The 57,671-nt window shown below is 70.4% G+C and carries 45 protein-coding genes, 1 pseudogene and 1 riboswitch; of the genes and pseudogenes, 16 read left to right on the top strand and 30 right to left on the bottom strand.

All coding sequences use genetic code 11. The features are described 5' to 3' along the window. The first annotated feature begins 405 nt into the window (after window positions 1–405). Window positions 406–1,491, top strand: a complete 1,086-nt coding sequence (gene sepH, locus N4G66_RS31560) for a septation protein SepH (RefSeq protein ID WP_261707678.1) — start codon at window positions 406–408, stop codon at window positions 1,489–1,491. 296 nt (window positions 1,492–1,787) lie between these two features. Here sepH and N4G66_RS31555 read toward each other — a convergent pair whose 3' ends face one another. Continuing rightward, a complete protein-coding gene (locus tag N4G66_RS31555; protein ID WP_261707677.1) occupies window positions 1,788–2,615 on the bottom strand; it encodes a sulfurtransferase in 828 nt (275 codons plus the stop codon). Window positions 2,616–2,938: 323 nt separating this feature from the next. Between N4G66_RS31555 and N4G66_RS31550 the strand changes: the two genes are divergently transcribed. Then, the gene (locus tag N4G66_RS31550; RefSeq protein WP_261707676.1) at window positions 2,939–3,742 is read left to right on the top strand and encodes a VOC family protein; all 804 of its coding nucleotides are present in this window, start codon (window positions 2,939–2,941) and stop codon (window positions 3,740–3,742) included. A gap of 106 nt (window positions 3,743–3,848) precedes the next feature. Here N4G66_RS31550 and N4G66_RS31545 read toward each other — a convergent pair whose 3' ends face one another. From N4G66_RS31545 to N4G66_RS31530, 4 genes are all read right to left on the bottom strand, one after another. Then, complete coding sequence (locus tag N4G66_RS31545) at window positions 3,849–4,496, bottom strand: thymidine kinase (RefSeq protein WP_261707675.1); 648 nt, start codon at window positions 4,494–4,496, stop codon at window positions 3,849–3,851. Window positions 4,497–4,539: 43 nt separating this feature from the next. Further along, the gene (locus N4G66_RS31540; protein WP_261707674.1) at window positions 4,540–5,727 is read right to left on the bottom strand and encodes an alkaline phosphatase family protein; all 1,188 of its coding nucleotides are present in this window, start codon (window positions 5,725–5,727) and stop codon (window positions 4,540–4,542) included. Next, window positions 5,727–6,314 (bottom strand): DUF5998 family protein, encoded by a 588-nt coding sequence (locus N4G66_RS31535; RefSeq protein WP_261707673.1) that lies wholly within the window; start codon window positions 6,312–6,314, stop codon window positions 5,727–5,729. Before N4G66_RS31535 ends, N4G66_RS31540 begins: the two co-directional genes overlap by 1 nt. Window positions 6,315–6,633: 319 nt before the next feature. After that, entirely contained in the window at window positions 6,634–9,450 is a 2,817-nt protein-coding gene (locus tag N4G66_RS31530) for a bifunctional acetate--CoA ligase family protein/GNAT family N-acetyltransferase (protein ID WP_261707672.1), read from the bottom strand. Window positions 9,451–9,626: 176 nt separating this feature from the next. Between N4G66_RS31530 and N4G66_RS31525 the strand changes: the two genes are divergently transcribed. Next, on the top strand, window positions 9,627–9,908 hold the full coding sequence (locus tag N4G66_RS31525; protein ID WP_261707671.1) for an HPr family phosphocarrier protein: 282 nt from the start codon (window positions 9,627–9,629) through the stop codon (window positions 9,906–9,908). Between the two features lie 222 nt (window positions 9,909–10,130). Here the strand turns inward: N4G66_RS31525 and N4G66_RS31520 are convergent, their stop codons facing one another. The 4 genes from N4G66_RS31520 to N4G66_RS31505 form a co-directional block, all read right to left on the bottom strand. Next, window positions 10,131–10,823: a GntR family transcriptional regulator gene (locus tag N4G66_RS31520; RefSeq protein WP_261707670.1), complete on the bottom strand. Its 693-nt coding sequence runs from the start codon at window positions 10,821–10,823 to the stop codon at window positions 10,131–10,133. Window positions 10,824–11,019: 196 nt separating this feature from the next. Next, window positions 11,020–11,784, bottom strand: a complete 765-nt coding sequence (locus N4G66_RS31515) for a M23 family metallopeptidase (RefSeq protein ID WP_261707669.1) — start codon at window positions 11,782–11,784, stop codon at window positions 11,020–11,022. 12 nt (window positions 11,785–11,796) lie between these two features. Then, window positions 11,797–11,956, bottom strand: a riboswitch (cyclic di-AMP (ydaO/yuaA leader). Window positions 11,957–12,173: 217 nt separating this feature from the next. Next, window positions 12,174–13,562, bottom strand: a complete 1,389-nt coding sequence (locus N4G66_RS31510; protein ID WP_261707668.1) for a M16 family metallopeptidase — start codon at window positions 13,560–13,562, stop codon at window positions 12,174–12,176. After that, window positions 13,559–14,938 carry a M16 family metallopeptidase gene (locus N4G66_RS31505; protein WP_261707667.1) on the bottom strand — a complete coding sequence of 460 codons (1,380 nt, stop codon included), beginning with the start codon at window positions 14,936–14,938 and terminating at the stop codon, window positions 13,559–13,561. The genes N4G66_RS31510 and N4G66_RS31505 overlap by 4 nt, the downstream gene beginning before the upstream one ends. A gap of 359 nt (window positions 14,939–15,297) precedes the next feature. Between N4G66_RS31505 and N4G66_RS31500 the strand changes: the two genes are divergently transcribed. Continuing rightward, window positions 15,298–17,757, top strand: coding sequence for a DNA gyrase/topoisomerase IV subunit A (locus tag N4G66_RS31500; RefSeq protein WP_261707666.1), 2,460 nt, complete (start codon window positions 15,298–15,300; stop codon window positions 17,755–17,757). Between the two features lie 7 nt (window positions 17,758–17,764). Here the strand turns inward: N4G66_RS31500 and N4G66_RS31495 are convergent, their stop codons facing one another. After that, on the bottom strand, window positions 17,765–18,838 hold the full coding sequence (locus tag N4G66_RS31495; protein ID WP_261707665.1) for a CobW family GTP-binding protein: 1,074 nt from the start codon (window positions 18,836–18,838) through the stop codon (window positions 17,765–17,767). 341 nt (window positions 18,839–19,179) lie between these two features. Between N4G66_RS31495 and N4G66_RS31490 the strand changes: the two genes are divergently transcribed. The 3 genes and pseudogenes from N4G66_RS31490 to N4G66_RS31480 form a co-directional block, all read left to right on the top strand. Beyond that, on the top strand, window positions 19,180–19,716 hold the full coding sequence (locus N4G66_RS31490) for a DUF6082 family protein (RefSeq protein WP_261707664.1): 537 nt from the start codon (window positions 19,180–19,182) through the stop codon (window positions 19,714–19,716). 284 nt (window positions 19,717–20,000) lie between these two features. Next, on the top strand, window positions 20,001–20,228 hold the full coding sequence (locus N4G66_RS31485) for a hypothetical protein (protein ID WP_261707705.1): 228 nt from the start codon (window positions 20,001–20,003) through the stop codon (window positions 20,226–20,228). A 189-nt stretch (window positions 20,229–20,417) separates the two neighbouring features. Continuing rightward, window positions 20,418–20,631: pseudogene (locus tag N4G66_RS31480) on the top strand (hypothetical protein); the annotation flags it as partial. Window positions 20,632–20,733: 102 nt separating this feature from the next. Here the strand turns inward: N4G66_RS31480 and N4G66_RS31475 are convergent. Next, window positions 20,734–21,900, bottom strand: coding sequence for a citrate synthase/methylcitrate synthase (locus N4G66_RS31475; RefSeq protein WP_261707663.1), 1,167 nt, complete (start codon window positions 21,898–21,900; stop codon window positions 20,734–20,736). Between the two features lie 97 nt (window positions 21,901–21,997). Between N4G66_RS31475 and N4G66_RS31470 the strand changes: the two genes are divergently transcribed. The 4 genes from N4G66_RS31470 to N4G66_RS31455 all read left to right on the top strand — a co-directional run bounded on the left by N4G66_RS31470 (window position 21,998) and on the right by N4G66_RS31455 (window position 27,233). Further along, a complete protein-coding gene (locus tag N4G66_RS31470; protein ID WP_261707662.1) occupies window positions 21,998–23,257 on the top strand; it encodes a citrate synthase in 1,260 nt (419 codons plus the stop codon). Between the two features lie 162 nt (window positions 23,258–23,419). Then, window positions 23,420–24,364: a sucrase ferredoxin gene (locus tag N4G66_RS31465; RefSeq protein WP_261707661.1), complete on the top strand. Its 945-nt coding sequence runs from the start codon at window positions 23,420–23,422 to the stop codon at window positions 24,362–24,364. A gap of 395 nt (window positions 24,365–24,759) precedes the next feature. Next, window positions 24,760–26,556, top strand: coding sequence for a sensor histidine kinase (locus tag N4G66_RS31460; protein ID WP_261707660.1), 1,797 nt, complete (start codon window positions 24,760–24,762; stop codon window positions 26,554–26,556). Further along, window positions 26,553–27,233: a response regulator gene (locus N4G66_RS31455; protein ID WP_261707659.1), complete on the top strand. Its 681-nt coding sequence runs from the start codon at window positions 26,553–26,555 to the stop codon at window positions 27,231–27,233. Before N4G66_RS31460 ends, N4G66_RS31455 begins: the two co-directional genes overlap by 4 nt. A gap of 113 nt (window positions 27,234–27,346) precedes the next feature. On the opposite strand, the gene N4G66_RS31450 is transcribed toward N4G66_RS31455, so the two are convergent. From N4G66_RS31450 to N4G66_RS31440, 3 genes are all read right to left on the bottom strand, one after another. Continuing rightward, complete coding sequence (locus tag N4G66_RS31450; protein ID WP_261707658.1) at window positions 27,347–28,408, bottom strand: ABC transporter substrate-binding protein; 1,062 nt, start codon at window positions 28,406–28,408, stop codon at window positions 27,347–27,349. Between the two features lie 94 nt (window positions 28,409–28,502). Next, complete coding sequence (locus tag N4G66_RS31445; protein ID WP_261707657.1) at window positions 28,503–29,366, bottom strand: ABC transporter permease; 864 nt, start codon at window positions 29,364–29,366, stop codon at window positions 28,503–28,505. Further along, the gene (locus N4G66_RS31440; protein WP_261707656.1) at window positions 29,356–30,171 is read right to left on the bottom strand and encodes an ABC transporter ATP-binding protein; all 816 of its coding nucleotides are present in this window, start codon (window positions 30,169–30,171) and stop codon (window positions 29,356–29,358) included. The genes N4G66_RS31445 and N4G66_RS31440 overlap by 11 nt, the downstream gene beginning before the upstream one ends. A gap of 161 nt (window positions 30,172–30,332) precedes the next feature. On the opposite strand from N4G66_RS31440, the gene N4G66_RS31435 reads away from it, so the two are divergent. After that, window positions 30,333–31,025: a response regulator gene (locus tag N4G66_RS31435; protein WP_261707655.1), complete on the top strand. Its 693-nt coding sequence runs from the start codon at window positions 30,333–30,335 to the stop codon at window positions 31,023–31,025. A 74-nt stretch (window positions 31,026–31,099) separates the two neighbouring features. Here N4G66_RS31435 and N4G66_RS31430 read toward each other — a convergent pair whose 3' ends face one another. The 6 genes from N4G66_RS31430 to N4G66_RS31405 form a co-directional block, all read right to left on the bottom strand. Continuing rightward, complete coding sequence (locus N4G66_RS31430) at window positions 31,100–32,692, bottom strand: solute symporter family protein (protein ID WP_261707654.1); 1,593 nt, start codon at window positions 32,690–32,692, stop codon at window positions 31,100–31,102. Continuing rightward, a complete protein-coding gene (locus tag N4G66_RS31425; RefSeq protein ID WP_261707653.1) occupies window positions 32,689–33,177 on the bottom strand; it encodes a DUF485 domain-containing protein in 489 nt (162 codons plus the stop codon). The genes N4G66_RS31430 and N4G66_RS31425 overlap by 4 nt, the downstream gene beginning before the upstream one ends. A gap of 105 nt (window positions 33,178–33,282) precedes the next feature. After that, on the bottom strand, window positions 33,283–33,969 hold the full coding sequence (locus tag N4G66_RS31420) for a response regulator transcription factor (protein WP_261707652.1): 687 nt from the start codon (window positions 33,967–33,969) through the stop codon (window positions 33,283–33,285). Next, window positions 33,966–35,117 carry a sensor histidine kinase gene (locus N4G66_RS31415; RefSeq protein ID WP_261707651.1) on the bottom strand — a complete coding sequence of 384 codons (1,152 nt, stop codon included), beginning with the start codon at window positions 35,115–35,117 and terminating at the stop codon, window positions 33,966–33,968. The genes N4G66_RS31420 and N4G66_RS31415 overlap by 4 nt, the downstream gene beginning before the upstream one ends. Then, window positions 35,114–35,641: a CcdC protein domain-containing protein gene (locus N4G66_RS31410; RefSeq protein ID WP_261707650.1), complete on the bottom strand. Its 528-nt coding sequence runs from the start codon at window positions 35,639–35,641 to the stop codon at window positions 35,114–35,116. Before N4G66_RS31410 ends, N4G66_RS31415 begins: the two co-directional genes overlap by 4 nt. Window positions 35,642–36,185: 544 nt before the next feature. Continuing rightward, on the bottom strand, window positions 36,186–38,309 hold the full coding sequence (locus tag N4G66_RS31405) for a DNA gyrase/topoisomerase IV subunit B (protein WP_261707649.1): 2,124 nt from the start codon (window positions 38,307–38,309) through the stop codon (window positions 36,186–36,188). 441 nt (window positions 38,310–38,750) lie between these two features. On the opposite strand from N4G66_RS31405, the gene N4G66_RS31400 reads away from it, so the two are divergent. After that, window positions 38,751–38,981, top strand: a complete 231-nt coding sequence (locus N4G66_RS31400) for a DUF7455 domain-containing protein (protein ID WP_103549626.1) — start codon at window positions 38,751–38,753, stop codon at window positions 38,979–38,981. 109 nt (window positions 38,982–39,090) lie between these two features. Here the strand turns inward: N4G66_RS31400 and N4G66_RS31395 are convergent, their stop codons facing one another. The 7 genes from N4G66_RS31395 to N4G66_RS31365 form a co-directional block, all read right to left on the bottom strand. Next, on the bottom strand, window positions 39,091–39,909 hold the full coding sequence (locus tag N4G66_RS31395) for a serine protease (RefSeq protein ID WP_261707648.1): 819 nt from the start codon (window positions 39,907–39,909) through the stop codon (window positions 39,091–39,093). Window positions 39,910–40,041: 132 nt separating this feature from the next. Next, the gene (locus N4G66_RS31390; RefSeq protein WP_261707647.1) at window positions 40,042–41,577 is read right to left on the bottom strand and encodes an RNA polymerase sigma factor; all 1,536 of its coding nucleotides are present in this window, start codon (window positions 41,575–41,577) and stop codon (window positions 40,042–40,044) included. A gap of 408 nt (window positions 41,578–41,985) precedes the next feature. Further along, window positions 41,986–42,873: a FadR/GntR family transcriptional regulator gene (locus tag N4G66_RS31385; RefSeq protein ID WP_261707646.1), complete on the bottom strand. Its 888-nt coding sequence runs from the start codon at window positions 42,871–42,873 to the stop codon at window positions 41,986–41,988. Between the two features lie 167 nt (window positions 42,874–43,040). Further along, window positions 43,041–44,801, bottom strand: a complete 1,761-nt coding sequence (locus tag N4G66_RS31380) for an ABC transporter ATP-binding protein (RefSeq protein ID WP_261707645.1) — start codon at window positions 44,799–44,801, stop codon at window positions 43,041–43,043. 123 nt (window positions 44,802–44,924) lie between these two features. Then, window positions 44,925–45,683, bottom strand: a complete 759-nt coding sequence (locus N4G66_RS31375; protein ID WP_261707644.1) for an NUDIX hydrolase — start codon at window positions 45,681–45,683, stop codon at window positions 44,925–44,927. A gap of 126 nt (window positions 45,684–45,809) precedes the next feature. Next, window positions 45,810–47,945 carry a glycogen debranching N-terminal domain-containing protein gene (locus N4G66_RS31370; RefSeq protein WP_391858917.1) on the bottom strand — a complete coding sequence of 712 codons (2,136 nt, stop codon included), beginning with the start codon at window positions 47,943–47,945 and terminating at the stop codon, window positions 45,810–45,812. Window positions 47,946–48,331: 386 nt separating this feature from the next. Further along, the gene (locus N4G66_RS31365; RefSeq protein ID WP_391858916.1) at window positions 48,332–50,098 is read right to left on the bottom strand and encodes a DUF4192 domain-containing protein; all 1,767 of its coding nucleotides are present in this window, start codon (window positions 50,096–50,098) and stop codon (window positions 48,332–48,334) included. A 132-nt stretch (window positions 50,099–50,230) separates the two neighbouring features. Between N4G66_RS31365 and N4G66_RS31360 the strand changes: the two genes are divergently transcribed. Further along, the gene (locus tag N4G66_RS31360) at window positions 50,231–52,435 is read left to right on the top strand and encodes a RecQ family ATP-dependent DNA helicase (RefSeq protein ID WP_261707642.1); all 2,205 of its coding nucleotides are present in this window, start codon (window positions 50,231–50,233) and stop codon (window positions 52,433–52,435) included. 225 nt (window positions 52,436–52,660) lie between these two features. Beyond that, window positions 52,661–53,293, top strand: a complete 633-nt coding sequence (locus N4G66_RS31355; RefSeq protein ID WP_261707641.1) for a hypothetical protein — start codon at window positions 52,661–52,663, stop codon at window positions 53,291–53,293. A gap of 483 nt (window positions 53,294–53,776) precedes the next feature. Here the strand turns inward: N4G66_RS31355 and N4G66_RS31350 are convergent, their stop codons facing one another. The 3 genes from N4G66_RS31350 to N4G66_RS31340 form a co-directional block, all read right to left on the bottom strand. After that, a complete protein-coding gene (locus N4G66_RS31350) occupies window positions 53,777–54,397 on the bottom strand; it encodes a hypothetical protein (RefSeq protein WP_261707640.1) in 621 nt (206 codons plus the stop codon). Window positions 54,398–54,465: 68 nt separating this feature from the next. Next, a complete protein-coding gene (locus tag N4G66_RS31345; RefSeq protein ID WP_261707639.1) occupies window positions 54,466–55,167 on the bottom strand; it encodes a ribonuclease HII in 702 nt (233 codons plus the stop codon). A gap of 125 nt (window positions 55,168–55,292) precedes the next feature. Further along, window positions 55,293–55,916: a TetR/AcrR family transcriptional regulator gene (locus N4G66_RS31340; protein ID WP_261707638.1), complete on the bottom strand. Its 624-nt coding sequence runs from the start codon at window positions 55,914–55,916 to the stop codon at window positions 55,293–55,295. Between the two features lie 189 nt (window positions 55,917–56,105). Here N4G66_RS31340 and N4G66_RS31335 point away from each other — a divergent pair, with 189 nt between their 5' ends. After that, window positions 56,106–57,653 (top strand): MFS transporter, encoded by a 1,548-nt coding sequence (locus N4G66_RS31335; protein WP_261707637.1) that lies wholly within the window; start codon window positions 56,106–56,108, stop codon window positions 57,651–57,653. Window positions 57,654–57,671 lie beyond the last annotated feature (18 nt).

Below are 57,671 nucleotides of genomic sequence, written 5' to 3'. Positions count from 1 at the left end.
GACCGACTGCACGAGAAAGGGACGTACAGGCGAAACGATTAGTTCCGTTTCTGCCGATTACGTGAAGTGTGCCACGTTCCAGGACCGCCAAAAGGGCCTCGAGATCGGCCAACTAGCACCCCCCGCTCGAAGTTGGGCGGCGTGCCGATCCACGCAAGTGGCCCGAATGGAGTACTGTTGCGAGCCCTGGGTCCGGACTCCCGCCAGGGTGTCCGGGGCCTTGCAGGACCGCCGGGAGGGGGCTCGTTGCACAGGGTGATGGAGTTCGTCACTTAGCGTTGCGAACAGGTAACCGTGCCATAACGGCGACCCCGGGCCCGCGCCCGACACGCCGGGCAACTCGGCAAGGTTGTGGCAGGCTGCACCCGGGCAGGCCACACTCGACTAGCGGAAGCAGCGACGCACGTGACGTCGGCAGGCACCACCCGGGAGGTCCCCATGCCCGAACTGCGTGTCGTGGCCGTCTCTAACGACGGCACACGGCTGGTGCTGAAGGCTGCGGACAGTACGGAGTACACGCTTCCGATTGACGAGCGTCTGCGCGCCGCCGTACGCGGCGACCGTCCCCGCCTCGGCCAGATCGAGATCGAGGTGGAGAGCCATCTCCGCCCCCGAGACATCCAGGCGCGTATACGCGCCGGCGCTTCCGCGGAGGAAGTCGCCCAGCTCGCCGGAATCCCCGTCGATCGCGTACGTCGCTTCGAGGGTCCCGTCCTGGCGGAGCGTGCCTTCATGGCCGAGCGGGCCAGGAAGACCCCCGTGCGCCGCCCCGGCGAGAACGTCGGACCCCAGCTCGGTGAGGCCGTTCAGGAACGGCTGACGATCCGGGGTGCCGAGAAGGACACCGTCCAGTGGGACTCGTGGCGCCGCGACGACGGCACCTGGGAAGTCATGCTGGTGTACCGCGTCGCGGGTGAACCGCACGCGGCGAGTTGGACGTACGACCCGCCTCGGCGGCTCGTCCAGGCCGTCGACGACGAGGCGCGCTCGCTGATCGGCGAGTCCGACGACCTCGCGGCGCCCGAGCCGAGCTTCCCGTTCGTACCGCGGATCGCCCGGCTGCCCCGCGACCGTCCGCTGGACCGCGCCCTGGACCGGCAGATGGAACGGCCGAGCCTGCCCTCGCCCACCCCGGAACCGGTCGAGGAGACCGAGGACCGGGACTCGCTGACGAGCCTCCTGGAGGCGGTGCCCAGCTTCCGGGGCGACATGGTGGTGCCCGAGCGGCCCGCCCCCGCCGAGCGGCCCGCCGCCGAGGAGCCCGTTCCCGAGCCCGAGGAGGAGGAGCCCCCGGCTCCCGCCGCCTCGGCGGGTGCCGGTTCCGCGTACGCGGACGTGCTCATGCCCCGCTCGGTCGGCAGCCATCGCGACCGGCTCGTCGGGGCGACCGACCGCCAGGCCGAGGCCGACGGCGTCCGTCCCGGCCGCAGGGCGGCGGTCCCGAGCTGGGACGAGATCGTCTTCGGCACACGGCGGAAGAAGCAGGACTAGTCAGGTCTACGACGAGGGGGCCCGCACCGATCCGGTGCGGGCCCCCTCGTCGCGCACCGGGCGGCGAGGCAGGCGCCCGCGTCCGGCACTACGCCCGCCCCCGGCGCACGACGGCTCCGCCCAGGCGGCACACCGCAGGTGCTACTGCCGAGGGCACCCGCAGGTGATGGTGAGCGGCACCGCAGGCGCTCGTAGAGGCGGCACCACAGGTACTAATGCGGGCGGCTCCGCGGGTTCTACTGCGGGCGGCACGGCCGATGTTGCTGCGGGGACTGTCGCGGGCGCCGCCGTCGGTGTCACTGCGGGTCGGGGCCCACCGCGACCGGACGGTTCCCGTCCTGGGACCACTCCGACCACGAACCCACGTACAGCGCCGCGGGAATGCCGGCCACGGCGAGGGCCAGCACCTCATGGGCGCCCGAGACCCCGGAGCCGCAGTAGACGCCGACCTCGGACGCGGGTGTCACACCGAAGGACTTGAAGCGGTCGGCGAGTTCGGCCGAGGGCAGGAACCGTCCGTCCTCCGTGACGTTCTCGGCGGTCGGCGCGGAGACGGCGCCAGGGATGTGCCCGCCGACCGGATCGATCGGCTCGACGTCGCCCCGGTACCGCTCCCCCGCTCGGGCATCCAGCAGCAGTCCGGTGCGGGCGAGCGCGGCGGCCCCGTCCGCGTCGAGCGACGGCCGGGCGCCGGGCGCCGGTACGAACGTTCCGGGCACCGGCTCGGGGACCTCGGAGGACACCGGTCCGCTCCAGGCGGCGAACCCGCCGTCAAGCACGCGTACCGACGGATGACCCGAATAGCCCAGCAGCCACCAGGCGCGCGCGGCGGCCCAGCCCTGCCCGCCGTCGTACACAACGACGTCGCGGTTCTCGGACACTCCCGCGGCCCGCATCGCCGCGCCAAAGACCTCGGGGCCGGGAAGCGGATGCCGGCCTGCCGGACCGGCCGGACCAGCGAGTTCGGAATCCAGATCGACGAAGACGGCACCGGGAATGTGCGCGTTCTCGTACTCGGAGCGCAGGTTGGGGCCGCCCAACCGCCAGCGGACGTCGAGGAGGACCGGCGGGTTCGGCCCCGCCAGGTCACTCGCGAGTTCGGGTGCCGTGATGATGGCGTTCATGGACACCATCCTTGCGCACGGGGTGGCCGCTTCGTCCATGTCCGGCTACTCTGCTCCGCCGGACAGGTCCGATCACCAGGCGTATGGGATCGGGCACATGCTGTACAACCGATGGACACCACGCGGCAATCACTCCGAAACGGGTGAGAAACGGCGGACCGGGCGTCCTACGGCCGTGCACCGCTCAACGGCGGCGCGGCCCGGACACGCGGCACGACCGGTGGTGCGAACATCGGCACGGGGCGTGCACGCACGCGACTGAGTACGCGTGTTCGCAGGCGGAAGGTGACCGGCCACCGCGAGGGGCCGAGAAGAGAGTGACGATGACCGAGGCACGGGAATCGGCCGGCCCGAACGGCACCACGCACGCTCGGCACGCACCCGGCACACCCTGCTGGGTGAGCCTGATGGTGCATGAGATGGCCGCGACCCAGGACTTCTACGGAGCGCTGTTCGGCTGGGAGTTCCAGCCGGGCCCCCCGCAGCTCGGCCCGTACGCGCGGGCCCTTCTCGACGGCCATGAGGTGGCCGGGATCGGCCAGTTGCCACCCGACCGGCATCTGCCGATCGCCTGGACGCCCTATTTCGCCTCGGCCGACGTGGACCACACCGCCGAGACGGTACGGCACAGCGGCGGCACCGTGGGCGTGGGCCCGATCGACGCCGCCGAGGCCGGCCGGCTGGCGATCGCCTCCGACCCGTCGGGTGCCGTCTTCGGCATCTGGCAGGTGGCGGCCCATCTGGGCACGGGGATCACCGGAGTGCCGGGCACTCCGGCGTGGAACGAGCTCGTGACGCGCGACACCGAGAGCGTCGTCAAGTTCTACCAGGGGGTCTTCGGCTACGAACTGGAGCCGGCCGTCTCGGCCGACTTCGACTACGTGACCCTGCACATCGACGGCCGTCCGGTGGCCGGCATCCACGGCGTCGGCAACACCCTGCCGCGCGACCGGGGCCCGCACTGGCTGACGTACTTCGAGGCCGCAGAACTGGACGACACCGTCCGCCGCGTCACGGAACTCGGCGGGCACCTCCTGCGGGAGGCCCACGACTCCCCGTACGGCCGCGTGGCGACGGTGGCGGATCCGGAGGGTGCGATGTTCTCCCTGATCCATGCCGTCACCTGACGCGGTGAGCCGTCCTGCCCGATGATCCGGCGCCGGGAGCCGGCCGCGGGGGCGGGCATCGGGCTCAGGCGTCGGACCTCCGGCCGCAGGTCTCCGGGAACGGGCTTCAGGCCGAGCCGATCGGCAGGACGTCCGGGGACAGGGCGCTCGCATGGGCCGTGGCGGCAGTCATACGGCGGCGGTGATGCCGGCGGCACAGGACCTCGTAGCCGATGTTCTCGGGCTGGTTGACGTCGCCGACGACGACCTGGGCGCCCTCGACGACCATCTCGCCGCCCACGGTGCGGGCGTTGTGCGTGGCGCGGGCGCCGCACCAGCACAGGGCCTCGACCTGGAGGACCTCGACCCGGTCGGCCAGTTCGACGAGGCGCTGGGAGCCCGGGAAGAGCTTGGAGCGGAAGTCGGTGGTGATCCCGAAGGCGAACACGTCGACACCCAGGTCGTCCACCACGCGGGCCAGTTGGTCGATCTGCGGAGGCGCCAGGAACTGCGCCTCGTCCGCGATCACGTAGTCCGCCCGGCCGCCCTGCGAGAGGTGGTCGACCAGATAGGCGTACAGGTCCTGGTCGTCCGCCACCTCGACCGCGTCGGTGACCAGGCCGAGACGCGAGGAGAGCTTGCCCTCGCCCGCGCGGTCGTCGCGCGTGAAGATCATGCCCTGCAGACCCCGCGCCGAGCGGTTGTGCTCGATCTGGAGAGCCAGCGTGGACTTCCCGCAGTCCATCGTTCCGGAGAAGAACACCAGCTCGGGCATGGGGAGTTGAGTACCTTTCGGCAACGGAGGAGGGGGGAGGGTGTCAGGAGCGTACTTGGAGGAGGGGCACCAGCTGCTCGGCCGGGGTCATCGAGCCGTGGTTGCCGACCATCAGCGACTCCTTCGGCTCCCGCTCGGAGGCGGTGATCAGCACATCGTCCCGGGCGGCCGCGATCACGTCACCCAGCCGGGCGTACACCCGATCGTCGACCCGCGGGCCGAACCAGCCCGCGTCGATCGCCTCGTCACGGGAGGCGACCCAGAACTGCTCGCCGAGGACCTCGCGCCAGCAGGTCAGCACGTCCACCTCGGCGCCCGGGACCGCGTACACATGGCGGGCACGACCCTCGCCGCCCAGCAGGGCGACTCCGGCGCGCAGCTCCCAGTCCTCGTCGAAGTCGATGCGGTGCTGCTCGTCGAACGGGATGTCGATCATGCCGTGGTCTGCGGTGACGTACAGCGCCGAGCTCGGCGGCAGCTGCTCCGCGAGGCGCTGGACCAGGCGGTCGACATACATCAGCTGGCCGCGCCAGGGGTCCGAGTCGACGCCGAAGCGGTGGCCCTTGCCATCCACCTCCGCGTAGTACGTGTAGACCAAGGAGCGGTCCCCGGCCGCCAGTTGCTCGGCGGCGAGGTCCATGCGCTCCTCGCCGGACAGCCGGCCGTGGAACGTCCCGCCGCTCAGCGCGACCTTCGTCAGCGGTGTGCTCTGGAAGGTCGGCGAGGAGACCTGGGCGGTGTGCACGCCCGCGGCGTCGGCCAGCTGGAAGATCGTGGGGTAGGGCTGCCAGGCGCGCGGCTCGGTCCAGGGGTTCCAGCGGAGCTGGTTCATCAGCTCGCCGGTGGCGGGGTTGCGCGCGGTGTAGCCGGGCAGGCCGTGCGCGCCCGGGGGCAGGCCGGTGCCGACGGAGGCGAGGGAGGTCGCGGTGGTGGCCGGATAGCCCGCGGTGATCGGACGCCCCGTGCCGCCGCGCGAGGACGCGAGGAGCGACGTCATGAAGGGTGCCTCGTCCGGGTGAGCCTTGAGCTGCTCCCAGCCGAGACCGTCGATCAGGAACACGCAGTTCCGGTCGGCCGCGGTCAGCTCGGGTATGGCGGCGGTCGCGCCGGGCACGGACATGCCGGCCGCGAGCGTGGGCAGCAGGTCGGCCAGCGAACCGGTGCCGTACTCGGGGACGGGCGCGGAGTCGATGGCGAGGGGTTCCGGGTGGTCCCAGGTGGGCAGGGCCATCAGCGGGCGACGTCCGCGGTCGCCTCGGAGAGGGACTGCGCGAAGGCGAGGGCCTGGCGGACGGTCTCCGGACCGTCCCCCGCCTCGCTGACCCGCAGGCTCAGGTCGTCCGCCGTCGAGCTGCCGGTGTAGCCGTGATCCGCTTCGCAGTTGGGGTCACCGCAGGCGGCCGGCTCCAGGTCGATGCGGGAGACGGCGCCCCAGCCGATGGTCAGGACCACCTCGCGGGGCAGCGTGCCGGGCGTGTACGACTCCGGGTTCGCGACGACGCGGCTGACGACGACCGAGGAGATCCGGCCGAGCTTGACCGACTCCGTCGAGGTCGTGGCGTACGGCGTCGGAGACGTGGTGTCCGCGTTCTGTTCGTCGGTGTGGCTCACGATGAAACGGTTGCCGGTGAGGACGAGCACGGTGACGTGCCGCCGTACCTCGTTCGCGTCGAACGTCGTCTCCTGGTGGACCAGGTACGACCGGATGGTCTCGCCGCCGATCGCGGCCTCCACCGCCTCGGCCACGAGGGCCGGGTAGTAGCCGCTGCGCTCGATCGCCGCTCGCAGCCCCTGGGTCGTCGTACTGGTCTTGGCCATGATGTCCATCCTACGGGGGCCCACTGACTGCGAGGCACCGCTCGCGTGGGTCTGTCGTGGACGGAACAGATCGAATCACGCATGGCGGACGGTGCCACGCGGGCGCGGCAAGGGCCGCGGCGCGGATCCGACGGGCGGGGCGGGGCGGGAACGGGGGCGGGCACAGCGGCAGGCCGGGCGGGACGGCACCTGGCACTGGGCCGAGTTCCGGGCCGGGGTCATCGCCGACGGCGCCGCTCGGGAGACGGCGGGCGTCGGGTGCGGGATGCCTGCCGCCACGGAGGCAGCGCCCCGGAGCGGCCCGGACGACTCAGACGACTCAGACGACGGGCAGTGTCCGAGGGCCGAGGTCGCCCCGTAGCGGGGCGCGGGCCAGTCGTACCGTGGCGCCCAGCACACTCAGCCCGGTCGGGGCGACCACCACCGGCTCCAGCGAGACCGCGACGACCTCCGGGTGGTCGTCGACCAGCCGCGACACCCGCAGCATGAGCTCTTCGAGGGCCGCGGTGTCGACCGGCGCGGAGCCCCGCCAGCCGAACAGGAGCGGTGCCGTCCGGATCGACCGCACCAGGGAGGCCGCGTCCCGGTCGGTGACCGGAATCAGCCGGTGCGCCGTGTCCCCGAGCAGTTCGGAGGCGGCTCCGGAGAGCCCGAAGGAGAGCACCGCCCCGGCCGCCGGGTCGATCACCGCGTGAACGACCGTGTCGACACCGCGCGGTGCCATCCCCTGCACGACCGGGCGCAGCACCGTCGGTGGCCCGAACAGCTCGGTCAGCTCCGCGTAGGCCCGGCGCAGCTGTTCCTCGTCCGCCACGTCCAGCCGTACGCCGCCGAGGTCCGCGCGGTGCCGCAGGTGCGGGGCGGTGGTCTTGAGGGCCACGGGGTAACCGATGGCCCGCGCGGCCGCCACGGCCTCGTCCGCAGTGGGCGCGGGCAGGGCACGGTGCACGTCGATGCCGTACCGCCCGAGCAGTGTCGCCGTCTCTTCGCCCGCCAGGGTCAGGCCCTCCCCGCGCGCGAGGAGGTCGTCGATCAGCCGGGCGGCGCCCTTCTCGTCGATGTCCTCGTACTCGGGCACCTTGCCGGGCTCGCCGGCGTCCGTGCGCCACTGGGCGTACTTGACGGCTTCGGCGAGGGCGCGGACCGCACGTTCCGCGGCGGGGTAGGCGGGGATGAGCCGGGAGTCCGGCACGCTTTCGGCACGCGCTGTGGTGGGCGACCGGTCAGAAGGGTGGAAGCGGGCGCCGGGCGCCGTCCCGGGGGCCTGGGGCGCGGTGCTCGCGGCGGCGGACAGGGCTTCGGCGAGCCCGCCCAGTTCGACGTGCACCACGAGCACCGGTTTCGCCGGAGCCGCCAGGGCGGAGGACCGGAGTGCCTCGGCGAGCGCCGCGTCGGCGGCCGAGGTCTCCCCCAGCGCCGGTATGGCCGTCACGACGACGGCGTCGCAGCCGTCGTCGGCGAGGGCCTGGGACAGCGCCCGGTGGAAGTCCTCCGCCGAGGCCGCCGTGGTCAGGTCCCGCGGCGGCAGCGGCCTGAGCCCCTCGGCCAGGCACGCGTCGTACGTGAGCAGTCCCAGTGACTCGGAGTTCCCGAGGATCGCCACGCGGGGTCCTCTGGGGAGCGGCTGGCGGGCCAGCAGCAGGCCCGCGTCGACGAGTTCGGTGATGGTGTCCACCCGGATCACTCCGGCCTGGCGCAGCAGCGCGGACACGGTGGCGTGCGGCAGCCGGGTGGCCCGTACGGCATGCCCCTGGGGAGCGGCTCCGCCGTGCCGCGCGCCCTGGACCACGACCAGCGGCTTCGCCGCCGCCGTCCGCCGTGCGAGGCGGGTGAACTTGCGCGGGTTGCCGATGGATTCGAGGTACATGAGGACGACGTCGGTGTCCGGGTCGTCGTACCAGTACTGCAGTACGTCGTTGCCCGAGACGTCCGCCCGGTTCCCGGAGGAGACGAAGGTCGACACGCCGGTCACGCCCGTGACGCCGCCGCCGCGCCGGTGCAGCCGGGACAGCAGGGCGATACCGATGGCGCCGGACTGCGCGAACAGGCCGATGCGTCCGGGGCGGGGCATCTGCGGGGCGAGCGAGGCGTTCAGGCGTACTTCGGGGGATGTGTTGATGACTCCGAAGGCGTTGGGGCCGATGATGCGCATCCCGTACGTGCGCGCGTGCCGCACGAGTTCGCGCTGGCGTTCGCGTCCTTCGGGACCGCTCTCGGCGTATCCGGCGGAGACGACCACGAGCCCCTGTACGCCGTGTTCACCGCATTCCGCGACGACCTCGGGGACGTTCTCGGCCGGTACGGCCACGACGGCGAGGTCGACGGGCTCGGTGATGTCGCGGACGGAGCGGTGGGCCGCGACTCCGTCGAGTTCCTTCTCCTGAAGTGCGGCGTTCACGGCGTACAGGCGTCCGGTGAATCCGGCTTCCCGCAGGTTGTCCAGGACGCTGCGGCCGACCCCGCCGGGGGTGCGTCCGGCGCCGATGACGGCGACCGAGCCGGGGGCGAGCAGCCGCTGCACCGAGCGGGCCTCGGCGCGCTGCTCCCGCGCGCGCTGCACGGCGAGGGACCGGTCGGTGGGTTCGAGGTCGAACTCCAGGCGTACGACGCCGTCCTCGAAGCTGCGCTTCTGGGTGTATCCGGCGTCCGTGAACACCTTGATCATCTTGTTGTTGGCGGGCAGCACCTCGGCCGCGAAACGGCGGATGTCACGCTCGCGGGCCACGGCAGCGATGTGTTCGAGCAGCGCCGAGGCGACACCGCGGCCCTGGTGAGCGTCCTGCACGAGGAAGGCGACCTCGGCCTCGTCGGCGGGCGCCGACGCGGGCCTCCCGTCGGCGTCGATGCGGTCGTAGCGCACGGTGGCGATGAACTCGCCGCCCACCGTGGCCGCGAGACCCACGCGGTCCACGAAGTCGTGGTGGGTGAACCGGTGGACGTCTTTGGCGGACAGCCGCGGATACGGCGCGAAGAAGCGGTAGTACTTCGACTCTTCGGACACCTGCTCGTAGAAGCTGACCAGCCGCTCGGCGTCATCGACGGTGATGGGCCTGACGCGTGCGGTGCCGCCGTCGCGCAGCACCACGTCGGCCTCCCAGTGAGCTGGGTACTCCTGCCGGTCCGACGAGGTCTGCATGGGGCCCAGAGTACGGCTCGCGTACGACAACGGCGCGAGGCAGTCTGAGGGTGACGGACGCCGGAGCGGGGCCGCGGACCGGCGCCGGCGTGGGCGGAACCCGGGTCCGTCCGGGCATGCCTCACCATATGGAACACTGGTCTAGACAACCTTGAACACCCGAAGGGCAGCATCACATGGCTGAGCGCCGCGTCAACGTCGGCTGGACCGAGGGCCTCCACGCCCGCCCCGCCTCCATCTTCGTCCGGGCCGCCACGGCCTCCGGCATCCCCGTGACGATCGCCAAGTCCGACGGCAACCCCGTCAACGCGGCCTCCATGCTCGCGGTCCTCGGCCTGGGCGCCCGGGGCGGCGAGGAGATCGTCCTCGCGTCGGACTCCGAGGGCGCGGACGCCGCTCTCGACCGTCTGGCGAAGCTGGTCGCCGAGGGGCTCGACGAGCTCCCCGAGACCGTCTGAGCCCACAAGGCACCCAGGACACACGGCTGAGCCGCGCCCCCTTCATCGGACGGCGCGGCTCAGCCGCTTTCCGCGACCTGTTCAGGAATTCCCCCGGCGACGACCGCGGCCCTCGCACCGCGGCCACAGGGAATAGCGCGCACCGAAATTCCGGACACGCGAATAAAAGGGCATCAGAAATGAGCCCCCGCCGAATATCCCTCTTTGTATACGGCGCCCATGTTAATGACGCGGGCCCATCATGTTTACGGGATGTTGCGAACTTCTCACACGATCCGGCCGGTCGCCGCCGGGAAATCGGAGCCGGTGCACGGTCGTCGCGCGCTCGGTGTGCAGGGCCGTGATCGCGCGGGCCCGCTCGCTGTCGCCGCGGGCGACCGCGTCCACGATGCCGCCGTGCTCCGCCCAGGACTCCGCGGGATTGGCCGGCGCCTCCACCGAGTACATCCAGGCGATCTTGTGGCGCAGCTGGGCGAGCGTGGAGGTCAACGCGGGGCTGCCGGACGCCTGTGCGAGCGTCTCGTGGAACCAGCCGCCCAGCGAGCGCAGATCCTCGCTGTGGCCTCTCCTGGAACGCTCCTGCCCCAGCCTGACCAGGCCTCGCAGCACCTTGAGGTGAGCCTCCGTACGCCGTTGGGCGGCCCTCGCGGCACCCAGCGGTTCCAGCAGCATGCGCATCTCCAGAAGGTCCGCGGCCTCCTGCTCGGTGGGTTCCGCGACGCACGCGCCCGCGTGCCGACGGGTGACCACGAAGCCCTCGGCCTCCAGGGTGCGCAGAGCCTCGCGCACGGGGACGCGCGAGACGCCGTAGCGCCGCGCGAGCAGTTCCTCGGTGAGCCGGCCGCCGCGCTCGTAGACACCCGCGACGATGTCGTCACGGATCGCCGTGCATACCGAGTGCGCCGGAATACGCATGACCGACCTCCGCTTTAATCCCCGCGAAACGCCATCGATTGACGCTTGTTCAGTGACTCTATTGCAGGAAGCCTGAATTTCCGATGGCGGGCCTGAATCCATGGATATTTTTTGGACAGACGGCCTCCGGAAACGACGATGCCCCGACTCGGTGAGCCGGGGCATCGAAAGCGGTGAAGAAGCCGCGAAGCGGTCGTCAGACGTTGACTCCGTGCGAGCGCAGGTACGCGACCGGGTCGATGTCCGAGCCGTACTCCGCGGTCGTACGGGCCTCGAAGTGAAGGTGCGGCCCCGTGGTGTTGCCGGTGGCCCCGGAGAGGCCGATCTGCTGCCCCGGTGTGACCGCCTGTCCCACGGACACACCGATGGACGACAGGTGGCCGTACATGGTGTACGTCCCGTCGTGCATCTTGATCACGACTTGATTGCCGTAGGCGCCGCCCCAGCCGGCCGTGACGACCGTGCCGGAGCCGACGGCGTGGACCGAGGTGCCGGACGCGGCGTGGAAGTCGACGCCGGTGTGGCTGCCGGAGGACCAGAGGCTGCTGCTGGCCTGGTAGCCGGTGGAGACGTAGGAACCTGTGATCGGTATGACGAACGTGTTCAGGCGCTTGCGCTCGGCCTCGCGGGCGGCGCGCTCCTTGGCCTCGCGGGACTTCGCGGCCTGTTCCGCGGCGTGCTTGCGGGCGAGCTGCTCGGCCTGCTTCCGCGCGGCGGCCTCGTCGGCGGCGCGCTGCTGCGCGAAGGCCTGGGCGTCGATCTGGTCGGCGACCGAGTCTCCGAGGGTGACGGCCTGGGTCAGCCCGGTCTGCTCGACGGAGGCCTCCGCCGCGAACGCGGGGGCGGCCAGGGTTCCGATCACACCGGTGGTGGTGAGCGCCGCGACCCCGACGGCGGTCGTGGTGGTGCTGTGCACCCGGCTCGGACGACGATGCTTGCCGGTGCCACAGGTGAACGCCATGTAGGGGCTGATCCTTTCCTTCCCTCTCGCCTACCGGGTTAGCTGACGGGTTCGGAGCAGGAAGGTCTCCTACGGACCCCCTCCGGGGAGGGCGTCCGATTCACCCCAGGGACTACGTGTGGGTCCCCGGCTCCCCTGACTCGCGCCATAGGGGACTCGGCGATGACTGTCCGGTTGCCGCGGGCGCGGCGCACTGCGTGACGAACAGCCGGACCGACGCTAAACGGGGTGTCATTCGAACAACAAACGGATCACGATTTTTGTAACGCATCCCACAGGGCAGAAGGGCAACCCCCGTACGAATGCGGACATCTTGGGGATCGCTTGCGGGAAGCAGGAGGGCCCTGACGACTCTTCAGTCACCAGGGCCCTCCTCGGTCGCACGGGCTCTACTCGGCTGCCACCACGCTGACTTCGCCGATTCCGAGAGCCTTGACCGGCTCCTCGATCTGCGCCGCGTCGCCCACCAGGACGGTCACCAGACGGTCCATCGGGAAGGCGCTCACCGCGGCCGCGGTGGCCTCCACGGTGCCGGTGGAGGCCAGTTGCTGATACAGCGTCGCCTGATAGTCGTCCGGCAGGTACTGCTCGACCTGGTCCGCGAGCGTGCTCGCGACGGCTGCCGCCGTCTCGAACTTGAGGGGCGCGACACCCACCAGGTTCTGCACGGCGACATCGCGCTCCGTGTCGGTCAGTCCCTCGGCCGCGAGGGTGCGCAGCACCTTCCACAGGTCGTCGAGCGCCGGACCGGTGTTCGGGGTGTCCACCGAGCCGCTGATGGCGAGCATCGCGACGCCCGTGCCGTCCGGCGCGGCACGCAGGACCTGGCCGAACGCCCGTACGCCGTAGGTGTAGCCCTTCTCCTCGCGCAGGACGCGGTCGAGGCGCGAGGTGAGGGTGCCGCCGAGGCAGTAGGTGCCGAGCACCTGGGCGGGCCACACGCGGTCGTGCCGGTCGGCTCCGACCCGGCCGATGAGCAGCTGCGTCTGGACGGCGCCGGGGCGGTCGACGATGATCACGCGGCCGGTGTCGTCGGCGCTCACCGGCGGCACGGGACGCGGCTCGGCGGACGAACCGGTCCAGGAGCCCAGCGTGTCGCCGAGCAGCTCGTCGAGGTCGACACCGGTCAGGTCTCCGACGACGACGGCGGTGGCCGTCGCGGGACGTACGTGCTTGTCGTAGAAGGCGCGTACGGCCGCGGAGTCGATCTTCTGGACGGTCTCCTCGGTGCCCTGGCGCGGACGCGACATGCGGGCGCTCGCCGGGAACAGCTCCTTGGAGAGTTCCTTGGCGGCACGACGGGCGGGATTGGCCGTCTCGTGCGGGATCTCGTCCAGCCGGTTGCGCACCAGCCGCTCGACCTCGCTGTCCGCGAACGCGGGGGCCCGCAGCGCGTCGGCGAGCAGGCCCAGCGCCTTGGCCAGGCGCGAGACCGGCACTTCGAGGGACAGGCGTACGCCGGGGTGGTCGGCGTGCGCGTCGAGCGTGGCGCCGCAGCGCTCCAGCTCGGCGGCGAAGTCTTCGGCCGAGTGCTTGTCGGTGCCCTCGGAGAAGGCGCGCGCCATGATCGTGGCGATGCCGTCCAGGCCCGCGGGCTCGGCCTCCAGCGGCGCGGCGAGGATGACCTCGACGGCGACGACCTGCTGGCCGGGGCGATGGCAGCGCAGCACGGTCAGACCGTTGTCCAGGGTGCCGCGCTGGGGGGCGGGAAACGCCCACGGCTTGGGCCGGCCGGCCTGGGGCTGCGGGTGGAAGTCCATGGTGGCGAGCTCGGTCACTTCGCCGCCTCCTCGTCGGTCTCGTCGGCGGAGTCAGCCGCGTCGGCGGCTTCGGCGGCTTCGGCGGCTTCGGCGGTGGTCGGCTCGTAGACGAGCACCGCGCGGTTGTCGGGGCGCAGGCGGGCCCTGGCGGCCTCCCGGACCTCCTCCGCCGTGACGTCGAGGACGCGCTGCACGGCGGTCAGGGCGAGCTGCGGGTCACCGAACAGGACGGCGTACCGGCACAGTTCGTCGGCGCGGCCCGCGACGGTGCCGAGCCGGTCGAGCCACTCACGCTCCAACTGGGCCTGAGCGCGCTCCATTTCCCCGTCCGTCGGGCCCTCCTCGGCGAACCGGGCGAGCTCCTCGTCGACGGCGGCCTCGATGACCGGGACCTCGACGTCGCCGGACGTCTTCACGTCCAGCCACCCCAGGGAGGGCGCTCCGGCGAGCCGCAGCAGGCCGAACCCGGCCGCGACGGCGGTGCGGTCACGGCGTACGAGCCGGTTGTAGAGCCGGGAGGACTCGCCGCCGCCGAGGACGGTGAGCGCCAGGTCGGCGGCGTCGCACGCGCGCGTGCCGTCCTCCGGGAGCCGGTAGGCGGCCATCAGGGCGCGCGCCGGGACGTCTTCCTCGACGACCTCGCGCAGCTGCTCGCCGATGATGTCGGGCAGCGAGCCGTCACGCGGGGCGGGCTTGCCGTCGTGCCCGGGGATGGAGCCGAAGTACTTCTCGACCCAGACGAGCGTCTGCTCCGGGTCGATGTCTCCGACGACCGACAGGACCGCGTTGTTGGGCGCGTAGTTGGTGCGGAAGAACGCGCGGGCGTCCTCCAGGGTGGCCGCGTCCAGGTCCGCCATCGATCCGATCGGGGTGTGGTGGTACGGGTGGCCCTCGGGATACGAGAGCGCGGTGAGCTTCTCGAACGCGGTGCCGTAGGGGACGTTGTCGTACCGCTGCCGGCGCTCGTTCTTGACGACGTCGCGCTGGTTCTCCATGGACTCGTCGTCCAGTGCCGCGAGCAGCGAGCCCATGCGGTCGGCCTCCAGCCAGAGGGCGAGCTCCAGCTGGTGGGTGGGCATGGTCTCGAAGTAGTTGGTGCGCTCGAAGCTCGTCGTGCCGTTGAGCGAGCCGCCAGCGCCCTGGACGAGTTCGAAGTGACCGTTGCCCTGGACCTGCTTGGAGCCCTGGAACATCAGGTGCTCGAAGAGGTGGGCGAGTCCGGTCCGGCCCTTGACCTCGTGGCGCGAGCCGACGTCGTACCAGAGGCACACCGCGGCGACCGGGGTCAGATGGTCCTCGGAGAGCACCACGCGCAGGCCGTTGGCCAGGCGATGCTCGGTCGCTGTCAGGCCGCCGGAGCCTGCCTCAGCTGTGGCCGTGTGACCCATGGGCATGTACGTCCCTTCGATCGCGGAACTGCGTCATTCCTGTCGGTCCTGCCACTGTATGCAAGCGCGCGGACAGCTGGCGAAGTTCCCGCACCGCGTACGCCGAGAGCGAGACTTACGCGTGTCCCTGACACACCCCGATGAACCCTCCAGGAACCACTGCGAACGCGTTCGGAGGCCGCCGGTACGGGGCTCGAGAGCAGCTCGGGAACGGTTTCGGGACCGGTCCCGAAGACGGCCGCGGAGCGCCCCGGAAGGGCGCTACGGACGGGTCGCGGTCGGCGTTGTCAGTGGGGCGGTCCACAATGGTGCGCGTCAGAACCCGCTCATGCCCCGGCAGAGACTGTGAAGGAGCCGCAGCAGCGATGGCCCGCCGCAGCACGAAGACCCCGCCGCCCGACGACTCGTACGAGGAGAAGATCCTCGACATCGACGTCGTGGACGAGATGCAGGGCTCCTTCCTCGAATACGCGTACTCGGTCATCTACTCGCGAGCCCTGCCGGACGCCCGCGACGGCCTCAAGCCGGTGCACCGTCGCATCGTTTACCAGATGAACGAGATGGGACTGCGCCCCGACCGCGGCTATGTGAAGTGTGCCCGCGTCGTCGGCGAGGTCATGGGCAAGCTGCACCCGCACGGCGACTCGTCGATCTACGACGCCCTGGTGCGCCTGGCGCAGCCCTTCTCCATGCGCCTTCCCCTGGTCGACGGTCACGGCAACTTCGGCTCGCTCGGCAACGACGACCCGCCGGCCGCGATGCGTTACACCGAGTGCCGGATGGCCGACGCCACGTCGTTGATGACCGAGTCGATCGACGAGGACACCGTCGACTTCTCGCCCAACTACGACGGCCAGGAGCGGGAGCCGGTGGCTCTGCCGGCCGCCTTCCCGAACCTCCTGGTCAACGGCTCGTCCGGAATCGCCGTCGGCATGGCCACCAACATGCCGCCGCACAACCTCGGCGAGGTCATCGCCGCCGCCCGTCACCTCATCCGGTACCCGGGCGCCGACCTCGAGACGCTGATGAAGCACGTCCCGGGACCCGACCTGCCCACCGGAGGCAGGATCGTCGGTCTCTCCGGGATCAGGGACGCGTACGAGACGGGCCGCGGCACCTTCAAGATCCGTGCCACGGTGTCGATCGAGGACGTCACGGCGCGCCGCAAGGGCCTCGTCGTCACCGAACTGCCCTTCACCGTCGGCCCGGAGAAGGTGATCGCGAAGATCAAGGACCTGGTCGGCGCGAAGAAGCTCCAGGGCATCGCCGACGTCAAGGACCTCACCGACCGTTCCCACGGACTGCGTCTGGTCATCGAGATCAAGAACGGCTTCGTGCCGGAGGCGGTCCTCGAACAGCTCTACAAGCTGACGCCGATGGAGGAGTCCTTCGGCATCAACAACGTGGCACTGGTGGACGGTCAGCCGCTCACCCTCGGCCTCAAGGAGCTGCTGGAGGTCTACCTCGACCACCGCTTCGACGTCGTGCGCCGCCGCAGCGAGTTCCGCCGCACCAAGAAGCGCGACCGGCTGCACCTGGTCGAGGGTCTCCTCGTCGCCCTCCTGGACATCGACGAGGTCATCCGCCTCATCCGCTCCAGCGACAACTCGGCACAGGCCAAGGAGCGCCTGATCGAGCACTTCTCCCTCTCGGAGATCCAGACGCAGTACATCCTGGACACGCCGCTGCGCCGCCTCACCCGGTTCGACCGCATCGAGCTGGAGTCGGAGCGCGACCGGCTCAACGGCGAGATCGACGAGCTGACCGGCATCCTGGATTCGGACGCGGAGCTGCGCAAGCTGGTCTCCGGCGAACTGGCCGCGGTGGCCAAGAAGTTCGGCACCGACCGGCGTACGGTGCTCCTGGAGTCCGCGGGCAGCCCCGCCGCGACGGTCTCGCTCCAGGTCGCCGACGACCCGTGCCGGGTTCTGCTGTCCTCGACGGGACTGCTGGCGCGCACGGCGACCGGTGACCCCTTCGGGGAGGACCCGGACGGCAAGCGCACCAAGCACGACGCGATCGTCTCCGCGGTGCCCGCGACGGCACGCGGCGAGATCGGTGCTGTCACCTCCCTGGGCCGCCTCCTCCGCCTGAACGTGATCGACCTCCCGCGGCTGCCCGAGACGGCGTCGGCGCCCAACCTCTCCGGGGGCGCTCCGATCTCGGAGTTCCTGTCCGCCCTGGAGCCGAACGAGACGGTGATCTGTCTGGCGACCCTCGACGAGACGTCGCCGGGCCTGGCGATCGGCACGGAGCAGGGTGTCGTCAAGCGTGTGGTGCCCGACTACCCCTCGAACAAGGAGGAGCTGGAGGTCATCACCCTCAAGGACGGCGACCGGATCGTCGGCGCCGTCGAGCTGCGCACCGGCGAGGAGGACCTGGTCTTCATCACGGACGACGCCCAGTTGCTGCGCTACCAGGCCTCGCAGGTGCGCCCGCAGGGCCGTGCCGCAGGCGGCATGGCGGGCATCAAGCTGACCGACGGCGCGAAGGTGATCTCGTTCACCGCGGTCGACCCGGCGGTCGACGCGGTGGTGTTCACGGTGGCGGGTTCACGCGGGACGCTGGACGACTCCGTCCAGACCACGGCCAAGCTGACCCCCTTCGACCAGTACCCGCGCAAGGGCCGCGCCACGGGCGGTGTGCGCTGCCAGCGGTTCCTGAAGGGCGAGGACTGCCTGTCGCTGGCCTGGGCCGGTCCGACGCCGGGACGCGCGGCACAGAAGACCGGTATGCCCGTCGACCTGCCGGAGATCGACCCGCGCCGCGACGGCTCGGGCATCTCGCTGGGCAAGCCGGTGTCGGTGGTGGCGGGCCCGGTGTAGTCCGCGGTCAGCCTTCCGGGTCCGGCTCCTGTACGTAGCGGAGGACGCCCCACATGCTGTGTTCGTCGGCATGCGGGGCGTCCTCTTTGCATGCCTCCAGCTCCTTGGTCAGCGTCACCGTGTCGATCCCGGAGCCGATGAGGACGAGCTGGGTGAGCCGCTCGTCCGCACCGGCCCAGGGTTCCGGATAGAAGCGCAGGAACCGCCCGACGGCGTGCACGGCATACCTGTTGCGGATGTCCTGGACGCCGAAGTCGACATACCCCTTGATCCGGTAGAGCCCTTCGGGCCTGCTGTCGAGGAACGCCATCAACCGCCTCGGCCCCAGCGGCACTTCGGAGCTGAAGGAAAGGGCTTCGTAGACGGAGTGCAGATGGCCGAGGTGGCCGTGCTCCTCGTGCCCCCTCTCCCCCGGGCCGTCTTCCTCGCGATCGTGCAGATCGTCGAAGGACAGCTGTCCGATGCGCTCCTCGCCCGGCCTGCAGTCGAAGAGGAACTCCGGATCGACACGGCCGTAGGTGGCGGGGACGACCGCGGCGCGGTCGGCGAGCTCCCGGACGACACCCAGCACGTGCTCGGCGTCGTCGGACCGGTCGATCTTGTTGACGACGACGAGATCGGCGAGGGCGAGGTGCCGGTCGATCTCGGGATGCTTCTCGCGTGTACCGACGAACTCGGCAGCGTCGACGACCTCGACGAGCCCTCCGTACACGATCCCCGGGTGCTCGCTGGCGAGCACCATGCGCACGAGTTCCTGGGGCTCTGCGAGCCCGCTCGCCTCGATGACGATGACGTCGATCCGGGCAGAGGGTTGAGCGAGCCGATCAAGATATTGATCAAGTTCACCGACATCGACCGCACAGCACAGACACCCGTTGCCGAGCGAGACGGTGGAATCGCCGAGCGCTCCGGCCACCGCCATCGCGTCGATCTCGATCGCCCCGAAGTCGTTGACGACGGCTCCGATACGGCTTCCACCACTGCGGTGCAGGAGATGGTTGAGCAGTGTGGTCTTGCCGGAACCCAGGAAGCCGGCGAGAACGATGACCGGGATCTGCCGGGGACTCGACTGGCTCACCATGCGCCCTCTCTGAACCTGTACGCGCACCGGCTCACGGGACCGGCGCTCACGCGGGGAATGAATGCCGACCAAGCATACGAGCGGGAGGAAACACCCCGAAGTGAACGATTGTTAGCGGCGCTCACGGGGCACACGTTGGACATGGCGCCGGTGGATGCGACCCGCACATCCCTCCGTGCGCCTCCTCTCCGCCTCCCTGCCGATCAGAGCCGCTCGGCAACACTGGGGGGCGGCAAGCGCGCCGCCCACCGCTCGCCGGTCCGCTCCCTGTCGCCCCACAACCGACGACCGGCGGACGGTCGCCTGATTCGGGGGTTGACATGGCCACACGGAAAGCCAAAGTGCGTGGGTTGGGCTCCGCTGCCGCGGCAGCGGTCGGCCTGCTGACGGGGGCCGCCGTCACCCTCGTCGCGCAGCGAACCACGCTTGACGCGTTGCACGCGCGGATCGAGCTGCTCGAGCAAGCCGCCCAGACCCAGCGACAGGCCAATCTCGCCCACCAACAACGGCTTCACTGGGAGCTGCTGAGCAAGGCCATGGACGATCCCGAACTGGCCGAGGTACTGGACGTGTACGAGGGGACCGTCTCCCCGAGGAAACAGCGACAGTTCCTCTTCACCAACGCCTTGTACACCAATGCGCTCTGCTACTACCGCATGGGCAACATCACTCGCGAGGAATTCTTCGGCCTGGCCCGCGGGCTGCTCCAGCAGCCCATCTTCCGGGAGTACTGGTACGCAACACGCCCTTATCGGGCAACTCTCATCAGCACATCCGACGAAGCCCAAATCGGACTCATGGTCGAAGATCTCCTCGCACAAGTGGAGGAAACCGACACGGACGAGTGGTGGGTGGTGGGTGAACCGCCGAGCGAGTAGCGCCTTTCACCTGCCGCACTCCGGCGCGGACCCGTTCACCTGCACCTCCCCGGCGGACAGATCACACGGTCGGGCGATAACGAACCAGTAAACCGTCGCGTTTCCCCTGATGCCAACAGGGTTGACTACTGCGCAATCACGTATTGGGTCGATCCCCATCGAACGTCGCTCCACGCCGCCCGGTCCGAGGTTGCGGCCCCACAGGGCCGCATCGCGCCGCGCAGCAACAGCGCGCAGCAATCCCACCTCGAGATCAAAGGGAATCAAGAACAGTGAGCCACATCATCCGTCGAATTGGCACCCCTCCAACCTTGCGAGGAAGCGTGTCCGGTGCCAATTGCCCAGACATTTTCGAACTGTCCGACGGAAGGTTCGCTGTGATCGGAACGGATGCGACAGAGACGCTCGACGCCGAACTTCCCCGTGACGCATCCCGGGCAGACTACGAGAGAATCGTCGTGGTCTCCCGCGAAACCCTTATTCACGCGAAGGCGGATATTCCCGACGCATAGGTGACCGAACGCCGCACCCTTACGGGAGTATCGGCACACCATCACATCGCTGTGCGTTCGTCTTGCCCTCGGTGACCCCGTTTCGCGCGCCGTCCCTGTCCGGTGGGCAGTCACAGGACGACCCGCACGTGAACGCAGGGTCACCGCGGGAAAGGCCGAGGCAATGACGGCTGTCGTCCGTCGCATGCCGTCCTCCCCCGTGCACGGGGCAGCGCAACCGGCCGGTCCTGTCCCGACACCTTCGAGCTCAGCGACGGCGGGCTTCGCCGTCATCGGGCGCGAGATCGCTCAGGAACTCGGGCGGGAGCTCCCGCCCGACGCCGCTCGAGCCGACGACGAACGGATCGCAGTCGTCACGCGCGGGACACCCGTCCGAGCCTGGGGCGATGGTGCCGGCGCGTAGCGGCAGCGGTTTCCGGAGCCACTGGCACCCCGGGCCCGGCACCGACCTGGTGCCGGGCCCGTTTCGGTCGGATCAGGTCGGGTCGGGTCAGGTCAGGTCAGGTCAGCTGCGAGCGGGCACCGCCACCGGCGGAACCGGCCCCACGTACCGAGCCGCCGGGCGGATGATCTTCGAGTCCTCCGCCTGCTCCATGATGTTGGCGCTCCAGCCGACCGCGCGGGCGGCGGCGAACGTGGGGGTGAACATCTCGCGGGGCAGCCCGCAGAGTTCCATGACCACACCGGCGTAGAACTCCACATTCGTGTGCAGCTCACGGCCCGGCTTGAGTTCGGCCAGGATCACCTCCACCCGTCGCTCCACCTCGACGGCGAACTCGACGAGCGGGCCGCCGAACCCCTGAGCTATCCCGCGGAGCATGCGCGAGCGCGGGTCCTCCGTACGATAGACAGGGTGCCCGAAGCCCATGATGCGATCGCCTGCGAGGACACGTTCGCGGATCCAGGAGTCGATACGGTCGGGTGTCCCGATCGCGTCGAGGGTGTCCAGGGCGCGACTGGGAGCACCACCGTGAAGAGGGCCGGAGAGGGCCCCGACCGCGCCCACCAGGCAGGCCGCCACATCGGCGCCGGTGGACGCGATAACCCGCGCCGTGAACGTTGATGCATTGAATCCGTGGTCAATGGTTGATATGAGGTATTGCTCAACCGCACGGGCACGGGCCGCGTCCGGCTCCGAACCCGTCAACATGTACAGGTAGTTGGCGGCGTACCCCAGGTCCTCACGCGGCTCCACCGGCTCCAGCCCCTGCCCGAGCCGGTACAGCGCGGTGAGCAGAGTCGGCACGGCCGCCGTCGCCACGAGGCCGTCGTCGCGGCGCCGCCCGGCGTCGATGTCGTACACCGGACGGAACCCCAGCGAGGCTCCGAGCAGCGACAGAGCGGTGCGCAGCCCGGCGAGCGGTCCCGACGGTCCTGTCGCCGCAGCGATCGCGGGCAACGCGGCGCGCACGTCGTCCGGCAGCCGGCGCAGCCGCGCGGACCGCGCGGTGAAGGCTGCACGGCGAGCCTCGTCGGGCAGTTCGCCATGGGCCAGCAGGTGCCAGACGTCCTCGAAGCCGCGGGTCTGCGCGAGGTCGACGGCCGAGTACTGGCGGTAGTGATAGAAGCCCTCCAGCCCCCTGACGTCACCCAGTTCGGTATCGGTGACGACGACGCCCGCGAGTCCTCGCGGCACGTCGACAGAGGTGGACGCGGCCCGGTTGATCGGCATGTTTCCTCCCTGGACTTGATTTGACTGTCCATGATTGACTCAATCGCTGTCAATATTGATCCAATCAATATACTGATCCACAGATACGGTGGCGCTCATGAGGGATCGAGAAGCGGCAACACCGGCACGCGAGGGCCGACGGCTCAGCACCAAGGAGACCGCCGAACTGCTCGGCGTGAAGCCGGAGACCGTGTACGCGTATGTGAGCCGCGGTCAGCTCAGCAGCAGGCGGGAGCCGGGAGGCCGCGGGAGCACGTTCGACGCCAAGGAGGTGGAGGCGCTCGCGCGGCGCAACAGACGGGAGGGCGGCGGCAGTTCGGGCGGTGCCGGCGAACTCTCCGTCCGCACCCGCATCACCTTGATCGACAAGGACCGGTACTACTTCCGGGGCGTCGACGCGACGGAACTGGCCGCGCGGTACTCCTACGAAGAGATCGCCGAATGGCTGTGGACCGGCGAGCTGCGCCCCGGGCTCACGTTCACGGCCCCGGAGGCGTCCGTGGCGGTCGCCAGGCGGAGCGTCGACGCATTGCCCGAGCACAGCAGCCCGATCGACCGGCTGCGCGTCGCGGCGATCGCCGCAGCGGCGGCCGACCCGCTGCGCTTCGACCTCTCCGAGAGCGCCGTACTCGGCACCGGACGCACCCTCATTCCCACCCTCGTCGCCGCGCTTCCCCCCGTACGGCACGACCACCGCGACGAGGGCCCGCTCGCTCATCGGCTGTGGGCACGGCTCAGCGGACGCGCACCCGACGACGCGTCACTGCGCGTACTGGACACGGCACTCGGGCTGCTCGTCGACCACGACCTGGCCGCCTCGACGCTGGCGGTCCGGGTGGCGGCATCGGCCCGCGCCCACCCGTACGCGGCCGTGTCGGCGGGCCTCGGCGTCCTCGAGGGGCCCCTGCACGGGGCGGCCAGCGGGCTCGCGCACCGGCTGCTGCTCGACGTTCTGGACCAGGGCACCGCGGCTCCCGTGGTCGCCGACGAGCTGCGCGCCGGGCGCCGTGTGCCCGGACTCGGCCATCGGCTCTACCCCGGCGAGGATCCACGCGCGCGTGCGCTGTTCGCCCTCCTGGAGGAAGTGCCCGGCGCGGCACCCGCCCTGGCTGCGGCCCATGACGTGGTGACCACCACGGCCCGCCACACATCCCTGCACGCCAATGTCGACCTCGCCCTGGCCGTCCTCACCGTCTCGTCCGGCATGCCGGTCTCGGCGGGAGAGACGATCTTCGCCGTCGCCCGGACGGCGGGCTGGATCGCCCACACCCTGGAGGAGTACGCGGAGCGCCCGTTGCGGATGCGACCGAGCGGGCACTACGTGGGCGAACGGCCGCCGCGGCCGCTCCCGCTCTAGACAGCGCACGCCGGGCGTGGGGAGAGCGCCCTGTACGCGCCCTCCCGGCACGCTCCCCCACGCACGCTTCCGCACAACCGACACACACCCGGACCATCCCTGACGCGCCCCCGTGTACGCGGCAGGAAGTCGCCCCGGGGAAGTCAGGTTAGGCTCACCTCTGTGAGTACGTGCACGACCGCGTCGCGGCACCTCGACGAGCCCCTCTCCGGGACCGCGGCCACCGCGACGACATGGCTGCTCATCGAGCAGCCCGGACCCTGGGGTGCCAAGGCGCTCACCTCGAGCCACCTGGACCCCACGCTCGGCCGCGCCCTCGAGGCCGCCGCACAGGGCACAGGGGTACGGATCGCGCTCATCCGCCGTCCCGGGCGCCATGCCGACTGCGGTACGCCCGCCGAGCGGCATGTGTACGCGGCCCACACCACCCCGGGAAACGTATGGCTGCACGCCGCCATGACGCGTGATCCCGGGCAGTTGCTCGATCTCGACTTCACCGCGCTCGGCACGGGTGATCCGCGCTCCTTCGACCGGGTTCTCCATGGGCTGCCTCATACCGACGATCCGCTGGCCCTCGTCTGCACCAACGGCAAGCGTGACCGCTGCTGCGCCCTGCTCGGACGCCCCCTGGCGGCGGAACTGGCCGCTTCCGGCGTCAACGGCGCCTGGGAGGTCACCCATCTGGGCGGTCATCGCTTCTCGCCCACGGTGCTGGTCCTGCCGTACGGGTACGCGTACGGGCGTGCCGAGGCCCACGCTGTCAAGGAGATCCTCCAGCGCGTCCGGGAGGGCCGTGTCGTCACCGAGGGCTGTCGCGGGAACTCCGCCTGGGAGCGCCCCGGCCAGGCGGCCGAACTGGCCGTACGGACTGCTTCGGGGGAGCACGCCGCCGATGTCCTGATGGTGATCAGAACGGACGGCGCGGCGCCACGCTGGGAGGTGACCGTGGCCCACGCCGACGGCCGCCTGTGGCGGGTCATCGTCGCGCAGGGCGCCTCGCTGCCGCCCCGCCCGGAGAGCTGCGGCTCGGCACTTGGTTCACCCGCCCGGATGGACGTGGTGGCCGTACGGCAGCTGGAAGAGACAGCCGCAGCCGTGGCCTGCTGACGGCCCGGGTCCCGCACGCGCCCGAACCGCGGGGCCGACACACGGGCCGAGTTCGCCGCCGGCCCCCCTACGGCCGGAACAGCGACGCCATGACCTGTCCGGCCGGACGCAGAGGGTCCCGGGCTCACCCGAACCGACCTGTGGCACGAACCAGGGGCCCTCGCCTGCTCCGTGCCACCGGATCAGCGACGCCGTACCGTACCCGTCGATGCCAGAGGCACGGGCGCCCCGCGCCGGCGCACCAACCGCAAGCTCCCGGATCCCTGTCCCGGATCTCGCGTCCCGAATCTCCTCCTCCCTCTCACCCGGGCCCCACGACCGCCTCACCCATTGATCAAGAGATCCACGCCACACTCTCTTCGGAGGGACGCGCACGCCCCCGTACCGTCATGGGCATGAGTCCCACTCCCCCCGCACGACGACTGCGCCTCGGTCTGCCGCGGCGGGCGTTCTCACAAGTGCTCCTGATGCAGATCGCGATCGCGGCGGGAGTCGCCGTACTCGCCACCGGACTGTTCCTGGCGCCGCTGAGCGCGCAGCTGGACGACCAAGCCATGCGGCGCGCCCTCGCGATCGCACAGACCACGGCCACCCAGCCGCAGATCGCCGTGGACCTCCAAAGGACAGCCCCATCGAGGACCGGCCCCGTGCAGGTCCAGGCCGAGCGGATACGGAAGGCGAGCGGCGCCGAATACGTCGTCGTGATGGACATGCGGCGCATCCGCTGGTCGCACAGGAACCCGGCTGAGATCGGCAAGAAGGTCTCGACGAGCCCCCGCCTGGCCCTGGCGGGCAAGGACGTCATGGACATCGACACCGGAACACTGGGGCGCTCCGCACGGGGCAAGGTGCCACTGCGTGACGGCACCGGCCGGATCGTCGGCGCGGTGTCGGTGGGTATCAAGTACGGCAGTGTGCGGGCCCGGTTGATCGACGCGATTCCCGGACTGTTCGCGTACGCGGGCGGGGCCATGGCCGTCGGCGCGCTGGCCGCCTATCTGATCTCCCGAAGGGTTCAGCGGCAGACCCGTGACCTGGCCTTCTCCGACATCTCGGCGCTGCTGGCCGAGCGCGAGGCGATGCTGCACGGCATCCGGGAGGGCGTGGTCGCCCTGGACCGAAGCGGTCGCGTGCGCCTTCTGAACGACGAGGCGCAGCGGCTGCTGGGGGTCGGCGCCGAGGCCATCGGGCAGCCGCTGGACGACGCTCTGGGACCTGGCCGTACGACGGATGTGCTGGCCGGGCGCGTCACCGGTACGGACCTGCTCACCGTCCGCGGCCAGCGCGTCCTGGTCGCCAACCGGATGCCCACCGAGGACGGCGGCGCCGTCGCCACACTGCGCGACCGGACCGAACTGGAGCAGCTCGGCCGCGAGCTCGACTCCACACACGGCCTGATCGACGCGCTGCGCGCGCAGGACCATGAGCACGCCAACCGGATGCACACGCTCCTGGGGCTGCTCGAACTGGAGATGTACGACGACGCCGTGGAATTCGTCGGAGAGGTGGTCGGCGACCACAGGGTCACCGCGGAACAGGTCACCGAGAAGATCCACGATCCGCTGCTCGCCGCCCTCCTGGTCGGAAAGACGACGGTGGCGGCCGAGCGTGGCGTGGCGCTGTGGATCTCGGACCGGACGCTGTTGCCCGATCGGTTGGTCGACCCGCGTGGGCTCGTCACCGTCGTCGGGAACCTCGTCGACAACGCGCTGGACGCTGTCGCGGGCACGCTCCACGCGCGCGTGGAGGTCGAATTGCGCTCCGAAGGGCGCACCGCCGTGCTGCGGGTACGGGACACCGGGCCCGGTGTCCCGGAAGAGCGGCGGGAGTTGATCTTCACGGACGGCTGGAGCACCAAGGAGCCACCCGCGCACGGCAAGCGCGGAATCGGCCTCTCCTTGGTGCGGCGCCTCGCCGAGCGGCAGGGCGGGAGCGCGGAGGTGGCCGACGCGGACGGCGGAGGTGCGGAGTTCACGGTCGTCCTGCCGGAGGCGCTGACGGACCCGGCGCTCACACCGAAGAACGGCGGAGCGCCGGACGTCGGGCTCGCGGCGGAGGACGGGCTCGCCCCCGCCCCCGGTCAGGAACCCGGAGCCGTACGACGGCTCTCGTCTCCGGAGACCACCGACGCCGCCCTCGCCGTCACCGGAGACACCGGGAACGCCCCGAACGCCGGGGAGAAGGAGCGATGATCGAGGTCCTGGTCGTGGATGACGACGCACGGGTTGCTCGTGTCAACGCCGCCTACGTGGAGAAGGTGCCGGGCTTCCGTGTCGCGGGCGAGGCGCACAGTGCCGCCGAAGCGCTGAGCCGGCTGGAGGCGCTGCCGCGCCCGGACCTGGTTCTCATGGACCACTACCTGCCGGACGGGACGGGCCTCGCGGTCGTCCAGGAGATGCGCCGACGGGGCCACCCGACCGACGTGATCATGGTGACCGCCGCACGTGACATCGCGACCGTCCGGGCGGCGTTGCGGCAGGGGGTCCTCCAGTACCTGGTCAAGCCGTTCTCGTTCGCCGGGCTGCGGGCCAAATTGGAGGCGTACGCGGATCTGCGACACACCCTCGACGGCGGCGGCAGGGCCGAACAGTCCGATGTGGACCGGATCTTCGGGACCCTCTCCACCGGCACCGTCCCCGATCTGCCCAAGGGGCACTCCCCGCCGACCGCCGAGCTCGTACGGCGCGCCCTGCTGAGTGCGGAGAGCTCGCTGTCGGCCCAGGAGGTCGCGGAGGAGACCGGACTGAGCCGGCAGACCGCGCAGCGCTACCTGAAGCTTCTGGAACGTACGGGAAGAGCGCGGCTGACCCTCAGATACGGCGATGCGGGCCGCCCGGAGCATCGCTACGCCTGGGCGACCCGTACCTGAGGACACGGCCGACGATGCGGGAACGGCCGCACCCGTCGCGCGTACGACTGCCGGGGGAAGCACAGTCGTACGCGCGACGGGGCAGCTCGCCGCGTTTCGGCAGCAGGAGGCGGTCAGCCGGCCGCCTTCTTCACGAACTCCGTGGTGTACGTCTTGCTCAGATCCACCTTGGCGTTCTTGATGTTGGGGTTGAACGCCTTGAGGACCTTCTCGACGGTCTCGGGACCGTTCTCGGGCATCACGCCGTCCTCGGTGAACATCGGCAGCGTGCTCTTGATGGCCCCGGAGTACAGCGTCTGGTTGCCCTGCGAGTAGTCGGCGGGCATCTTGGCGGCGATCTCGGAGGCGCTGTGCTTGGACATCCACCGGAGGGTCTTCACAAAGGCGTTCGCCAGCTTCTGGACCGTCTCCTTGTGACCGTTGACCCAGTCCGTCTGCATGTAGAGGCTGGACGACGGGTACGGCCCGCCGAGCGCCTCCTGCGAGCCCTCGGGCGTCCTCATGTCGATGAGTACCTTGCCGAGGTTCTTCTCCATGACCGTGGCGACGGTGGGGTCCGTCGTCATGCCGCCGTCGATGGCGCCCTGCTGGAGGGCGGAGACGAACGTCGGTCCGGCGCCGACGGCGACCGGCGTGAACTCGCTGACCTGCACGCCGTTATTGACGGCGAGGTACTTCGTGAGGAAGTCGGTGGAGGAACCCAGTCCGGTGATGCCGAGCTTCCTGCCCTTGAAGTCCTTGGGTGAAGTGATGTCGCCCGCACGCTTGTTGGAGACGATCTCGACCTCACCCGGAGCGTGCGAGAACTGCACGACCGACTCGACCGCCTTGCCCTTGGTCTGCAGGTCGAGCGTGTGGTCGTAGAAGCCGACGGCCCCCTGCACCTGTCCCGAGACGAGGGCGGTCTCGGCCTGGACACCGGCCGGCTCGCTGAGGAGCTGGACGTCCAGACCCTCGTCCTGGAAGTAGCCGAGCCGCTGTGTGAGCATCGCCGGCAGGTAGATGACCTTGTCCAGGCCGCCGACCATGATCTTGACGTGCTCCCCCTTGCCGCCACCCCCGCCGCTGCCGGAGTCGGCCGTCGTGCTCGCCGCGTCGTTGGCGCAGGCGGTGAGCGAGGTGAGAGCGAGCAGACCGGCGGCTGCCAGGGCGGAGTATCTGGCGGTCTTGCGCATGGTGGTTCACGTCCTTGTGCGTGGAGGGGAGGCAGTGCGTGCGTACGGCGGAATCGTGCGTACGGGCGGGTTCGTGCGTGCCCGTACGGCGGGGTCAGCGGTCGGAGTCCGACGGCTTCCAGCGGAAGATGCGACGTTCGCCGAAGGTCAGCAGCCCTTCGGCCAGCAGGGCGACGACGGCGAGGATGACCATCGCCGCGTACACCCCGGCCGCGTTGAAGGTGCCCTGCGACTGCGCGACGAGCAGGCCGATGCCCTTGGTGGCGCCGATGTACTCGCCGACGATCGCGCCGATGAGCGCGAAGCCGAAGCTGACGTGGAGGCTGGTGAAGATCCACGAGGTGGCGGACGGAATGACGACCTGAAGCGTCACCCGGCGGTCGCTCGCGCCGAGGATCCGGGCATTGGCCACCAGGTTCCGGTCGACCTCCCGGGCACCCTGGAAGGCGTTGAAGAACACCGGGAAGAAGACGAGCACCACGGCCGAGGCGACCTTGGAGGCCGGTCCGAGGCCGAACCAGATCACAAAGATGGGTGCGAGGACGATCCTCGGTATGGAGTTGAGCACCTTGATGTATGGACCAAGGATGTCTGCCAGCAAGGTGACCCGCCCCAGGGCGATACCGAAGAGCACGCCGGCGACCACACCGATGACCCAGCCGAGCAGCGCCTCGTGAAGCGTGTACCAGACCTGCTCGCCGAGAGAGCCGAGCGCGGTCCCGTGCATCACCCAGGTGTGGATCTGTTCCCAGATCTTCGAGGGCATCGAGAAGTTGAACGGGTCGATGACCTTGGCCCGCGAAAGCACTTCCCACAGGCCGAGCACGGCGACCAGGAGCAGCACCCGGGCGGCGCCCACCACGATCTTCCGTTTGCGCGCGGCACGGGCGCGGGAGTGCGCGCGGCCCGGGATCTTGGCCGTGTCGACGACGGGGGTACTGATGACCTCAGGCGACATGAGCGGCACCCCTCTCGCGGGTGATGCGGACCTCTTCGCCCAGGGACTCCCAGATCTCGCGGTAGATCTCGATGAACCGCGGCTCCAGGCGTACCTCTTCGACTTTGCGCGGCCGCGGCAGATCGATGTCGAAGACCTGCTTCACGGTGGCGGGGCCCGCCGTCATCACGACGACCCTGTCGGCGAGCGCGATGGACTCCTCCAGGTCGTGGGTGACGAAGACGACCGAGGCGCCCGTGCCTTCCCACAGTTCGAGCAGTTCGTCGGACATCAGCGCCCTGGTCTGCACGTCGAGCGCCGAGAAGGGCTCGTCCATCAGCAGGATCTCGGGGTCGTTGACGAAGGTGGCGGCGAGGGCGACGCGCTTGCGCTGACCGCCGGAGAGCTGGTGCGGATAGCGGTCCTCGAAGGCCGCGAGCCCGACCCGGGCGAGCCATTCCCGGGCCCGCTGCTTCGCTTCCGCCTTGGGCACACCGCGGAAGCGGGGCCCGGCCATCACATTGGACAGAACCGTGCGCCAGGGGAAGGTGGCGTCCTGCTGGAAGACGAAGCCGACCTTTTCGCCGACGCCGGCGACCGGCTCTCCGGCGACCAGGACCTCGCCCTCGGTGGGCTCCTCAAGACCGCTGACCAGGGTCAGCGTGGTGGACTTCCCGCAGCCGGTCGGCCCGACGACGGCCACGAACTCGCCCCGGCCGATGGTCAGGTCAAGCTCCCTGACGGCTGTGTGCAAACCCCCTGACGGGGTCTTGAAGATCTTGCTCGCACCCCGCAGCTCGATGGCGGGGCTGGTGTCTGTGCTCATGGCCGGGACCGTAGATGTGGTGCGGGCCACAGCATCAGTCTTCTGGGCGCAAGGGATTCTTCTGCTCGCAAGAGTCTGTTGTGCTCATTTTGCTCGCGCTACAACAGCGGAGCCGAAACACGGGCGCAACACTCGCCCAGGCCTTGAGAGAAAGAGGCCCGATGATTGACGTCCTGGTCGTGGACGACGACTTCCGCGTCGCCGAGATCAACGCGAGGTACGTGGGGAAGGTTCCCGGATTCCGGGTGGCCGCCCGCGCGCACAGTGCCGCCCAGGCCCTGGCGGCGGTCGAGCGCGCGCCCATCGACCTGGTGCTCCTCGATCACTATCTGCCGGACCGGACGGGCCTCGAACTCGTCCACCAGATGCGGGAGAACGGTCACGGAACCGACGTCATCATGATCACCGCGGCCAGCGACGTGGCCACGGTCCAGGCGGCGATGCGCCTCGGCGCCCTGCACTATCTGGTCAAGCCGTTCACCTTCACTGCCCTGCGCACCCGCCTCGACTCCTACGCCGCCCTGCGCCGCACCGTCGACCGCATGGGCGGCCGGGGGGTGACGGGCCAGGAGCAGGTCGACCGGATCTTCGGCGCCCTGCGCACCGCACCCGCTCTGTCCTCTCCCGGGCTGCCCAGCGGCCATTCGGAGCCGACAACGGACCTGATCTGCGACGTGCTGCACCGCGCTCACCACCCGCTGTCGGCCCACGAGGTGGCCGCCGAGACCGGCCTCAGCAGATCCACCGCCCAGCGCTATCTGCGACACCTGGAACAGGCGGGACGACTCCGCCTGTCCCTCAGGTACGGCGACGCGGGACGCCCGGAACACCGCTACGCGTGGGTGGCGCCCTGAGCCCGCACTCCCACGACCAGGGGTGTCGTGCGGAATACCGCCCCAGAGCGCTCACGTACGCCGCTCAGGGGCCCTCAGACGGCCCCGGCGCCCGTGAGCGCGCGGACCTCGATCTCGGCGTGCTTGGCCTCGTCCGGCGGCTCCGACGAGGTGACGGTCCCGAGCCAGCCGACGAGAAAGCCCAGCGGGATCGAGACGAGGCCCGGGTTCTGGAGCGGGAAGTACTGGAAATCTACGCCCGGGAACAGTGATTCGGGGCTGCCCGACACCACCGGCGACAGCAGCACGAGCAGCAGCGAGGGCACCAGGCCGCCGTATACGGCCCATACGGCACCGCGCGTCGTGAAGGACCGCCAGAACAGGGAGTACAGCAACACCGGCAGGTTCGCGGACGCGGCGACCGCGAAGGCGAGACCGACCAGGAAGGCCACGTTGAGATCGCGGGCGAGGAGGCCGAGGGCGATGGCGATCACGCCGATGCCGACCGACGCGACGCGCGCCACGGCGACCTCGCCGTGCGGCTTCGCACGGCGGCGGCGCAACGAGGCATACAGGTCATGGGCCACGGCGGCCGAGGACGCGAGGGTGACTCCGGCGACGACAGCGAGAATCGTGGCGAAGGCGATGGCGGCGACGACCGCGAACAGAACGGTTCCGCCCGTGGAGTCGGCTCCGCCACCCAGATCGAGGGCCAGCAACGGAACCGCGGTGTTCCCCGCTGCGTTCGATCCGCGCACCGCCTCGGGACCGACGACAGCGGCCGCGCCGAAGCCCAGCACGATCGTCATCAGGTAGAAGCCGCCGATGAGCCCGATCGACCACACGACCGAGCGTCGCGCGGCTCGCGCCGTCGGTACGGTGTAGAAGCGCGACAGGATGTGCGGCAGCCCGGCGGTGCCGAGCACCAGGGCGAGCCCGAGGCTCATGAAGTCGAAGCGCGCCGTCCAGTCACCGCCGTACTTCAACCCGGGCGCGAGAAAGGCCGTACCGTGCCCGCTGCGCCGCGCGGCCGAACGCAGCAGATCGTTGATGTCCCCGTGGAACCGCATCAGGACCAGCACGGTGAGCACGACGGCCCCGCCGATCAGCAGAACCGCCTTGACGATCTGAATCCAGGTGGTCGCCCGCATCCCTCCCATCGACACATAGATCACCATGAGCGCGCCGACACCGATCACCGTCCAGTTGCGCGCCGCGTCGCTCGTGCCTCCCAGCAGCAGGGAGACCAGGCTGCCCGCACCCACCATCTGTGCCACCAGATACAGAACGGACACCACCACCGAGGAAGTTCCGGCGGCGATCCGCACCGGCCGCTCGTCCATCCGGGCCGCGACGACGTCGGCGAGCGTGAACCGCCCGCAGTTGCGCACCAATTCGGCGACCAGGAACAGGACGACCAGCCAGGCGACAAGGAAGCCCACGGCGTACAGCAGCCCGTCGTAGCCGTACAGGGAGATGAGTCCCGTGACACCGAGGAAGGAAGCAGCCGACATGTAGTCCCCGGAGAGGGCAAATCCATTCTCCATCGGCGAGAACAACCGGCCGCCCGCGTAGAACTCCTCGGCCGAGCCATGCCGGTTGCGGCTCACCCACGTCGTGATCGCCAGTGTCACCGCGACGAACGCGCTGAACAGCAGCAGCGCCAGGGTCTGATGGTGGCCGCTCACCGCTCACCACCCCTGGCGTTCCGCGTCATCTCCTGGGTGTCCCAGCGCAGTTCCAGCGCGGCCCGGTCCCTGCGCAGCCGCGCGTGCCGTGCGTAGGCCCACGCGAAGAGAAACGTCGTGAGGAACTGCCCGAGTCCCGCGAGCAGTGCCACGTTCACCGCACCGGCGACGGGACGCGCCATGAACCCCGGCGCGGTGGTCGCGGTCACCACATAGCCCACGTACCAGGGGAAGAAGACGGCGACGGCCGGGATCACGAACCTGCGGTACCTGGCGCGCACTTCCCGGAAGGCGGCACTGCGCTGCACCTCCAGATAGACGTGGGCCGCCCCGCCCGTTCGTCCTTCGTGCTCCGAGCGGGCGGCCGGCACGGTGGGAGCGAGCGCACCCGTACCGTCCAACTCACCCCAGCCGGAAGCGAGCGCGTCGTACCAGGGATCGTCGAACCGGACCTCCCCGGTGTCGCCGCCGTCGTGCTTGTCCACCGAACTCTCCTTGTCCGCGACCCGTTTCGGCCGCGTGCCCAAGGATGTGCAGATCGGAAGGCTCCTGGACTCCTCTCTCCGCGCTCTTCACCCCATCAGGTGACTTCATCCCGCGGGCGGCCGTACGAGACCTTTGCCATAGGCGTAACGGACCGCTTGCGCGCGGTCCTTGAGACCCGTCTTGGCGAAGAGATTGTTGATGTGTGTCTTCACGGTGGCCGTGGACACATGCAGCTTGCGGGCGATCTCATGGTTGCTGAGACCCTCGGCGATCAGCAGGAGCACCTCGGTCTCGCGCGAGGTGAGCCCGTCCGGCGCCTCCGCGGGCGGGCGTGGCTCCGGTTCCGGATCCGACAGCCGCTCCAGCAGCCGTCGCTGGATGCTCGGCGAGAGCCCCGCGTCCCCGGAGAGCACGCTCTCCACGGCCCGCACGATCTCGTCGCCTCCCGCGTCCTTGGTCAGATAGCCACGGGCTCCGGCGCGGAGCGCGGGGAACAACGACTCGTCGTCCGCGTACGTCGTGAGCACGACGACCTGCGTCCCCGGGTACTCGGCACGGATGCGCCGGGTCGCCTCGACCCCGTCACAGCGGGGCATGCGCAGATCCATCAGCACGACGTCCGGAGCCAGTTCGGCCACCAGCGCCACCGCTTCAGCCCCGTCGCCGGCCGCTCCGACGACCTCGATCCCCGGCAGCAGCCCCAACAGCATCACGATGCCCTCGCGCACGACCGTCTGATCGTCCGCGACCACGACCCGCGCCGGCCTCCTGCCCTCCGCCTGCTCGGTCATACCGGCACCTTCAACGTCACCACGAACCCCTCTTCGCCCGGTCCGGCATCCAGCGAGCCGCCCAGCAGCTCGGCGCGTTCCCGCATGCCCAGCAGACCGTACCCGGCTCCCGAACCGCTGAGCTCGCCCGGTTTTCCACCCGAATCCCGTACATCCAGCGTGACTTCGTGCTCGCCGTAGTCCAGCCGGATGTGAATCCTGGCACCCGGAGCGTGCTTGCGTACGTTCGTCAGCGCCTCCTGCGCGACTCTGCGCACCGCCTGGGAGGCCTCCGCCGGCAGCGGCTGACGCTCGCCCGTCACGGTGACGTCGGCACCCTCGGCGGTAGTGACGAGTTCGCCGAGGAAGTCCTCCAGCGGAGACATCTCGCCCCGGAGCGCGGAGAGTGCCTGCCGCGTCTCCGCGAGCCCCTCGCGGGCCATTCCCCGTGCCGCCACGACCCGTTCAAGGATGATCTCCCGGTCCGCTCCCCTCTCGATGAGCAGCCGCGCCGCCTCCAGGTGCACCAGCTGAGCCGAGAGACTGTGCGCCAGGACGTCGTGGATCTCCCGCGCTATCCGTGCGCGCTCCGCGAGCGCCGCCGATTCCGCCTCGGCCACGCGGGCCGCGCGCTCCTGAGCCAGCAGCCGCTGCGCACTTCCCCGTGCTTCCGCGTCGAGACGCAGCACATACCCCGCGAGGGCGAGCCCCACGGTGGTGGCCGCGGTGGTCAGCCAGACGTCGTTGTTGACCGCCGCGTACGCGCTCAGCGCCACCGCGGTGGCGGGCAACGCCGCCGCGAGGGGCAGCCGTTCGATGGCGCTGACGGCACACCCGCACCACAGAACGACTGCCGGAACCCGGAAGCCCGCACTCTGCCCCACGGCCGCGATCGCCAGCAGCAGAGTGAGCAGCACCAGGGACGGCAGCAGGCGATGCTCCAGTGTGGTGCGCCAGAACCCCCAGGCGAGGAACCCGCACGCCACGATTCCGGTGATGCCTCCGGCGAGCGCCCAACCGTTCAGCTCCGTGTTCGTGAACGTCGTCGCGACGAGCATGGCGAGGACGATGGCGCGCGTGAACCGGCTGAGCGCACGGCGGGCCGTGTGCACGCCCATTCGGGAGAGGGCCTCACGGGAGGGCCAGCGCGTCCAGGCGTTGTCCGTCACAGACGCTCCTTCCGCAGGACCCGGCCCACGCCGTCACCGTACGCCGGGCCCTGTCCCATCGCCGTCGGCTGCAGGGACTGCGCCCGCCAGGTCACCACCCCGGAACGGACCAGCAGGGTGGCCGCGAGGCCGAGCATCAGGGCGGAGGAGTTCTGGTGCACACTGAGCAGGGCACCGATGCCGAACAGACCCAGGCGCAGACAGATGCCCGCGATCCAGATGGCCCCGCTGGCCTTGGTGCTCTTGCTCCACACGGCGCCGTCCGGCTCCGTCCATATCCGGGTCGTCCACGCCCATCCGGCTCCGAGGGCCAGCGCTGTCACCAGCTCCGTGCCCAGCAGGAGGGACGCCTCGACCCGGTGGTGCGGGCCGATCACTCCGGGGTCGCGCAGTGCCATGAAGCCGAGAACGGCGGGCACGATCCACCAGCGCCTGTCCGAACTGATCCGGCGCGCACGGAACTGGCGCGCGATGACCACAACGGCAACGGCGACGATCACCACAGCATTGATGAGCCCGGACATGCACGGCCTCCGTGAGCGAGAAGCGGGTGTCCGCAGCGAGCGCTGCCGACACCATCGACGCTACGGAAATCGCGTCCTCGGCAGATCGGAGCCCGGGTGGATCGTGGGTGGATCCCCCACGCCCTCATCCGTCCACCCACGGGTGGAGCGCCACCCCACACATCGAGCGGCGAGCGGGCTGCCCCCGAGACTCTCGCCCCCTTCGCCCCGGCCCTTCCCACGCCTGGGGCTCCGCGCCCCAGGCCCCGCTCCTCAAACGCCGGAGGGACTGAATCCTGCCCCGCAGTCGAAAACCGGGCGGGAGTCTCCGCCGGCGGCCGAAGCGTGGGCGGGAGGGGCTGAGCCCAAACCGCGATTCCGCCCGCGGGATCCGTCGGCGGAACGGGCCGTGCCGGTACATCTCGTACCCGTCGCCTACGTTCGGATCGAGCAGCCGTTCCCATGGAAACTCACGGAAACTCACGTCTGATCCGGCGGCGACGGGCGGATGCATCGGCACGGCCCCGACCCACAACGAACCGAGCGCCCGAAGACGCCCGGAGGGCTACGCGTCGATCCGCGACCGATCCAGCGTCGCAGCCGAGCTGGAGATGAACTCCTTGCGCGGAGCCACATCGTTCCCCATCAGGAGATCGAACACCTGCTCGGATGCCTCCAGGTCGGAGATGTTGATCCGGCGCAGCGTCCGGACCCGCGGATCCATCGTCGTCTCGGCCAGCTGATCGGCGTCCATCTCACCGAGACCCTTGTACCGCTGGATCGAGTCCTTGTAGCGCACACCCTTGCGCTGCAGTTCCAGCACCGTCTCCCGCAGCTCACGGTCCGAGTACGTGTAGACGTACTTGTCCTGCCCCTTCTTGGGCTGACTGAGCTCGATCCGGTGCAGCGGCGGCACCGCCGCGAACACGCGCCCCGCCTCGACCATGGGCCGCATGTAACGCTGGAACAGCGTCAGCAGCAGAATCCGGATGTGCGCGCCGTCCACATCGGCGTCGACGAGAAGAATGATCTTCCCGTAGCGCGCCGCGTCGATGTCGAAGGTCCGCCCGGAACCCGCCCCTATGACCTGGATGATCGCACCGCACTCGGCGTTCTTCAGCATGTCCGTCACGGACGCCTTCTGAACGTTGAGGATCTTGCCCCGAATCGGCAGCAGCGCCTGGAACTCGGAGTTCCGTGCCAGCTTCGCCGTACCCAGCGCGGAGTCTCCCTCCACGATGAACAGCTCGCTGCGCTCGACGTCGTCACTGCGGCAGTCGGCGAGTTTGGCGGGCAGCGAGGAGGACTCCAGAGCCGTCTTCCGGCGCTGCGCGTCCTTGTGCTGACGGGCGGCGATCCTCGTACGAGCGGCGGCGACGGCCTTCTCCATGACGACCCGCGCTTGCGCGGCCTCGTCCCGCTTCGCGGAGGTCAGGAACGCCTTGAGCTCCTTGGTCACCACGTTCGTCACGATGCGGCGGGCGGCCGAGGTTCCGAGGACCTCCTTCGTCTGGCCCTCGAACTGCGGCTCGGCGAGACGCACGGTGACGACGGCCGTGAGGCCCTCCAGCGCGTCGTCCTTGACGATGTCGTCCTCGGCGACCCGCAGCAGTTTCTTGGCCCGCAGGACCTCGTTCATCGTCTTGGCGACGGCCTGCTCGTAGCCGGCGACATGGGTGCCGCCCTTGGGCGTGGCGATGATGTTCACGTACGACTTCAGGTTCGTGTCGTAGCCGGTGCCCCAGCGCATCGCGACATCAACGCCCAGTTCACGGGTGACCTCGGTCGGAGTCATCTGCCCGTGGTCGTCGAGGACCGGGACGGTCTCCTTGAAGGATCCCTGTCCGGAGAAGCGGAGGACATCGCAGACCGGCTTGTCGGCGGCCAGATACTCGCAGAACTCGCTGATTCCGCCGTCGAAGCGGAACGACTCCTCGCCCTTGCTGCCGCCGTCGCCGAGTCCGTATTCGTCACGGACGACGATGGTCAGGCCCGGCACGAGGAAGGCGGTCTGGCGGGCGCGCTGGTGGAGGTGCTCCAGGGAGAGCTTGGCGTCCTTGAGGAAGATCTGGCGGTCGGCCCAGTAGCGCACTCGCGTGCCGGTGCGCGTCTTCGGCACCCGCTTGACCTTGCGCAGCCCGCTTGTCGCGTCGAAGGCGGCATCGGGGCCGTCGGCCTTGAAGGTACCCGGGGTGCCACGGCGGAAGCTCACGGCGTGGGTGTTACCACTGCGGTCCACCTCGACGTCGAGGCGGGCGGAGAGCGCGTTCACCACAGAGGCGCCCACGCCGTGCAGACCGCCGGAGGCCGCGTACGAGCCGCCACCGAACTTGCCGCCGGCGTGCAGCTTGGTCATGACGACCTCGACGCCGGAGAGGCCGGTCTTGGGCTCCACGTCGACGGGGATGCCACGGCCGTTGTCCCGCACCTCGACGGAGGCGTCGTCGTGCAGGATGACGTCGATGTGGTCGCAGTAGCCCCCGAGGGCCTCGTCCACGGAGTTGTCGATGATCTCCCAGAGGCAGTGCATCAGGCCGCGGCTGTCGGTCGACCCGATATACATGCCCGGGCGCTTCCGCACTGCCTCGAGCCCCTCAAGGACGAGCAGGTGCCGCGCGGTGTAGTTGGAACCGTCCCGGTCTGCTCCGGTCAGCAGCGCTGTGGACGGCACGGACGTCTCGGCGGTCACGCGGTTCGCTCCTCGCTGAATTTCATGGGAGACCCTTTTGGGTAAGGGCCCGGCTTCGGTCGCCGCTCAGAGGGTACCGAGGCCTGGTAGAGCCGTTGTAACACCACCCTCGCATGAACTCACACTAGTCCAGGGTCGCATGGGTGTTCGATCCCTCGATGGAGTGAAGTACATATCACGTTCCCTTCGAGGCATGAACCATTTAGGCTCCGGGCACGTCCTCATGAACAACCGGCAATCCAGCCGGGAGGACCGACCCCCGACAGACAGCGCGAACCCGTACAGACACGAAGACACGCAATACGGCTCATTCGCCGCCAACCGGCAGCAGACAGCCGGCTCGAAAGAAAATTTCGAGGAAAAGCCGCGAGCGGGAACGTTTTCGGCCTGGTTGGATGTTGACCCTGGTACGACAGCTCGTCGAGCTAGAGAAGAGGCGACGTGACTACTGTTCTGACCCCCGCGAGCCCGCTGACGGCCGCTGACCGCTGCGACCGTTGCGGCGCCCAGGCATATCTGCGCGTCGTCCTCCTGAGCGGCGGAGAACTGCTCTTCTGCGCCCACCACGGTCGCAAGTTCGAGCCGGAACTCAAGAAGATCGCCGCTGAGATACAGGACGAGACGGAGCGGCTCACGTCCGTTCCCGAGAGCGTCAACGACGAAGATCGCTGACCCTTCGCATCAACGACGAGCGGGTGCCGGCGACAGGCCGGTGAGTGGGCGGTCACCCCCTGGGCACAGGGAGTGGCCGCCCGCACTCGTACCGCATCGCCAAGAGCTCTCAGCGGCCCGCGTCGAGGGCTTGGACCACCTCCGAGACCCGCGTGTAGACACCCGGGCTCCCTGCACGCCCACAGCCGCTCCCCCACGACACCAGGCCGATGAGTCGGCCCCGGGCGACCAGCGGCCCCCCGCTGTCCCCCTGACAGGCGTCATGGCCGCCCGCCTGCTCCCCGGCGCACACCATGGACGCCGCGTCGTAGGTCCCGGCCTCGCTGCCGGGATAGGCCCGCTCGCACGAGGCGTCGGACAGCACGTGCACATCCGCGGCCCGCAGGCTGCTCGCGTAGTCGCCGCCGCCCGTCAGATCGCCCCAGCCGTAGACCACGGCGGCGGTCCCCGGCCCGTACGCCGGATCGCCGGAAGGGGCCATACGGATCACGGAGGCGGCCGGCAGCGGCTTCGCAAGCGTCAGCACGCCGAAGTCCCCGGCGTTGGTATCACTGTCGTAGTGCGGGTTGACCCAGATGTCGCGTACGGGGATCTCCTTGCCCTCGCCGGACATCAGATCCTCGCGCCCCGCGATGACCTTCAGATCGCCTGCCTGGTGCGGCGGCGCCCCCAGCACGTCGTCGCCGAGGCAGTGGGCCGCGGTCAGGACCGTGGTCGGACCGATGACCACTCCTCCGCAGAACTGCCCCGCGCGTGTTCCCCCGAACCGGTCACGGCTGGACAGCGCGACCGTCCACGGACTCTCGGAGATCCGGACCGGACGACTTCCGATGACAACGCTGTCGGAGGACGCCAGGGCAGGGGAGGTCAGCGGTATCACCGCTGCGGCGGCCGCAAGGGCCAGCGTCGGGACGTAGGGACGGCGCATGCGCGCTCCTCACACTGGGACGGTCGTGGAACACCCAGAGTGATCCAGTGAGCGAAGGCACGCACTCCGCGCATACGTCGATGGCCCGACCCCCCATGGGGAGTCGGGCCATCGTCGACGTGCGGCCGAGGCCTAGTCGAGGTAGTCGCGCAGCACCTGGGAACGCGACGGGTGACGCAGCTTCGACATCGTCTTGGACTCGATCTGGCGGATCCGCTCACGGGTCACGCCGTACACCTTGCCGATCTCGTCGAGGGTCTTCGGCTGACCGTCGGTGAGACCGAAGCGCATCGAGACGACGCCCGCCTCGCGCTCGGACAGCGTGTCGAGAACAGAGTGCAGCTGCTCCTGGAGGAGCGTGAAGCTGACCGCGTCGGCCGGGACGACGGCCTCGGAGTCCTCGATGAGGTCACCGAACTCACTGTCCCCGTCCTCGCCCAGCGGGGTGTGCAGCGAGATGGGCTCACGACCGTACTTCTGGACCTCGATGACCTTTTCAGGGGTCATGTCGAGCTCCTTGGCCAGCTCCTCCGGGGTGGGCTCACGGCCCAGGTCCTGGAGCATCTGACGCTGCACGCGCGCGAGCTTGTTGATGACCTCGACCATGTGCACCGGGATACGGATGGTGCGGGCCTGGTCGGCCATGGCGCGGGTGATCGCCTGACGAATCCACCAGGTGGCGTACGTCGAGAACTTGTAGCCCTTGGTGTAGTCGAACTTCTCGACCGCGCGGATCAGACCGAGGTTGCCCTCCTGGATGAGGTCCAGGAAGAGCATGCCGCGACCGGTGTAACGCTTGGCCAGGGAGACCACCAGACGGAGGTTGGCCTCCAGGAGGTGGTTCTTGGCGCGGCGGCCGTCCTCGGCGATGATCTCCAGCTCGCGCTTGAGCTTGGGAGCGAGCTTGTCGGCGTTGGCCAGCTTGTCCTCGGCGAACAGACCGGCCTCGATACGCTTGGCGAGCTCGACCTCCTGCTCGGCGTTGAGCAGCGGGACCTTGCCGATCTGCTTGAGGTAGTCCTTGACCGGGTCGGCGGTGGCACCGGCGGCGGCTACCTGCTGCGCGGGCGCGTCGTCCTCGTCCTCGTCGGACAGGACGAAGCCCTGGGCACCGTCCTCGGCGGGCTCCTCGGTACCGGACTTGCCCGGGGTCTCCTCGGCCGCCTCGTCGTCGACGAGCTCGGCGTCGTCCTTCTTGGCGCTCGTCTTCTTGGCCGCCGTCTTCTTGGCGACCGTCTTCTTGGCGACGGCCTTCTTCGCCGTCGTCTTCTTGGCTACAGCGGCCTTGCCTGCGGACGCGTCCTCGGCCGAATCGTCGGCGAGGGCAGCCGGAGCCGCGGTGGCAGTGGCCTTCTTGGCAGTCACCGTCTTGGCCGCCACCGTCTTGGTGGCGGTGCGCTTGGCCGGACTCTTCGCTGCGACGCTCTTTCGGGTGCGCTTGGGCTCCGCGGCACTGACCATCAGCGTCACACCCTCTTCCTCGAGGATCTGGTTGAGGCTGCGCAGTACGTTCTTCCACTGAGTGGCCGGAATCTGGTCAGCTTCGAAGGCCCGACGCACGTCATCGCCGGCGATCTGCCCCTCAGCCTTTCCCCGCTCGATGAGCGCCATGACAGAGACGGACTCGGCGATCTCCGGCGGGAGCGTACGGGATGTGCTGGCCGACACGAACAACCTCTCGGAACGTTGGAAAACGGCTTCCGGCCCCGTCCATTATGGACAGGAACCGACGACCGCCGACTGGGGATGGGCCGACGGCGCGGGCGGGGGCCGGGAAGATACACAGCGCCACACATGGCGTCTGTATTCCCTCCTCGGCTATCACCTCTTAGGTCATCGCGCTGCCCCGAAGAGCGTTACGCCCAATCTGCGTGGCCCGAGTCACACCCCGTAAGCGCCCAAAAGATGGCAGATCATGTCAGACCAGGTCAGATCATGATCCGCCGCCCGGTCGCGCCGTCGGGACCCCACCGAATCCACGAGGGATTCGGTGGGGTCCCGACGAGCGTTGGTTCGTCGGCCGGGCGACGCCACGGACGCGCACACACTCCGGACCGCGTCCCCCTCGGTGCGCGATCAGTGCTCGCGCGGCGCGGGCACGACACGCTCCACCTCGGGGTGGACGGTGAGGAGCTGGCGCATGGCCGTCTCGGCCGCCGCGCCGTCGGCGGCCGCAAGGGCGTCGACGATGCGGGCATGGTGTCCGAGCGAGGCGTCGTTCGGCCGGTCACAGCCGGTGACCGGGCCGCCGGAGACCTGGAGCGCCGCCGACACGATCCCGGAGAGGTGCTCCAGCATCCGGTTGCCCGCGAGCTGGATGAGCAGCGAATGGAACTCGGCGTCGGCCCGCGAGAAGGTGAGGGAATCACCCTGCGACATGGCGTGGCCCATGATCTCGACCATGTCGCCGAGCCGCTGCTGGATCTCCTCGCGCCCGTGTCCGGCCGCGAGGCGGGCGGCGAGCGGCTCGATGGTCCAGCAAAGCTCGCTCAGCTCGCGCCGCTGGTCGTCCCGCTGCGGTCCGAAGGCCCGCCATTCGATGATGTCCGGGTCGAGAAGATTCCAGTCGCTGACGGGACGCACACGCGTGCCGACGTTCGGGCGGGCACTGACCAGCCCCTTGGCCTCCAGGACACGGAGCGACTCACGGACGACGGTCCGGGAGACCTCGAACCGCTGGCCGATCTCCTCGGGCACGAGCGGGCGGTCCGCGCCGAGGTCTCCGGAGACGATCATCTGGCCCAGCTGCTGGACGAGCTGGCCGTGCAGCCCGCGTCCGCGGCTGCCGGCGCCGCGTCGGCCGACGCGGCCGAGCTCCGGCTCGGCGCTCTCCCACACAGGGGGGCCCACGCGGTCGACACCGGAAGCGTCGGTGTAGGGGTAACGGTCGAGTTCACCCGGTCCGGCCAGGCCGGAGTCTGAGGAACGGGCGGCGGTCATCATGGTCTGCGCAAGGGTACTCACGGGTCTTTTGTCGGCGTCGACTCCAACTCCCTTGAGGTCTTTGGTGAAAAGCACACGAAAGGGTGATCGCTCACCCCGTCGCAATTGACGCCTTATCGGAAAGAAATGGGCGTTCTTCGGGGAGTTGTGCGCACAGGGGGAACGGAAGGTTGCGGACGGTCGTCACGTCATCGGACCCGGCTCCGCAGGGTGGTGAGCAGATATGCGCAGAGCAGGGCGGCCAGCGACAACATCAGGGCCCCGCCCACAGGTTGGGCGAGCACGCGCACACCGGCCGCCAGGTAGCGCTCCCCGCCGAACGGCCACTGCATGAGAACCAGTTCCCGAAGCCGCTCCGGGAACCCGGCCGCCGACCGCACAGGCGGCCCCTGCAAGACCTTTTGTACGAGCGGTACGACGGCGACCGGCACGGCGAGCACCGCCGCGAGCCCGGCGGCGGTGGACCGGAAGATGCCGGCCGCCAGCACGCCCGCCCACGCGCAGCCCACCACGAGGCCGAACCAACTCGCGCTCAGCGAAAGCCAGTCCGATGGAACTCCGGTGAGCTCCCGCCCGTAGACGAGGTAGAGCATTTCGAGGTCGCATCCCACCGCGAGGAACGCCAGCATCAGCGCGGTGGCCGAGGCGACGAGGAGCTTGGCGGTCAGCAGCCCCAGCCGACGCGGGACGGTGCCGCGGTCCGCGGCCAGGGCGGGGTGACGGAACTCCTCGCCGAAGGCGACGGCGCCCAGCAGCCCGGCGCCGAGCGCGGCGGGCGGCAGCGGGAGTTCCCGCGGCCACGCGGCCAGCAGCCGCGGCTGGGGCGTGTGACCGATTCTGGCCAGGAGGACCGACAGGACGACCGAGGTGATGAGAACGGCGGCCGCGGTGAGGTAACCGGTGCCGACACCGGCGGCTCTGCGCAGTTCGTAGCGCAGGGGGCGCAGCGGGCTCCGGGCCTGGCGTACGGCGATGGGCGGCGGAAGGGCGGAAAGGTCGTTCGCGGCCGGTGTCCCGGAGGGGAGCGGCTCATCGACCGGAGGCTCCGCCTCCTCCTCGGACGTGGTCGGCGCGGGCCCCATGTCACCTGTCTCGTCCGCGAGTTGGTGTACGAGGATGCCGTGCCGGAAGGCCGTCTCGCCGACGTCGGCGCAGGTGCTGCCGTACACCGAGAGCCGGTTGCCCTCCTCGCGCACGACTTCGACGGAACGCTGCGCCGTGCGGGCCTCCTTGGTCAGGAGGGAGCCGAGACGCGCGGCGTGCGGACTGCGGACGGCGACCCGGGGCCGGAGCCGGGTGCGGGCGAACTCCGCGGCCTCCTGGTCGGCGACGAGGCGGCCCTGCTCCAGCGTGACGACCCGGTCGGCGGTTCGCGCGGCCTCTCTTGGGTCGCCCGTGGCGAACAGCACCGTGCCGCCCTGTGTCGCGTGTGCGCGCAGAATTCCGTGCAGCCAGCGGCCCTCCCTGACGGACAGTCCGTCCGCGGGGTCGTCGAGCACGAGGGTGTGCGGGTCGGACAGGAGCGCGCAGGCCAGTCCGAGCCGCCGGTCCATGCCGCGGGAGAGCGTGCCCAGGCGCTCGTCGCGGAGGCCGACGAGCCCGACCACTTCGAGGACCTCGTCCGCCCGGCGCACGGGTACTCCGGCGGCGGCGCACAGCATGCGGAGCTGGCCGCGAACCGTGCGTGCGGGATGTCCCGGCACCTCGCCCATGAGCACGCCGACTTCACGCGAGGGATGGGCGGTCCGATGCAGCGGCCTACCTCGGAAGTAGGTGATTCCACGACCCTGTTGGAGTTCGAGCATCAGCTTCAGCGCCGTCGTCTTGCCCGCGCCCGGGGCTCCGAGAAGCGCTGTGACGCGACCCGCGGGCGCCTCGAAGGACACGTCGTCAACGGCGGGCGGACGCGCCTCGCGGGTATTGCTGGTCAGTCCGATGGCCTGGATCACTCAAAGCAAGATAGCGCGACATTTACGATTTTTCGGGCACCATGCGGCTTGTCTCCGACAGGCCTCGCGGCTCTCGCGAACACGCCAGGGTTCCGGGGCCCGGAACCGCGTCCGCCGCCCCTCTCAGACCTCGGGGCGCAGCATCGGCGGGTTGAGCAGCGTGGCGCCGCCCGCGCGGAACAACTGGGCGGGGCGGCCGCCCTGGCGTGTGGTCGTGCCCCCGGTGGGCACCAGGAAGCCCGGCGTGCCGGTCACCTTGCGGTGGAAGTTGCGCGGGTCGAGCACAACACCCCACACGGCCTCATAGACACGGCGCAGCTCGCCCACCGTGAACTCGGTCGGGCAGAAGGCGGTCGCCAGCGACGAGTACTCGATCTTGGAGCGGGCGCGCTCCACGCCGTCCGAGAGGATCTGCGCGTGGTCGAAGGCGAGGGGCGCCGCCTGTTCCCCGTCACGCCCGTACCCTCCCTGCTGCAGCAGTTCCTCGACCGGTGCCCAGCGTGCACTGTTCGCGTCGCCGCCCGCCCGGGGCGCGGGCAGGTCGGGGGCGAGGGCGAGATGCGCGACGCTGACCACTCGCATCCGGGGGTCGCGCTTGGGGTCTCCGTAGGTCGCGAGCTGCTCCAGGTGCGCACCGTTGTCCTGCGCGGGCACGGAGGGGTCGTGGGCGCACAGGCCCGTCTCCTCGGCGAGCTCGCGTGCCGCGGCCTGGGCGAGGTCCTCGTCGGTCCGCACGAAGCCGCCGGGCAGTGCCCATCGCCCCTGGAACGGCTGCTCGCCCCGCCGTACCGCCAACGCGCACAGGGCATGGCGGCGCACGGTCAGCACGACCAGGTCCACGGTCACGGCGAAGGGCGGAAAGGCTGACGGGTCGTAGGGCATGCCGCGATCATAGTCGTCTGCCTGACGATAAACACCTCCTTCAGGCCCTGTCCCTGGTTGATCGACTTCCGTCCGGTACGGCACCCCGCCGCCGAGGGCCCTCGGTCCGAGACGCTCACCGCGCCGTCACATCCCCAGCTGCAGTCCGTCGTCGGCCTCCTCGACCATGGCGAGACCGAGTCTGCTGACGCGGACGGAGAAGGGGGCGCCCGAGATCCGCAGGCCTGTCAGCGCGATCTCCCCCAGGGGCGCAGCGCGGAACGGGCGCAGCGTCACGGTTCCCGCGGGGGCATCGGGGCGGATCCCGGCCAGGGAGGTGAGCAGCGACACCCCGGCGGCCGCGGAGGTGGCCGCCGGCCGGGAGGCGGCCGGATGGGGAAGCGGGGCGCTCCCCCGCGTGCGCTGCTCCCCCGCGTACATCTCGGGCAGCCGGCTGCCGAAGGAGTCGGCCGCTGCCAGAACGCCGCGCAGCAGGGCGCCGGCCTCCTTCTCGTAGCCCGCGGAGGCGAGTCCGGTGACGGCGACGGCCGTCTCCTGGACGCGCACGGCCCCGCTGCGATGGCCGAACGGGTTGTACGCCGCCTCCTTCGCCCCGAGGCTGCGCAACCCCCAGCCCGAGTCCATGGCCGGGCCGCCGAGCAGCCGCGCGAGCTGTTCGGTCCGCGCCTTGTCGAGCAGACCCGGGGCCAGCTCTCCGGAACCCAGCAGTCCGGTGTCGAGGAGATGGGCGGCGCTCGAACCGAGCTGGGGCACGAGGCGCCCGTCCGGGGTGCGGGCGCCGGCCGGTCTGCCACCGGCCCGGTCTTCTACCCAGAAGTCGTCACGGAATGCCGTCCGCAACGCCCAGGCCCACTGACGCAGCGCCGTACCACCCGTCCGACCGTGCGCGTCGAGCAGATCGGCGCCGAGCAGGGCCGCACGATGCGCGTGCGCCTGTGTCTCGCAGCGGAGCGGTCCGCCCGGCTGCGGATCGGGCATATAGGTGCTGTCGCCGACCGTCGTCCGCAGCCAGTCCAGACACCGGTCGGCCGCCGGCAGCAGCTCCTCGACCTCCCGCTCGGCCAGTCCCCAGCGCCGGGCCTCCGCGAGAAGCACGGGGAAGAGCAGCGTCGCCTCGGTCGCCGTGCATCCCGGCGGCAGGTGTGGCCCGCTGTCCCGGAGCGGTCCCGGAATCAGTCCGGAGCGCGGTCCCGGACCGGCGAGTTGGGTGCGGGCGAGGGTGCGCAGCGTGCCCGCGGCGAGACGCGTACCGAGCGGCAGGGTCATCCGGGCCGCGGCCAGTGCCTCGGCCGGCGCCAGTCCGCAGCGCCAGGGCGCTCCCGCCGCGAGGTGCGTGTCGGCCGGATGCCGGGGGTCGCGCAGGAGCAGGGCCCGAAGGTCACCGACGCAGGTGCGCAGGAGCGCTTCGACCCCGGGCCGGTCGCTCAGCACCCGGGCCTCGGCGAACGGGCTCGCCGAGCCACTGCCCACCGCTCTGATCGGTCCCTGGCCGTCGGGCCGGACGCGCAGTTCCACGGTGACGGTGCCGCCCGGTGGCAGTTCGAGTTCCCAGCGCAGCAGTCCCGCCGAGGCCAGGGCGTCGGTGGGCGGCGGGTCGGCGGTGACGGTCACGTACCCCGTGGGGCAGGACCAGCGCAGGCCGGCGGCGTGGACGCTGGCCGGCAGCTCGGGCCCGGCCCGGCCCGAGGCGACGTCGCCCAGTTCCGCTAGATCCGTCCCGAGGGCGGCCTCGACGGGCAGGCGCAGTGCCCGGGGGGCCGAGCTGCGCAACGTGATCAGCTCGGTGCCGTCCGCGTGGCGCGTTCTTTCGACGACCAGGTCCGGGTCCGGGCCGGCGTCGGGGGAAGCGCGCAGCGTACCCACGAAGCGGGCCCGGTCGGCCGCGAGCATCCGGGCCTGCATCACGAGTGGTTCCCGGCCCGCGACCCGGACCTGGCAGCGGGACAGTATCCGCCGACCCGCCATGTAGAAGCCCTCCAGCCCACGGCCGTTCAGCTGTCCCTCCTCCGTGGAGATCACCAGTCCTGGGAGAGCGACGCAGATGAGGGTGGTGTGGGCGGGCGGCAGGTCCCCCGGACGGCCCGGCACAGGAAAGGACTTCCTGGGAACGCTGGGGCCACGCCCTCCCGGGACGGAGGGCGCACCGGCGTCACGGCCCGCTCGTGGGGCCGCCGACGGGTCCCCGCGCCTGACGGGCTGGGCGGACTCGCGCCCGGACGGACGGCCGCCGTCGGGGGCCGAGGACGGATGGGGCAAGGACATGGGGTGGCTTCCTCCGCGCTCGGTGCGCCTGGAGCGCGCTCGGCTCCTGGTGGGGGATCCGCAGGGTCGCGGTCGTTGCGGCGGCGCAATCCGGCCACGGATTCCGCCACTCAGGTGAACGGGGCAGCCCTGTCCGGGGTCACGCCTTGCCCCGGGAAGCCGACCGAATGGCGGTGGGGCGGCCGACCTGTCCCACGAGCACCCGCCGAGCGGAGACGTACTGCACCGAAGGTGTCGTGACCGCTGGGAAAACCCGCAGGTCCGCAGCGTAAGGACGGGGCGCGGCCCGCCCTCGGGGCGTCGGGAATCCCGTCCGGCCTCGGCCGAGTGGGCCGACCGGTCTTCGTCCCGGCCCGTCCCGCCGTGCTGTGCTGTGCACCAGCCGCTCACCCGTCCTCCCCCGCACCTCGCCGACCGCTGTCACCCCGCGCGCGCAGCCGGCCGTCCGCCCTGTCAGCCGCGCGCCCCGGCACGTCACCGCCCGGCGAGGCATCGCCGGGCGGGCGGTGACCATGGGCACTCGCGGTCCCGGGGCCGCGTCGGCCCGGTCGGCCTCCGCCGTTCGCGGCCGGACGGGGCCTGCGGCGGCGCCGAGTGGCAGGTGTCGAGGGTGTTGTGTCCGGCGCGTCGGCGGAGCTCGCCGGGTCGGCCACCGGAAGCGGTGCGGCGGAATCGGTCGGCTGCTCCGCGTCCGCCGAGCCACCGTCTGTACGCTCCGCGCGCAGGCAGCGCCGGACGGATTCCGGGTCCAAGCCCTCATTGCACGCCTGGTGGAGAAGGCGGGCGAACAGATAGTCGGGATCGGCCCCGAGGGCCATGGCGAGGGCTTCTCGTGCCTCCAGTTCGTCGCCCATGGACCAGGCGACCCACCCCGCGAGGGTGAGGGGTGCCGCGGCGTGCTCGCGGTAGGGACCGACACACCGGCGGGCCAGGGCTCGCCACAGGCGGAGCGCCGGGGCGGCCTCGTCGCCCTCCATCCACTGGGCGGCACGGTCACGGGTCGTGCGGTCCTGGAGACCGAGGATCAATGTGGCGGCCTCGTCGTTCTCCAGGAGTCCGTCGTCGCGCAGGTCCGACGGACGCATGCCGGACACGGCGGGGGCGGCTGCGAGCCGGTCCCTGATCCGCCGGGCCAGCGCGAGGGCTTCCTCGGCAACCTCCGCCCGGCTGTCGTCCCCCAGGATCCTCGGTACGAGGGCCATGCTGGCCGTGTCCAGCGCCACCTCCTGGCCCAGCGCGGCGGTGGACTCCCAGGGAAGGAGCCTGGCTGTCAGGTCCTTCAGGGATCCGCGCACCTGAAGGCCCGCGTACGTCGCGGCGGCGGCGAGGACGGACGTCCCCGGGAGCCCCATCGACGTGCCTTCGACCGGACAGCACCCCTGTCCCGGACAGGTGTACGACCAGAAGCGGCCGTCGGAGATGCAGAGAGCCTCGATCACCGGAACGTCGAGGCGTCCACAGGCCGTCCGCAGCAGTTGCGCGAGCGGCCGCAGACGCTCCATCACCTCGCGCCCCGATTCGCCACTGCCCGGTTCCTGACAGAGGTACGCGACCATGCTCTCGGGGCGGGCGCCTCGGCGCTCGCTCCCTTTCACCAGCCCTTGTGCCAGCTGATCGGAGACGGACGGCCAGTCCTCCGCGTGGCCGGGGATGCCGAGGCGGGCCCGGCCGCCGAACCGGCCGCGCCGCTCCCCGTCGTGCAGGGCGACCAGGACGACGCTGTCCTCGGGGCGGTACCCGAGGAGATAGGGCAGCGCGTCGGCCAGCTCTGCCGGGGTACGGAGAGTCACCTGATGCTCCCCACCCGGGAGGCTCGCGAGGCCCGCATGGTGGTCTTCGCCGGCACGGCCCACGCCGCCCCCGTGGTGCAGCCCGCCGGGAATGGCCGCACCTTCAGGGATCTCCGGGTCGGCCTGCCGGCCCGATTGGTCCCGCCCCTCGCGTCCGGGCCGGCCGCCCGGGCCGTCCCATCCGTCGCCCGGTCCGCCGCTCCGACCGTCCCACCCGTCGTCGGCGTGGGCGCCCGGACCGCTCCGGTCGCTGTGATCGCCTGCGTCACCGGATCGGTCGCACCCGGCGTTCCAGCCGCATCCACCGACCGCGCTGATGTTCTCGTCGCCGGACGTGCCGGTCGCTTCGTCGTGATTCGTCATGCGGTGACCATCCCGCGGATCGCAAGATTCCGGTTGAGCCTGTGGATAACCGTCACCATGATCACGACAGAAGTTGTCCACAGCTCGACGGCTCGTTCGCGCTATGTCAGACCCATCGGGTTGCATGGAGCCATGACCAACGAAGACCCGCGACCCACAGCCACTGACCACGCACACGACACCGCCCGCGGAGACCTCCGGGCCGCGGCCGATGCCGTCCTGGCCCGTCTGGTCGGCGCCCGGGCGGGCGAGGCGCGGCTGCGCGAGGACCAGTGGCGCGCCATCGAGGCGCTCGTGGCCGACAAGCGCAGAGCGCTGGTCGTGCAGCGCACCGGCTGGGGCAAGTCCGCGGTGTACTTCGTCGCCACCGCACTGCTGCGCGAGCTGGGCGCCGGGCCCACGGTGATCGTCTCACCGCTGCTCGCGCTGATGCGCAACCAGGTGGAGGCTGCGGCCCGAGCCGGAATCCGCGCGCGGACGATCAACTCCTCCAACACGGAGGACTGGGAGACCATCCAGGCCGAGGTGGCGGCGAGCGAGGTCGACGTCCTCCTGGTGAGTCCGGAGAGGCTGAACAATCCCGACTTCCGCGACCAGGTGCTACCGAAACTGGCCGCGGCCACCGGCCTCCTGGTCGTGGACGAGGCGCACTGCATCTCCGACTGGGGCCACGATTTCCGGCCGGACTACCGCCGCCTGCGCACCATGCTCGCCGACCTCCCGCCCGACACCCCGGTGCTGGCCACCACCGCGACGGCCAACGCCCGCGTGACGGCCGATGTCGCCGAACAGCTGGGCACCGGAGTCAGCACCGACGCGCTGGTCCTGCGCGGCCCGCTGGACCGGGAGAGCCTGAGCCTCGGCGTGCTGCGGCTGCCGGACGCCGCGCACCGGATGGCCTGGCTGGCCGAGCATCTGAACGACCTGCCGGGCTCCGGCATCATCTACACGCTCACCGTGGCCGCGGCCGAGGAAGTCACGGCGTTCCTGCGCCAGAGCGGGTACACCGTGGAGGCCTATACCGGGAAGACGGAGAACGCGGACCGCCAGCAGGCCGAGGAGGACCTGCTCGCCAACCGCGTCAAAGCTCTGATCGCAACGTCGGCACTGGGCATGGGCTTCGACAAGCCCGACCTGGGCTTCGTGGTGCACCTGGGCTCCCCTTCCTCCCCGATCGCCTACTACCAACAGGTGGGACGCGCGGGCCGCGGTGTGGAGCATGCCGAGGTGCTGCTCCTGCCGGGCAAGGAGGACCAGGCGATCTGGGAGTACTTCGCCTCGATCGCCTTCCCCCCGGAGGAGCAGGTGCGACGCACCCTGGACGTGCTGGCCCGCGCCGAGCGCCCGCTCTCCCTGCCCGCACTGGAACCACTGGTGGACCTGCGCAGATCCCGCCTGGAGACCATGCTCAAGGTGCTCGACGTCGACGGAGCCGTGCACCGGGTCAAGGGCGGCTGGATCTCCACGGGCTCGCCCTGGACGTACGACACCGAGCGCTACGCCTGGGTCGCCAAGCAGCGGGCGACGGAACAGCAGGCGATGCGGGACTACGTGTCGACGACCGGCTGCCGTATGGAGTTCCTGCGACGGCAGCTGGACGACGAGGGAGCCGCGCCGTGCGGGCGTTGCGACAACTGTGCAGGCGGCCGGTTCCAGACGGCCGTGTCCCCCGCCGCGCTGGACGCGGCGAACGGCGAGCTCGGCCGCGCGGGCGTCGACGTCGAGCCCCGCAAGATGTGGCCGACCGGGCTGGCGGCGGTCGGCGTCGAGCTGAAGGGACGCATCCCGGCCGGCGAACAGGCCGCTCCGGGGCGCGCCCTGGGACGCCTCTCGGACATCGGATGGGGAAACAGGCTGCGGCCGATACTCGCCCCGCAGGCCCCGGACGGGCCCGTTCCGGACGATGTCGCCAAGGCCGTGGTCGGCGTCCTGGCCGACTGGGCGAAGGGCCCCGGCGGCTGGGCCTCCGGGCAGCCCGACGCGCAGCCGCGCCCGGCCGGCGTGGTGACCATCGCCTCGCGCTCGCGGCCGCAGCTGATCCAGTCGCTCGGTGCGCGGATCGCCGAAATCGGCCGCCTGCCGCTGCTGGGTTCCGTGGAGTACGTCGGCGAGCCGGCGCACATCGCCCGGAGCAACAGCGCTCAGCGGCTGAAGGCGCTGGACGGGGCCCTGACCGTGCCGCCGCAGCTGGCCGAAGCCTTGAAGGAAGCGGATGGTCCGGTGCTGCTGGTGGACGATGCCACGGAGACGGGCTGGACGCTGGCGGTGGCATCGCGGATGCTTCGCAGAGCGGGCGCCCAGGCAGTGTTGCCGCTGGTCCTCGCCGTACAAGCGTGACTCGCGTGTCGCGATTCGAAACACCGGGCAGGTATATAGGACGCTAATCGCCTGAAAACGGTCTGTGGCCCCAATTGCTCGTTGCCGCAACCCAATTCGACAGGAAGAATTGAGGTCCGCTCCCCGCACGGTTCGCCCGTGGTCCGGTAGGGCTCCGCTGCGGCGTGCCATTCCCCCAAGTCCGACCCCCGCCCACCGTATGGGCACGTAGCCGAAGGGAGGACCGTGACCTTCGGATTCGCTCCGTCCTCGGCGGCATCCATGTCGACGTCTCCCGACCTGTCCGCCGCTTCCACCAATCCACTGACCCGCATGCTGGAACCCGCCGAATGGGCCTCGGCCGGAATTCCGCTTCTGCGCGATCCCCGAGAGGTCGTGAGCGGCCTCCACGCTCGGCACCGGCCAAGACCGTCGACCGCGGTCGTCGCGGTGCTCGACCACGACGAGCGGCTGATGGCGAGCGCCTCCTTCACGCGGCGTTCGGCACCGGCCGACGGCTGGATGTTCCGCAACGCGCTGCTCGCGCAGCTGCGCCGGGTCATCCCGCACGACCTGCGGCGCCGCTCTCCCGCGCGCACGGCCGTGCTGCTGTACTGCCGGGACGGCGACGCGCGCTGGACGGAGGAGGACGGGGCCTGGATGTGGGGGCTGCGGGATGCCTGCACACTCCACGGTCTGCGGTGCGGGGCGTACATCACCCTGACACGTGACGGCTGGCAGGTCCTCGGCGAGGGCCGCGGCGGACGCCGCCCCAACTCCGACTCACCGCCGGAGTTCTTCGTGGGCGAGGTGCTGCCGCCGCTGCCCCGTACGGGAGGCGTCGCGTCGGAGGTCATGCGCCGGGCAGCCGCGCGCTGACAAGCGGACGAGTCGCGAGGCACCGGCCCGCCCCGGGGGGGGAAGGCGGGCCGCGCACGTCCGGTGGTCCACCGCGGGACCGTACGACTCAGGCATAGGTATGCCACGGACGCGAAGCTCGGGTGTGGGGCGTGCCCAGGCTCCGGTCATCAGCGGGCGCCCGCCGGGCACGGCGCGCACGCCCGGTGGACACGCGCTCGCCAGGCGACGCGCCGATGTCGTGCCAGGACCAGGCGGCGGACGCGGAAAGCGGGCACGGAAGGAAGTCGATCTCCGCCCGTGGCACCCACCGGAGCAGGGAATTCCGCAGGCGAAGGACAAGCGCGCAACACGCCACCTCGCACCACACGAACGAGTGGCAGACAGAACGTCTGCGAGCGTGCACGCATTACGGGTACGCCGAAGCGACCGCCGTGCAGGTGCCGCCGTGGCGGCACCCTCAGCGTCCCGCCGGGCGCGTTCCGGACCGGGTCCGGAACGCGCTCAGACGCCTGCGGCCAGGACCGAGTTGATCTGCTGCGGGTCGCCGCAGACGATCAGCAGGGCACCGGCCCGGCCGAGGGCCAGGGTGATGGCGGCGGCCTCGCCGGAACCACCGTTGACCGCGACCACGACCACGGGCCGGGATGCGGCCCGGCGCGCGGCAGCGGCGTCGGCGTAGAAGACATCGTCGCCGGCGTCGTGCTGCGCCCAGTACGCGGCCTCGCCGAAGGAGAGTTCGTGCGCGGCCCACGGGTGCGGATCGCCGGTGGTGATCACCAGCACCTCACCGGGAGCACGGCCCGATTCCAGCAGCAGGTCGACGGCTTCTTCGGCGGCGTCCAGCGCGCCCTCGGCCGAGGCCGGGACAAGCTGGATCTGCGGGGTGGCGGCAGCGGGTGCGGCCGCCTTGACGGACGGCCCCGGCGTGGCCACGAGCGGCTCGCGCGGGGTGCGTTGGGCCGGCATCGGCCGGACAGGACCCGGACGGCCGGGACGCGGCGGAGCCGCGGGACGGGGACCGGGTACGGGGCGAGGGGTCGGCGCGGTACGGCCACTGGCCGGAGTGACGCGGGGACCCTGGGCACTCTCGTGAATCTGAGACTCCTCGGGAAGGAGAGGCATGAGTTGATATCTATCAAACGCCGGTGCGACTCGCCTCGGCGGGTGGCACATGAGCGAGAACGGAATCGTCAGAAGTCGAAGCCGAGCTGACCCTCGATCTCCGGAACGTTCCCGTCCGCCCAGCTGCGGGCTTTCTTGAGGTGCCGCCACTGGGGCAGCGCATCAAGATACGCCCACGACAACCGGTGGTACGGGGTGGGCCCCCGCTCCTCCAGCGCGGCTTTGTGGACCGGCGACGGGTACCCGGCGTTGGCCGCAAAGCCGAAGTCTGCATGGTAGATGCCCAGTTCGGCCATCATTTTGTCGCGCTGAACCTTGGCGATCACCGAGGCCGCCGCGACGGCGACGCAGGACTGGTCGCCCTTGATCACCGTACGGACCCGCCAGGGAGCGCCGAGATAGTCGTGCTTCCCGTCGAGGATGACCGCGTCGGGGCGGACCGGCAAGGTCTCCAGCGCGCGTACCGCCGCGAGGCGCAGAGCAGCCGTCATGCCCAGCTGGTCGATCTCCTCGGGGGAGGCGTGCCCGAGGGCGTACGCCGTCACCCATTTCTCCAACTCCACGGCGAGCGCGGTCCGGCGCTTGACGGTCAGGAGCTTGGAGTCGGTGAGCCCTTCGGGCGGGCGGCGCAGTCCGGTGACGGCGGCGCAGACGGTGACGGGGCCGGCCCAGGCACCGCGTCCCACCTCGTCGACGCCGGCAATGACCTTCGCTCCGGTCGTGGCGCGGAGGGAGCGCTCGACGGTGTGGGTGGGGGGTTCGTACGGCATGGCGTCCTCAGACTACGCCGCCCGGAACCCCTCGCGACACCCAGGTTCCCCGATCCGCCGTGGAGCCTGCCCCGGAGCCGGTCGACCGACCCGCGCAAACAGGTCGGGCGACCCGCACACGCCGGTCAGCCGACCCGCACACCCAGCAGCGGAACCATCATCTGGTCGATCATCTCCTGGAGATCCAGATCGCTCCATTCACTCGCGCACACCTTGGAGCGGTACATCATCATCGCCGGGACGGCGTCGAAGACATACGAGTTCGCGGCGTCGGGACGCACCTCACCCCGCTCGATACCGCGATGAACGACCTCGCGGAGCAGGTGCAGGGTGGGTTCGACGACCCCGCCGACGATCACCTGACTGAAGCGTTCAGCCTGCGTCACATCGCATTCGTGAAGAACTGAGCGAAGCGCGATTCCCGGCGGCGAGAACATCGCCTCGCGCACACGTCGGCACACTTCCAGCAGATCCTCCCGGACGGTGCCGAGGTCGGGGGCCTCCGTCAGATCCGGCAGCCCGGCCTGGAGCGCGTCCGCGACCAGATCCTCCCTGGAGGGCCAGCGACGGTAGACCGCGGCCTTGCCGGTCTGGGCGCGGGCGGCCACGCCCTCCATGGTGAGGCCGTTCCAGCCGACCGCGCCGAGTTGTTCCAGCGCGGCTTCCAGGATCGCGCGCTCGAGCACGGCACCGCGCCGGCGCGAGGAGGGCGCCTGAGCGGGGGCAGCCGTCCAACGCGAAGTAACCATCAGAGTGTCTCCGTCGTACAGGGGAGCGGAATTCGGGGAGTTCAGGCTTTCACCGGGAGGAACGGGCGATCGGATTGACGTCTTCGGGCAGCGACTTCAGTGAACGCTTGCGTTCACTGACGGGGACTCACTACCGTTGACGCGAAAGTGAACGCGCGCGTTCACTAACGCACTTGTGGGGGAAGCATAGTGACAACCTCTCAGTTGATTCAGGACACCAAGCCAGGTGCGGCCCGCCGGGAAGGGCATCCCGGCATCGCGCTCACCGTCATCGCGGCCTGCCAACTCATGGTGGTACTCGACGCGACGATTGTGAACATCGCGCTCCCGCACATTCAAGCCGCCCTCGACTTCAGTACGACCGACCTGACATGGGTGATCAGTTCATACACCCTCACCTTCGGCGGCCTGCTGCTTCTCGGCGCACGGGCCGGTGACATCCTCGGCCGGCGCCGGGTCTTCATGACCGGCATCCTGCTGTTCACCTTCGCCTCGCTGCTCGGCGGACTCGCCCAGGAACCCTGGCAGTTGCTGGCAGCACGCGCCCTGCAGGGGGTCGGTGGCGCGATCGCTTCGCCGACGTCACTGGCCCTGATCACGACCACGTTCCCCGAAGGTCCGGAACGGAACCGGGCGTTCGCCGTCTTCGCGACGGTCTCGGCCGGTGGTGGCGCCATCGGTCTGCTCGCCGGAGGCATGCTCACGGAGTGGCTCGACTGGCGGTGGGTCCTCTTCGTCAACGTACCCATCGGCATCCTGATCGCGGTCCTCGCGCCGATGTACATCAACGAGTCCCGGCGCCACCCAGGACGTTTCGACATCGCGGGCGCGCTCACCTCGACAGCCGGCATGGCGTCCCTGGTGTACGGCTTCATCCGCGCCGCCGAGGACGGCTGGCGGGACAGCCTCACGATCGGGTCGTTCGGCGCGGCCGTGGCCCTGCTACTGGCCTTCGGGGTCATCGAGACACGGGCGAAGGAGCCCATCACCCCACTGAGGATGTTCGCCGACCGCAACCGTTCGGGCACGTATGTGATCATGCTGAGCCTCGCCGCGGCGATGTTCGGCATGTTCTTCTACATCGTGCTCTTCGTGCAGAACGTGCTGGGGTACAGCCCGATCTCGGCCGGTGTGGCCTTCCTTCCGGTGACGGTCGCGATCGCGGTCGGCGCGGGTCTTTCACAGCGGTTCCTGCCGGTGCTCGGCCCCAAGCCGTTCATGATCACCGGCTCGACACTCGTCGCACTCGGGCTCGGCTGGCTGACCTTCATCAGCCCCGACGACTCGTACGCGGGCGGAGTCCTCGGCCCGATGCTGCTGTTCGGCTTCGGTATGGGCCTGAACTTCGTGACGCTCACGGTGACCGCGGTCTCCGGTGTCGCCCAGCACGAGGCGGGCGCGGCTTCGGGTCTGCTCAATGTCACGCAGCAGGTGGGCGGTTCGCTCGGCCTGTCCATCCTCACCACGGTCTTCGGTGCGGCGAGCCGCGACGAGGCGAAGCAGCAGATGCCGAAGTTCCTGGCGGACGGCTCGGCCGGGCAGAAGGCGGAGTTCACCAAGACCCACCAACTGCCCGCCCCTTGGGGCCATGACGTGCTCGCCCACGGCATCTCGACCGCCTTCGTGCCGGCGGTGGCGATGGCCCTGCTCGCTCTGATCACCGCGACACTGGTGATCAGGGTCCGCAAGAGCGACCTGGACGCTCTCGCCGGTACGGCGGGACCCGCCGCGGGCTGAGGACGGCCACGCGGACGG

Source organism: Streptomyces rhizosphaerihabitans (assembly GCF_025399795.1).
In the GTDB taxonomy this organism is placed as follows: domain Bacteria; phylum Actinomycetota; class Actinomycetes; order Streptomycetales; family Streptomycetaceae; genus Streptomyces; species Streptomyces rhizosphaerihabitans.
The sequence above is the reverse complement of the archived record's forward strand: the minus strand, read 5'-3'. Positions and strand labels throughout refer to the sequence as shown.

Bases quoted from the DNA above. Each gene is read 5' to 3' on its own strand.
- N4G66_RS31555 (WP_261707677.1), bottom strand. From the start codon at position 2,615: ATGAACGCCATCATCACGGCACCCGAACTCGCGAGTGACCTGGCGGGG.
- N4G66_RS31550 (WP_261707676.1), top strand. From the start codon at position 2,939: ATGACCGAGGCACGGGAATCGGCCGGCCCGAACGGCACCACGCACGCT.
- N4G66_RS31545 (WP_261707675.1), bottom strand. From the start codon at position 4,496: ATGCCCGAGCTGGTGTTCTTCTCCGGAACGATGGACTGCGGGAAGTCC.
- N4G66_RS31540 (WP_261707674.1), bottom strand. From the start codon at position 5,727: ATGGCCCTGCCCACCTGGGACCACCCGGAACCCCTCGCCATCGACTCC.
- N4G66_RS31535 (WP_261707673.1), bottom strand. From the start codon at position 6,314: ATGGCCAAGACCAGTACGACGACCCAGGGGCTGCGAGCGGCGATCGAG.
- N4G66_RS31530 (WP_261707672.1), bottom strand. From the start codon at position 9,450: ATGCAGACCTCGTCGGACCGGCAGGAGTACCCAGCTCACTGGGAGGCC.
- N4G66_RS31525 (WP_261707671.1), top strand. From the start codon at position 9,627: ATGGCTGAGCGCCGCGTCAACGTCGGCTGGACCGAGGGCCTCCACGCC.
- N4G66_RS31520 (WP_261707670.1), bottom strand. From the start codon at position 10,823: ATGCGTATTCCGGCGCACTCGGTATGCACGGCGATCCGTGACGACATC.
- N4G66_RS31515 (WP_261707669.1), bottom strand. From the start codon at position 11,784: ATGGCGTTCACCTGTGGCACCGGCAAGCATCGTCGTCCGAGCCGGGTG.
- N4G66_RS31505 (WP_261707667.1), bottom strand. From the start codon at position 14,938: ATGCCCATGGGTCACACGGCCACAGCTGAGGCAGGCTCCGGCGGCCTG.
- N4G66_RS31500 (WP_261707666.1), top strand. From the start codon at position 15,298: ATGGCCCGCCGCAGCACGAAGACCCCGCCGCCCGACGACTCGTACGAG.
- N4G66_RS31495 (WP_261707665.1), bottom strand. From the start codon at position 18,838: ATGGTGAGCCAGTCGAGTCCCCGGCAGATCCCGGTCATCGTTCTCGCC.
- N4G66_RS31475 (WP_261707663.1), bottom strand. From the start codon at position 21,900: ATGCCGATCAACCGGGCCGCGTCCACCTCTGTCGACGTGCCGCGAGGA.
- N4G66_RS31470 (WP_261707662.1), top strand. From the start codon at position 21,998: ATGAGGGATCGAGAAGCGGCAACACCGGCACGCGAGGGCCGACGGCTC.
- N4G66_RS31460 (WP_261707660.1), top strand. From the start codon at position 24,760: ATGAGTCCCACTCCCCCCGCACGACGACTGCGCCTCGGTCTGCCGCGG.
- N4G66_RS31455 (WP_261707659.1), top strand. From the start codon at position 26,553: ATGATCGAGGTCCTGGTCGTGGATGACGACGCACGGGTTGCTCGTGTC.
- N4G66_RS31450 (WP_261707658.1), bottom strand. From the start codon at position 28,408: ATGCGCAAGACCGCCAGATACTCCGCCCTGGCAGCCGCCGGTCTGCTC.
- N4G66_RS31445 (WP_261707657.1), bottom strand. From the start codon at position 29,366: ATGTCGCCTGAGGTCATCAGTACCCCCGTCGTCGACACGGCCAAGATC.
- N4G66_RS31440 (WP_261707656.1), bottom strand. From the start codon at position 30,171: ATGAGCACAGACACCAGCCCCGCCATCGAGCTGCGGGGTGCGAGCAAG.
- N4G66_RS31435 (WP_261707655.1), top strand. From the start codon at position 30,333: ATGATTGACGTCCTGGTCGTGGACGACGACTTCCGCGTCGCCGAGATC.
- N4G66_RS31420 (WP_261707652.1), bottom strand. From the start codon at position 33,969: ATGACCGAGCAGGCGGAGGGCAGGAGGCCGGCGCGGGTCGTGGTCGCG.
- N4G66_RS31410 (WP_261707650.1), bottom strand. From the start codon at position 35,641: ATGTCCGGGCTCATCAATGCTGTGGTGATCGTCGCCGTTGCCGTTGTG.
- N4G66_RS31395 (WP_261707648.1), bottom strand. From the start codon at position 39,909: ATGCGCCGTCCCTACGTCCCGACGCTGGCCCTTGCGGCCGCCGCAGCG.
- N4G66_RS31375 (WP_261707644.1), bottom strand. From the start codon at position 45,683: ATGCCCTACGACCCGTCAGCCTTTCCGCCCTTCGCCGTGACCGTGGAC.
- N4G66_RS31370 (WP_391858917.1), bottom strand. From the start codon at position 47,945: ATGTCCTTGCCCCATCCGTCCTCGGCCCCCGACGGCGGCCGTCCGTCC.
- N4G66_RS31365 (WP_391858916.1), bottom strand. From the start codon at position 50,098: ATGACGAATCACGACGAAGCGACCGGCACGTCCGGCGACGAGAACATC.
- N4G66_RS31360 (WP_261707642.1), top strand. From the start codon at position 50,231: ATGACCAACGAAGACCCGCGACCCACAGCCACTGACCACGCACACGAC.
- N4G66_RS31350 (WP_261707640.1), bottom strand. From the start codon at position 54,397: ATGCCTCTCCTTCCCGAGGAGTCTCAGATTCACGAGAGTGCCCAGGGT.
- N4G66_RS31345 (WP_261707639.1), bottom strand. From the start codon at position 55,167: ATGCCGTACGAACCCCCCACCCACACCGTCGAGCGCTCCCTCCGCGCC.
- N4G66_RS31340 (WP_261707638.1), bottom strand. From the start codon at position 55,916: ATGGTTACTTCGCGTTGGACGGCTGCCCCCGCTCAGGCGCCCTCCTCG.